Source organism: Streptomyces lacrimifluminis, assembly GCF_014646095.1.
In the GTDB taxonomy this organism is placed as follows: domain Bacteria; phylum Actinomycetota; class Actinomycetes; order Streptomycetales; family Streptomycetaceae; genus Streptomyces; species Streptomyces lacrimifluminis.
This window is the reverse complement of sequence record NZ_BMMU01000004.1, coordinates 286,937-344,607: the sequence shown is the minus strand read 5'-3', so window position 1 is coordinate 344,607 and position 57,671 is coordinate 286,937. Positions and strand designations below refer to the sequence as shown.

General features: G+C 70.6%; 48 protein-coding genes (2 of these 48 running past the window's edge). 18 read left to right on the top strand and 30 right to left on the bottom strand.

Annotation, left to right across the window (positions count from 1 at the left end):
* Positions 1-815: the beginning of an MMPL family transporter gene (locus IEY89_RS09090; RefSeq protein ID WP_189146773.1), read on the bottom strand. The gene continues 1,483 nt to the left of window position 1, outside the view; 815 of the gene's 2,298 nt are visible here — the first part of the coding sequence; its start codon is at positions 813-815; the stop codon falls past the left edge of the window.
* A 219-nt stretch (positions 816-1,034) separates the two neighbouring features.
* Positions 1,035-1,658 (bottom strand): TetR/AcrR family transcriptional regulator, encoded by a 624-nt coding sequence (locus tag IEY89_RS09085; protein ID WP_189146772.1) that lies wholly within the window; start codon positions 1,656-1,658, stop codon positions 1,035-1,037.
* A 198-nt stretch (positions 1,659-1,856) separates the two neighbouring features.
* Between IEY89_RS09085 and IEY89_RS09080 the strand changes: the two genes are divergently transcribed.
* Genes IEY89_RS09080 through IEY89_RS09070 form a run of 3 tightly spaced genes read left to right on the top strand, consistent with a single transcriptional unit; the run spans position 1,857 to position 5,547 of the window.
* Positions 1,857-3,203: a flavin-containing monooxygenase gene (locus IEY89_RS09080; RefSeq protein WP_189146771.1), complete on the top strand. Its 1,347-nt coding sequence runs from the start codon at positions 1,857-1,859 to the stop codon at positions 3,201-3,203.
* Positions 3,200-4,078, top strand: coding sequence for an SDR family NAD(P)-dependent oxidoreductase (locus IEY89_RS09075; protein ID WP_189146770.1), 879 nt, complete (start codon positions 3,200-3,202; stop codon positions 4,076-4,078). The genes IEY89_RS09080 and IEY89_RS09075 overlap by 4 nt, the downstream gene beginning before the upstream one ends.
* Positions 4,054-5,547, top strand: coding sequence for an aldehyde dehydrogenase family protein (locus IEY89_RS09070; RefSeq protein WP_373287217.1), 1,494 nt, complete (start codon positions 4,054-4,056; stop codon positions 5,545-5,547). The genes IEY89_RS09075 and IEY89_RS09070 overlap by 25 nt, the downstream gene beginning before the upstream one ends.
* 8 nt (positions 5,548-5,555) lie before the next feature.
* On the opposite strand, the gene IEY89_RS09065 is transcribed toward IEY89_RS09070, so the two are convergent.
* Complete coding sequence (locus IEY89_RS09065; RefSeq protein WP_189146769.1) at positions 5,556-6,653, bottom strand: AraC family transcriptional regulator; 1,098 nt, start codon at positions 6,651-6,653, stop codon at positions 5,556-5,558.
* 390 nt (positions 6,654-7,043) lie between these two features.
* On the opposite strand from IEY89_RS09065, the gene IEY89_RS09060 reads away from it, so the two are divergent.
* Together IEY89_RS09060 and IEY89_RS09055 are read left to right on the top strand one after the other, a co-directional pair.
* Entirely contained in the window at positions 7,044-8,012 is a 969-nt protein-coding gene (locus IEY89_RS09060; RefSeq protein WP_229695111.1) for a DMT family transporter, read from the top strand.
* A 493-nt stretch (positions 8,013-8,505) separates the two neighbouring features.
* Positions 8,506-9,504 (top strand): expansin EXLX1 family cellulose-binding protein, encoded by a 999-nt coding sequence (locus IEY89_RS09055; protein WP_189146767.1) that lies wholly within the window; start codon positions 8,506-8,508, stop codon positions 9,502-9,504.
* An 8-nt stretch (positions 9,505-9,512) separates the two neighbouring features.
* On the opposite strand, the gene IEY89_RS09050 is transcribed toward IEY89_RS09055, so the two are convergent.
* Positions 9,513-10,385 carry an LLM class flavin-dependent oxidoreductase gene (locus IEY89_RS09050; protein WP_189146766.1) on the bottom strand — a complete coding sequence of 291 codons (873 nt, stop codon included), beginning with the start codon at positions 10,383-10,385 and terminating at the stop codon, positions 9,513-9,515.
* 95 nt (positions 10,386-10,480) lie between these two features.
* Complete coding sequence (locus IEY89_RS09045) at positions 10,481-10,945, bottom strand: aKG-HExxH-type peptide beta-hydroxylase (RefSeq protein ID WP_229695110.1); 465 nt, start codon at positions 10,943-10,945, stop codon at positions 10,481-10,483.
* Positions 10,946-11,234: 289 nt separating this feature from the next.
* On the opposite strand from IEY89_RS09045, the gene IEY89_RS09040 reads away from it, so the two are divergent.
* Together IEY89_RS09040 and IEY89_RS09030 are read left to right on the top strand one after the other, a co-directional pair.
* A complete protein-coding gene (locus IEY89_RS09040; protein WP_189146764.1) occupies positions 11,235-12,314 on the top strand; it encodes a LacI family DNA-binding transcriptional regulator in 1,080 nt (359 codons plus the stop codon).
* A gap of 806 nt (positions 12,315-13,120) precedes the next feature.
* Positions 13,121-13,639 (top strand): DUF6174 domain-containing protein, encoded by a 519-nt coding sequence (locus IEY89_RS09030; RefSeq protein WP_189146763.1) that lies wholly within the window; start codon positions 13,121-13,123, stop codon positions 13,637-13,639.
* Between the two features lie 21 nt (positions 13,640-13,660).
* Here IEY89_RS09030 and IEY89_RS09025 read toward each other — a convergent pair whose 3' ends face one another.
* Positions 13,661-14,167, bottom strand: coding sequence for a hypothetical protein (locus tag IEY89_RS09025; protein WP_189146762.1), 507 nt, complete (start codon positions 14,165-14,167; stop codon positions 13,661-13,663).
* Between the two features lie 73 nt (positions 14,168-14,240).
* A complete protein-coding gene (locus IEY89_RS09020; protein WP_189146761.1) occupies positions 14,241-15,338 on the bottom strand; it encodes a magnesium and cobalt transport protein CorA in 1,098 nt (365 codons plus the stop codon).
* Positions 15,339-15,915: 577 nt separating this feature from the next.
* On the opposite strand from IEY89_RS09020, the gene IEY89_RS09015 reads away from it, so the two are divergent.
* Positions 15,916-16,830, top strand: coding sequence for a DUF4231 domain-containing protein (locus tag IEY89_RS09015; protein WP_189146760.1), 915 nt, complete (start codon positions 15,916-15,918; stop codon positions 16,828-16,830).
* Between the two features lie 60 nt (positions 16,831-16,890).
* Here the strand turns inward: IEY89_RS09015 and IEY89_RS09010 are convergent, their stop codons facing one another.
* From IEY89_RS09010 to IEY89_RS08985, 6 genes are all read right to left on the bottom strand, one after another.
* Positions 16,891-17,406, bottom strand: a complete 516-nt coding sequence (locus IEY89_RS09010; RefSeq protein ID WP_189146936.1) for a hypothetical protein — start codon at positions 17,404-17,406, stop codon at positions 16,891-16,893.
* Between the two features lie 77 nt (positions 17,407-17,483).
* Positions 17,484-18,998, bottom strand: a complete 1,515-nt coding sequence (locus tag IEY89_RS09005) for a GAF domain-containing protein (RefSeq protein ID WP_373287210.1) — start codon at positions 18,996-18,998, stop codon at positions 17,484-17,486.
* Between the two features lie 36 nt (positions 18,999-19,034).
* On the bottom strand, positions 19,035-20,072 hold the full coding sequence (locus IEY89_RS09000; RefSeq protein WP_189146759.1) for a rod shape-determining protein: 1,038 nt from the start codon (positions 20,070-20,072) through the stop codon (positions 19,035-19,037).
* Positions 20,073-20,265: 193 nt separating this feature from the next.
* Complete coding sequence (locus IEY89_RS08995) at positions 20,266-21,669, bottom strand: carboxyl transferase domain-containing protein (RefSeq protein WP_189146758.1); 1,404 nt, start codon at positions 21,667-21,669, stop codon at positions 20,266-20,268.
* A gap of 40 nt (positions 21,670-21,709) precedes the next feature.
* The gene (locus IEY89_RS08990; protein WP_189146757.1) at positions 21,710-23,212 is read right to left on the bottom strand and encodes an acyl-CoA synthetase; all 1,503 of its coding nucleotides are present in this window, start codon (positions 23,210-23,212) and stop codon (positions 21,710-21,712) included.
* 54 nt (positions 23,213-23,266) lie between these two features.
* Complete coding sequence (locus tag IEY89_RS08985) at positions 23,267-24,655, bottom strand: SLC13 family permease (protein ID WP_189146756.1); 1,389 nt, start codon at positions 24,653-24,655, stop codon at positions 23,267-23,269.
* 225 nt (positions 24,656-24,880) lie between these two features.
* Here IEY89_RS08985 and IEY89_RS08980 point away from each other — a divergent pair, with 225 nt between their 5' ends.
* A complete protein-coding gene (locus IEY89_RS08980) occupies positions 24,881-25,603 on the top strand; it encodes a FadR/GntR family transcriptional regulator (RefSeq protein WP_189146755.1) in 723 nt (240 codons plus the stop codon).
* 200 nt (positions 25,604-25,803) lie between these two features.
* Positions 25,804-26,679, top strand: a complete 876-nt coding sequence (locus IEY89_RS08975) for an ATP-grasp domain-containing protein (RefSeq protein ID WP_189146754.1) — start codon at positions 25,804-25,806, stop codon at positions 26,677-26,679.
* A 26-nt stretch (positions 26,680-26,705) separates the two neighbouring features.
* Here the strand turns inward: IEY89_RS08975 and IEY89_RS08970 are convergent, their stop codons facing one another.
* Positions 26,706-27,278 carry a hypothetical protein gene (locus IEY89_RS08970; RefSeq protein WP_189146753.1) on the bottom strand — a complete coding sequence of 191 codons (573 nt, stop codon included), beginning with the start codon at positions 27,276-27,278 and terminating at the stop codon, positions 26,706-26,708.
* 188 nt (positions 27,279-27,466) lie between these two features.
* On the opposite strand from IEY89_RS08970, the gene IEY89_RS08965 reads away from it, so the two are divergent.
* Together IEY89_RS08965 and IEY89_RS08960 are read left to right on the top strand one after the other, a co-directional pair.
* Positions 27,467-28,240 (top strand): IclR family transcriptional regulator, encoded by a 774-nt coding sequence (locus tag IEY89_RS08965; protein WP_189146752.1) that lies wholly within the window; start codon positions 27,467-27,469, stop codon positions 28,238-28,240.
* Positions 28,237-29,133: an SMP-30/gluconolactonase/LRE family protein gene (locus IEY89_RS08960; protein ID WP_189146751.1), complete on the top strand. Its 897-nt coding sequence runs from the start codon at positions 28,237-28,239 to the stop codon at positions 29,131-29,133. Before IEY89_RS08965 ends, IEY89_RS08960 begins: the two co-directional genes overlap by 4 nt.
* A 109-nt stretch (positions 29,134-29,242) precedes the next feature.
* Here the strand turns inward: IEY89_RS08960 and IEY89_RS08955 are convergent, their stop codons facing one another.
* The 4 genes from IEY89_RS08955 to IEY89_RS08940 form a co-directional block, all read right to left on the bottom strand.
* Positions 29,243-30,682 carry an FAD-dependent oxidoreductase gene (locus IEY89_RS08955; protein ID WP_229695108.1) on the bottom strand — a complete coding sequence of 480 codons (1,440 nt, stop codon included), beginning with the start codon at positions 30,680-30,682 and terminating at the stop codon, positions 29,243-29,245.
* Entirely contained in the window at positions 30,675-31,913 is a 1,239-nt protein-coding gene (locus tag IEY89_RS08950) for an MAB_1171c family putative transporter (RefSeq protein WP_189146750.1), read from the bottom strand. Before IEY89_RS08950 ends, IEY89_RS08955 begins: the two co-directional genes overlap by 8 nt.
* Entirely contained in the window at positions 31,910-32,443 is a 534-nt protein-coding gene (locus IEY89_RS08945; RefSeq protein ID WP_189146934.1) for a toxin-antitoxin system, toxin component family protein, read from the bottom strand. Before IEY89_RS08945 ends, IEY89_RS08950 begins: the two co-directional genes overlap by 4 nt.
* 107 nt (positions 32,444-32,550) lie before the next feature.
* Positions 32,551-33,153, bottom strand: coding sequence for a transcriptional regulator (locus IEY89_RS08940; RefSeq protein WP_189146749.1), 603 nt, complete (start codon positions 33,151-33,153; stop codon positions 32,551-32,553).
* 237 nt (positions 33,154-33,390) lie between these two features.
* Between IEY89_RS08940 and arfA the strand changes: the two genes are divergently transcribed.
* Positions 33,391-34,905, top strand: a complete 1,515-nt coding sequence (gene arfA / locus IEY89_RS08935; RefSeq protein ID WP_189146748.1) for an arabinosylfuranosidase ArfA — start codon at positions 33,391-33,393, stop codon at positions 34,903-34,905.
* An 8-nt stretch (positions 34,906-34,913) separates the two neighbouring features.
* On the opposite strand, the gene IEY89_RS08930 is transcribed toward arfA, so the two are convergent.
* Entirely contained in the window at positions 34,914-37,919 is a 3,006-nt protein-coding gene (locus IEY89_RS08930; RefSeq protein ID WP_189146747.1) for a beta-galactosidase, read from the bottom strand.
* Between the two features lie 98 nt (positions 37,920-38,017).
* On the opposite strand from IEY89_RS08930, the gene IEY89_RS08925 reads away from it, so the two are divergent.
* The 3 genes from IEY89_RS08925 (at position 38,018) to IEY89_RS08915 (ending at position 42,022) form a co-directional block, all read left to right on the top strand.
* Positions 38,018-38,476, top strand: coding sequence for an RrF2 family transcriptional regulator (locus IEY89_RS08925; protein ID WP_189146932.1), 459 nt, complete (start codon positions 38,018-38,020; stop codon positions 38,474-38,476).
* A gap of 176 nt (positions 38,477-38,652) precedes the next feature.
* Positions 38,653-40,953, top strand: a complete 2,301-nt coding sequence (locus IEY89_RS08920; protein ID WP_189146746.1) for an N-acetylmuramoyl-L-alanine amidase — start codon at positions 38,653-38,655, stop codon at positions 40,951-40,953.
* A 424-nt stretch (positions 40,954-41,377) separates the two neighbouring features.
* On the top strand, positions 41,378-42,022 hold the full coding sequence (locus IEY89_RS08915) for a DUF4360 domain-containing protein (protein WP_189146745.1): 645 nt from the start codon (positions 41,378-41,380) through the stop codon (positions 42,020-42,022).
* Positions 42,023-42,172: 150 nt separating this feature from the next.
* Here IEY89_RS08915 and IEY89_RS08910 read toward each other — a convergent pair whose 3' ends face one another.
* From IEY89_RS08910 to IEY89_RS08900, 3 genes are all read right to left on the bottom strand, one after another.
* Positions 42,173-42,943, bottom strand: a complete 771-nt coding sequence (locus IEY89_RS08910; RefSeq protein ID WP_189146744.1) for an intradiol ring-cleavage dioxygenase — start codon at positions 42,941-42,943, stop codon at positions 42,173-42,175.
* A gap of 107 nt (positions 42,944-43,050) precedes the next feature.
* Positions 43,051-43,974: a hypothetical protein gene (locus tag IEY89_RS08905; protein ID WP_189146743.1), complete on the bottom strand. Its 924-nt coding sequence runs from the start codon at positions 43,972-43,974 to the stop codon at positions 43,051-43,053.
* A gap of 75 nt (positions 43,975-44,049) precedes the next feature.
* Positions 44,050-44,958, bottom strand: coding sequence for a hypothetical protein (locus IEY89_RS08900; protein WP_189146742.1), 909 nt, complete (start codon positions 44,956-44,958; stop codon positions 44,050-44,052).
* 733 nt (positions 44,959-45,691) lie between these two features.
* Between IEY89_RS08900 and IEY89_RS40485 the strand changes: the two genes are divergently transcribed.
* Positions 45,692-46,024: a PIN domain-containing protein gene (locus tag IEY89_RS40485; protein WP_229695107.1), complete on the top strand. Its 333-nt coding sequence runs from the start codon at positions 45,692-45,694 to the stop codon at positions 46,022-46,024.
* 40 nt (positions 46,025-46,064) lie between these two features.
* On the opposite strand, the gene IEY89_RS08885 is transcribed toward IEY89_RS40485, so the two are convergent.
* The 8 genes from IEY89_RS08885 to IEY89_RS08850 form a co-directional block, all read right to left on the bottom strand.
* Entirely contained in the window at positions 46,065-47,807 is a 1,743-nt protein-coding gene (locus tag IEY89_RS08885) for an aminotransferase class I/II-fold pyridoxal phosphate-dependent enzyme (RefSeq protein ID WP_189146741.1), read from the bottom strand.
* A gap of 188 nt (positions 47,808-47,995) precedes the next feature.
* The gene (locus IEY89_RS08880) at positions 47,996-49,126 is read right to left on the bottom strand and encodes an aldose epimerase family protein (RefSeq protein WP_189146740.1); all 1,131 of its coding nucleotides are present in this window, start codon (positions 49,124-49,126) and stop codon (positions 47,996-47,998) included.
* 22 nt (positions 49,127-49,148) lie between these two features.
* Positions 49,149-50,393 carry a multiple monosaccharide ABC transporter permease gene (gene mmsB, locus IEY89_RS08875; RefSeq protein ID WP_189146739.1) on the bottom strand — a complete coding sequence of 415 codons (1,245 nt, stop codon included), beginning with the start codon at positions 50,391-50,393 and terminating at the stop codon, positions 49,149-49,151.
* Positions 50,390-51,940, bottom strand: coding sequence for a multiple monosaccharide ABC transporter ATP-binding protein (gene mmsA, locus IEY89_RS08870; RefSeq protein ID WP_189146738.1), 1,551 nt, complete (start codon positions 51,938-51,940; stop codon positions 50,390-50,392). Before mmsA ends, mmsB begins: the two co-directional genes overlap by 4 nt.
* Positions 51,941-51,972: 32 nt before the next feature.
* The gene (gene chvE, locus IEY89_RS08865) at positions 51,973-53,085 is read right to left on the bottom strand and encodes a multiple monosaccharide ABC transporter substrate-binding protein (protein WP_373287209.1); all 1,113 of its coding nucleotides are present in this window, start codon (positions 53,083-53,085) and stop codon (positions 51,973-51,975) included.
* A 144-nt stretch (positions 53,086-53,229) separates the two neighbouring features.
* A complete protein-coding gene (locus tag IEY89_RS08860) occupies positions 53,230-54,198 on the bottom strand; it encodes a hypothetical protein (RefSeq protein WP_189146736.1) in 969 nt (322 codons plus the stop codon).
* Positions 54,199-54,355: 157 nt separating this feature from the next.
* Entirely contained in the window at positions 54,356-55,369 is a 1,014-nt protein-coding gene (locus IEY89_RS08855; RefSeq protein WP_189146735.1) for a zinc-dependent alcohol dehydrogenase, read from the bottom strand.
* Positions 55,366-56,523, bottom strand: coding sequence for a mandelate racemase/muconate lactonizing enzyme family protein (locus IEY89_RS08850; protein ID WP_189146734.1), 1,158 nt, complete (start codon positions 56,521-56,523; stop codon positions 55,366-55,368). The genes IEY89_RS08855 and IEY89_RS08850 overlap by 4 nt, the downstream gene beginning before the upstream one ends.
* A 487-nt stretch (positions 56,524-57,010) precedes the next feature.
* Here IEY89_RS08850 and IEY89_RS08845 point away from each other — a divergent pair, with 487 nt between their 5' ends.
* Positions 57,011-57,671, top strand: the 5' portion of a protein-coding gene (locus IEY89_RS08845; protein WP_189146931.1) for a LacI family DNA-binding transcriptional regulator. Its footprint extends 356 nt past the window's final position; 661 of the gene's 1,017 nt are visible here — the first part of the coding sequence; it begins with the start codon at positions 57,011-57,013; its stop codon lies beyond the right edge, outside the window.

Genomic DNA, 57,671 nt, shown 5'->3' with positions numbered 1-57,671 from the left:
GTGCCGGTGGCCAGCGCGACGGATTCCCTGGGGTCGGTTCCGCGGGCCAGCTGCTGTCGGTGGCGCGAGAGGATGAACAGGACGTAGTCGATGCCGACGGCCAGGCCCAGCATGAGGGCGAGCGTGACGGCCGTGGAGGAGATGCTGACCGCGGGCGTGAGGGCGAGCAGCCCGGCCAGACCGACCGCCACACCGATCAGCGCGGGCAGCAGCGCCATGCCGGCGACCAGCAGCGAACCGAACGTGATGACGAGGACGAGCAGGGCCACGGCCACACCGATGATCTCCGACGGGCCGATGTGCACGCCCTTGCTGCTGTAGACGGACCCGCCCACCGATGTCTTCAGGCCGTCCTTCTCCGCCGCCTTGGCCGCGCTCTCGATCGCGTCCACCGATGAGGCGCTGACCTGCGCGTTCTGTACGGGGTACTGGACCTGGACGATCGCCGTGGTCCGGTCGGCCGAGACGGCGCCGGAGGTGCGGGGGTCGACGACCGCGCTGACCTGGGGAGCCTTACCGGCTTCCGTCACCGTCCGGGTGATGGTCGCGGCGTAGGCGGCTTCGGTGACCTGGTGGCCCTTGGGCGCGGTGAAGACGATCTGGGCACTCGCGCCCGATGCTTCGGGGAGGGTCTTGCTCAGGCTGTCCAGCGCACGCTGTGACTCGGTGCCGGGCACCGCGAAGCGGTCGTCGAGCTTGCCGCCGAAGACGCCGACGCAGGTGATGAGCGCGGCCAGGACGAAGAGCCATATGCCCAGGACGAGCTTTCGGTGCCGGTAGGCGCTGTGGCCCAGTCGGTGGAGCAGAACGGCCATGACGAACTCCCTAGGACGGTGGGGATCCCGCAATCGATAGGCCGACTTTATCACCTGCTCAAGTCGCATGAACGAGTCGATCGACTGACGTGAGTGCCCTGTGTGCCGAAAGGGCAGGTGGGGAGGTATTTGCAGGTGACAAAACAAGGCGACATTGTCAGATGACAATGTCGCCTTGTGGGGGTGCGCGGGAGCCTCCCATCGCCCGCGGGGGTGGGGTCAGACCGCCGGTACGGACACCAGCTCCAGCCGGCCGTCGGCCATGGCCACCACGGCGGACACGAAGGCCTGGAGGCAGGTGTGCTCGGCCTCCTCGTCGGGATGGGAGAGGTGCTGCGTGGTGAGCCCGTCGAAGCCGGCGAGGAAGAACCGCGCGATCGTCTCCGCGGGCTGGGCAAGGCTCTGGCCCGTGCGCTCGGCCGCCTCGGTCACCAGTCTCGCCGTCACCTCCGTGATGCGCCGGTAGTGACTGTCGAGCGCCTCGCTCAGAGCGGGTGAGCGCAGCGCGAACACATTCAGCTCCGTGAGGAGTTGATGGCTGGCGGGCTGCTCGCGCACCGTCCGCCACAGGGCCGCGGCCAGCGCGCCGGCCGTCTCCTCGAATCCGGCGTCGGCCGGCGCGGACCGCTCGACCTGGGCGATCAGATCCTGGGTGAGCTGCTCCATGACGGCGCGGTACAGCCCTTCCTTCGTGCCGAAGGTGTAGTGCACCGTCGCCTGGGCCACCCCCAGCTCGGCGGCGATGGCACGGGTGCTGCCGGCCGCGACTCCTTCCCTCGCCATGTAGTCGATCGCTGCTTTGATCAGCTGAGGGCGGCGCTCGGCCGCGGGAACGTGAGCCATAGCCGCATGGTATCGACTGAGTCCCACGATCCAGTCGTCCGAACAAGTCCTGTTTTGCCCCCCGGGTGCCGGGTCCTACGGCCGCTGGGGTCCGGTCCGTGGCCGCGCGGGTCAGTTCCCGCTGAACGGCGGGTGCATACGTTTCCTCCAACGGCCGTGAAGAACGCCGTGAAGCGGGACGAACGAGGAGGCAGGCCTGTGAAGGAAAGCCAGTTCGATACGTGTGTGATCGGGGCGGGACCTGCCGGGCTGGCGGTCGCCAGGGCCCTGGCGGAGCGGGATCTGCCGTACACGCATCTGGAGCGTCACACCGGGCCCGGCGGCATCTGGGACATCGACAACCCCGGCAGCCCGATGTACGAGTCGGCGCACTTCATCTCCAGCAGGACCCTGTCGGGGTTCGGCGGTTTCCCGATGCCCGACCATTTCGCGGACTACCCGCCCCACCGGCAGATCCTGTCGTACCTGCGGTCCTTCGCCGACGCCTACGGCCTGACGGACCGGATCGAGTTCGGCGTCGATGTCGCGGACGTCGAGAAGAACGCGGACGGCACCTGGACGGTCACCCGGGCCGACGGCCGGGAGAGCACGCACGGGCAGGTCGTGGTGTGCACGGGCTCGCAGTGGCACCCCAACATCCCCGAACTGCCCGGCGAGTTCAGCGGGCAGGTCCGGCACACCGTCGGCTACCGCGACGCGGAGGAGCTGCGGGGCAAGCGGGTCCTGGTCGTGGGCGCGGGGAACTCCGGCTGCGACATAGCCTGCGACGCGGCCCGGACCGCGGACCACGCGGTGATCAGCATGCGGCGCGGGTACTGGTTCATCCCCAAGCACCTGTTCGGCCGGCCGGTGGACACCATCGCCAACAGCGGGCCGCACCTGCCGATGTGGCTGGCACAGCGGGTCTTCGGCGCCCTCCTGCGGATCATCAACGGCGACCCGACACGGCTGGGGCTGCCGAAGCCGGACCACAAGCTGTTCGAGACCCACCCGGCCATCAACTCGATGCTGATCCACCACCTCCAGCACGGCGACATCACCGCCAGGCCCGGGATCGCCCGCGCCGAGGGCAGGACCGTGCACTTCACCGACGGCACGAGCGACGACTTCGACCTCGTCCTGCTGGCCACGGGCTACGTCCACAAAGTGCCGGTCGCACAGCGGTACTTCGGCGACGAGCAGCACCCGGACCTGTACCTGTCGTCGTTCTCGCGCGAGCACACAGGCCTGTTCGGCATCGGCTTCATCGAGACCAACTCCGGTGCGTACCAGCTCTTCGACTCCCAGGCGCAGCTGATCGCCGGATACCTCCACGACGCGCGGCACGGGCTGCCGAGCGCGGAGCGGTTCACCCAGCGGATCCGGGCCGACCGCCCGGACCTGACCGGCGGGCTGAAGTTCGTCGACTCGCCCCGCCACACCGGCTACGTCGACGCCGCGGCCTTCGTGAAGTACCTGGGCAAGGTCGCGGGCGAGACGGGCTGGCGCACCGAGGGCCTGCCGCCGCGCGTACGGTCCCCGCGGCCCGTGGAGGCGACGGCATGAGCGGGTTCGACTTCACCGACAAGGTCATCCTGGTGACCGGCGGCGCGGGCGGCATCGGCAGCGACCTGTGCCGCCGCTTCGCCTCCGGCGGCGCCCGCTGCGTCGTCGTCGACCTCGACGGGGTCCGCGCCATGAAACTGGCCGCCGAGCTTCCCGGCGGCGGGCACACGGGCATCGGCTGCGACCTGATGGACCGTACCCAGGTGCAGCGGTTGTTCGAGGTGGTCGCCGACGAGCACGGTCGCCTCGACGTCCTCGTCAACAACGTGGGCATGACCAGCGCGGAACGCTTCGACGTCCGCAGCGTCGAGAGCATCGAGCGGGAGATCGCCCTCAACCTGACCTCGCCGCTGATCGCGACCCGGATCGCCATCCCCCTTCTCCTGGCCTCCCGGGACGCCCGGGTGGTCACCACGGTCTCCCTCGGCGGGATCTTCCCGCTCGGCGAGACCCCGATCTACACCGCCTCCAAGTTCGGGCTGCGCGGCGCGATGCTCTCCATCGGGCTCGACCTCAGGAGCAAGGGCATCCTGGCCGGGTCGGTGCTTCCCTCCGCCACGGACACCCGGATGCTGCGCCAGGAGGCCGTGGAGGGCGGCAACTCCCTGCAGTTCCAGGACCCGCCCCAGCAGCCCGCCGACGTCGTCGCGGCCGTGGTGAGCCTGCTGGACAGGCCCCGGCTGGAGGCCTACCCCCGGCCCGCCGAATCCCGCCTGGTGCGGTTCGCGATGCTCGTGCCGAACCTGCTGCCCCGGGTCCTCCCCCTGTTCCGTAAACGCGGTGACCGGGGCATGGCCCGCTATCTGGAGGAACTCCGCCGACGCGGACTGGCCCGCCGGACCGACGGGCGCTGGGAACTGGTGGAGGAAGCATGACCCCGAACCAGACCCCGAACCAGACGCCGTACGGAACGGCGGACGCGACTCCGTACGAGACGTCGAACGAGACGCTCCAGGTCGTCAACCCGGCCACCGGGGAGCCGATCACCACCCTGGCCGCCGCGAGCGCCGACGATGTGGCCAAGGCCGCCGAGCGGGCCCGGCAGGTCCACGACACCGGGGTGTGGTCGGGGCTGCCGCCCCGGGAGCGCGGCGCGGTGCTGCTGCGGCTGGCCGACCTGATGGAACACGACGCCGAGATCCTCGCCCGGCTGGACAGTGAGGACGCGGGCAAGCCGATCACGGAATGCCGTACGGGCGATGTGCCCGGCGCGATCGAGTCGATCCGCTGGTTCGCCCAGGCCGCCGACAAGGTCTTCGGCCGGGTCGCGCCGAGCGGGCCCGACGGTCTCGGTCTCATGAGCCGCGAACCGGTCGGGGTCGTCGCGGCGATCCTGCCGTGGAACTACCCGCTGGCCATGACCGCCTGGAAGGTCGGACCGGCCCTGGCAGCGGGCAACTGTCTGCTGGTCAAACCCGCTGAGGCGACCCCGCGCTCGGCCCTCCACCTGGCCGCCCTCGCCGCCGAGGCCGGCCTGCCCGACGGGGTGCTCACCGTGCTGCCCGGGTACGGCGGGGAAGCCGGCGCGGCCCTCGCCCGTAACCCCCTGGTGGGGGCGCTCTCCTTCACCGGGTCCACCGCGACCGGCCGCCGCATCCTCCAGGACGCCGCCGGGAGCAACTTCAAGCGCGTCTCGCTGGAGATGGGCGGCAAGAGCCCCCAGGTGCTGATGGCCGACGCGCTCTCCTACGGCGACGAGCTGATCGACAACATGATCGAGGCCGCGTTCCTGACCATGGGGCAGAACTGCACGGCCGGCTCCCGGGTCCTGGTGCACCGCGACATCGCCGAGGAGGTGGTGGAGCGGTTCACGGCCGCGGCGAGAGAGCTCGTCATCGGCGATCCGGCCGACCCGCGCACGCAGCTGGGCCCGCTGATCAACCGCGCCGCCTTCGACCGGGTCGCGGGAGCCGTCGACGCCGCCCGGGCCGGCGGGGCCCGGATCCACACCGGGGGACTGCCCGACGGGCTGTCTCCGCACGGCGCCTACCACCCGCCCACCGTGATCACCGACGCCCCCGACGGCAGCGACGTCCTCACCAAGGAGCTGTTCGGTCCGGTCGTCACCGTCCAGACCTTCACCTCCGAGGCCGAGGCGGTACGTAGGGCCAACGCCACCGAGTACGGGCTCGCCGCCTCGGTCTGGACCCGCGATCTCGACACCGCGCTGCGGCTGGCCCGGGGCATCGAGGCCGGCGTGGTCTCCGTCAACGCCTACAGCGAGGGAGACATCACCACACCGTTCGGCGGCTGGAAGCAGTCCGGATTCGGGGGAGCGGAGAAGTCCACCGACGCCTTCGCCCAGTGGACCCGGGAGAAGACGATCTGGATCCGCACCCGCTGACCCCGGCCTCAGGGGCGCGCTGTACGCATCCGCTCCCGCAGCCGGCCGGGGGAGGCGCCGTGCCAGCGGTGCACCGCGCGGCGCAGCGCCCGTTCGTCGGAGAACCCCGCCCGGCGGGCGATGTCGCGCAGGGTCAACTCCGGGCGGAGCAGGAGCTGTTCGACGCGTTCCCGGCGTACGCCCTCGACGAGAGCCTCGTACGTCGTGCCGCAGTCGGCCAGCCGGCGGCGCAGCGTCCGCTCGCTCGTCGCGTGCCGTCGCGCCTGCTCACCGAACGACGGCACCACCGGGAGGCCCTGCGCGACGGAGATCTCCAGCACCTCCAGCAGATCCTGCTGGTCACGGCGGGAGGTCATGTGCGCGTCGAGCATCTCCAGCGTCGACGCGTAGCTCACCGGATCCCGGCCGGGCATCCGGAAACGGGCCCACGCCGGGTCGACGACCATACGGTTGGCGGGAGCGCCGAAGCGGACCGGGCAGCGGAACAGGCCTTCGTACAGGTCGAGTTCGCGCGGCGGAGGAAAGGAGAACTCCACCGCTCGCGGCGCGAAGGCCGGGCCGACGGCCAGCCGGGACAGGGTGACCACGGAGGCGAACGCCTCCTCGCTCAGGAAGGAGGCGACGGCCGGGTCCATGGCGGGATCGGGAAGGTCGGCGCGCAGCACGAACGCGTCGTCCTCCTCACCCACCGCGGCCGACCACACCACCATCGCCCCGGATAGGTTCTGGTACTTCACCCCGGTCTCGATGGCGTGCCGCAGCGTGTCGTCGGCCATCAGGGCGAAGCCGAGCAGGCCCCACGCGGTCAGATGCTGCGCCGAGCCGACCTTCAGCCCCAGGCGCTCGTCCCCGGTGAGCTCCAGCGCCCGGCGGATCACCGCGCTGCCCTGCCGGTACGACACCCGCAGCGCGGCGGAGCGCATGACCGTCTCGTCGAGTCCCAGCTGCTTCAGCAGGGGCCGCAGATCGACTCCGCGCTCGTCGGCGACCACGACGAGATACCGCAGGATGTTCGGCTGGATCGTCGCCGACGTACTGCGGCTGGTCCCGGCAGGGGTCCCGGCGGGGGGCCCGGCAGGGTCCGCCGGGTCGGGGGCAAGGGACATCGCACTCACTTTCGCCTCTTCTTCTGGGCGACCACCGTAGACGGCGGGCATCACCGGCCATCCCCGACTGCTCACGTCAGCGCTCAGCGCCCACAGGAAACGAGAGCGCGACAGCATCATGTCCCGCAATGCTCCGGCACGGGCGGTGACCGGCCGCTCGGCCTGCGCCGGCGTGCCCGCACCGGCTGGCTCGTGCGCGGTGGGCGCGACTACCATCGCGCCGTGAACACCTACTGGCACGCCGTTCTGCCGCCGCTCGGCGCCTGACCGGGCGCGGACACTGACGGTTTGACCCCCGGCCCCAACGACCCTCGGGGCAGGGGCTGTTGTCGTGCGCGCGCCCGTTTCGGACCCATTCCCAGACGCATGCGACGACGGAAGAACACGACTGTGCCGAACCGGACGACCCCTCTGACCCCCGCGCGCCCGCACTCCGCCGGCCCGCGCCCCTCCCGCACCCCGCTCCTCGGCGGCCCCGCGCCCATCCTCACCGCGGCCGTGCTGTGGGGCACGACCGGGACAGCGAGTTCCCTGGCCCCCGCCGACGCACCGGCGGCAGCCATCGGCTGTGCCGGTCTCGCCCTCGGCGGCATCCTGCTGTTCCTCACCTCGCGCCGCGCCCGCTCGCTCCCGGCCGCCTGCACACGCCCCGAGCGAGGACTGCTCGTCCTGGGCGCGGCGGCCGTGGCCCTGTATCCGGTCACCTTCTACCCGGCGGTGTCCCGTACGGGCGTTGCCGTGGCCACCGTGATCGCGCTGGGCAGCGCGCCCGTCTTCGCCGGGCTGCTTGCCTGGATCACCGGACAGGCCCGGCCGACCGCACGCTGGAGCGCCGCCACCACGGCCGCCGTACTGGGCTGCGCCCTGCTGGTGCTCGGCCCCGAACTCACCGGCCACACCACGCCGATGGACCCGACGGGCATCGCGCTCGCCGCTGGCGCCGGACTGTCGTACGCCGTCTACTCGCTGATCGGCGGCAGGCTCATCACCCACGGACACCCCTCGGGCGCGGTGATGGGCGTGCTGTTCGGCGCGGCCGGGCTGCTCGTCCTGCCGCTCGTGCTGTGCGTCGACACGCACTGGCTCACCACCACCCGGGGCGCGGCGGTGGCCGCCCACCTCGCCCTGTTCACCGTCTACCTGGCCTACCGGCTCTTCGGATACGGCCTGCGCCGCACCCCCGCGTCGGTGGCCACCTCGCTCACCCTGGCCGAGCCCGCCGTCGCCGCGGTCCTGGGTGTCACCGTCCTCGGTGAGCGCCTCCCGGCCGCCTCCTGGGGCGGGCTGGCCGTGCTCGCGCTGGGCCTGGTCCTGCTGACCGCCTCCGTCGGCGCCGTGAAGGGCACGCCGGAGAGCTGAATCCCCGACAGCCCCCGGGTACCGCCGCCGCGGTATCCAGGGCCACAGGCTCCGGATCACCCCGGGCCGGCGTCAGGCCGTGCCGCTCGCCCATCACCGGCCGCGGCCCTGCTGCCGACGTTGTGGTGGTCGAAGACGGTCTTGGTGGCACGCCGGGTACGCCGAGGTCGGCCGCGGTGCCGTGGATCATCGGCCGGGAGCCCTCGGATCCCGGTCACGTCGGAAGCGGCCGTTCCGCAGCGGATCCTCCTGCTCCGGGTCGGGGCGGCGGGACGGCGGACGCCTGTGACCTGCGTGGACGGAGCGTCGTGGGACGACCATGGAACGCGCGCGCCGGAGCCGCAGTTCGATCCGGCCGAGGTGAGGGTGGTCACGGGATCCGTGAAACCGCGGCAACCTCCTCGGGCGCCGTGGAGACTATGGGCCGGAAGCTGCCTCGACTGGAGCCTCGCATCGCGCACCCGCACTCCCGGACCAGGTAAGGACCTCTGCCGTGGCGTCCCCATCCCCGCGCCGTTCTCGGCGCCGCTCGCCGCTTCGGCGGCGCGGCGTTCTCGTCGGTGCCGCCGCGGCGGCCGTCGTCGTGCTCGTCATATCCCTGGTCGTGGCTCTACGGCCCGACCACCAGACCGGCGACGGGTACGGGGCGGCGACGTCCGCCGCCGGCGCCCGGGTGATCGTCCCGCCCGCGACGCCGGAGCCGACGACGTCCTCCCCGAAGAAGCCCTCGGTCACCCGGTCCCCGACCCCGACGGCGACCCCGAGCGTCGCGGCGGCTGAGAAGCCCAGGCCCAGGCCGGCGCCCACACCGTCGGCGACGAGCGGAGGCGGCGCCGCCTCCGCCGCCCGCTCGGCCTCGGGCGACGCGCCGTTGGCCGGCCGGATCCGGCCCGGCACCACCTATCAGGGGGTCGCCACCTTCTACGGCGCCGGGAACGGCGACGGCCACGCCTGCTCGTACGGGCCGAGCGCCGACGTCATGACCGCCGCGATGAACACCGCCGACTACGAGACGTCCATGGCCTGCGGGGCGTACATCCTCGTCCGCGCGGCGAGCGGGGCCTCCGTCACGGTCCGCATCACCAACGAGTGCCCGGGGGACTGCGCGCCCGGTCAACTCGACCTCAGCGCCCAGGCCTTCGCCAAGATCGCCGACCCCGTGGCCGGCCGGATCCCGATCACCTGGAGTCTGCTGAGCCCCGGCGCGGCCGAGCCGCTCTCGATCCGCTACAAGACCGGGTCCAGCCAGTACTGGTGCGGCATCCAGATCGTCGGCCACCGCAATCCGCTGGCGCGCCTCGAAGTCCGTACCGGCAGCGGCTGGACCCGGCTCGCGCGCACCGAGTACAACTACTTCCTCTCCGAGCAGGGCGCCGGGTGCGGCGGCTCGATCAGGGTCAGCGACATCTACGGGGAGCAGCTGACCCTCGACGGGATCGCGGTACGGCCGGACGTCGTCCAGCCGACCCGCGTCCAGTTCGCCGCCCACTGACCGGTCGTTCAGCGTCCCAAGGCCCGTAGTACGGCTGCGAGTTGGCGCAGCGGTTCGGCGCCGGAGAAACGCAGGACGACGGTGTCCGCGCCGGCCGCCGACAGTGCGCCGATGTCACCGGCGGCCTCCTGGGCGCTGCCGGACACGGTGAAGACGTCCTCCTGCGGGCGGCCCAGCCAGCCGCCCTGGCCCTCGGTGTGCGGGTGCAGGGTCCGCGCCACCTCGCCGGGGTCGTCGCCCACGCAGCAGAAGGCCAGCACCGTCAGGGAGTGCTCGGGGCCGGCGCCGCCCTTCGCGGTCAGCTCCCGGGTGTTCTCCAGGTCGCGCGGACCGTGGCCCTCGGCGATCAGGGTGCCGTCCGCGACCCGGCCGGACAGCTCCAGCGAGCGGGCTCGCACCACCCCCGCGACCACCGGCGGCGGTTCGGTGGGCGGGTGTACCAACTGGACGCCGTCCAGCCGCACTTCACGTCCTGCCAGCTCGACCCGCTCGCCGCGCAGCAGGGCGCGTACGGAGGTGATCGTCTCCTCCAGCAGGGCCAGCGGTGAACGGGGCGCGACGCCGACCGACTCCATCCACTCCCGCACCCCGTGCCCGATCCCGGCGACGAGCCGGCCCGGGAACACCCGGGCCAGCGTGGCCAGTTCCATCGCCAGCAGCGCCGGGCTGCGCAACGGAGCCGGGGTGATCCCGATGCCCACCCGCAGCCGCTCCGTCGCGCCCAGCGCCACGGCGGCTGCGGACACGCCGCCGTTCCAGCCGAGGTCCTCGACCACCCACAGGTCGTCCACGCCGAGCGCCTCGGCCTGCCGCGCGAACGCGGGCAGCCCTTCCGGGGCCCAGTCGCGGTCGTACATCACACCGATCCGAAGGTTCGTCATGCTCCCGAACCTATGGTCCCACCCGGAACCGATCAACGCCGTATCGGCTCCGGACCTCGGCCCTGGACCCTGGTCCTCGACTCGGCCCACGGTCCTCACGCCGACAGCGTGCGGGCCACGTCTCCGTTCCGGTTCCGCCACTCGGTGCGGTGGGCACGGGCCGCCGATTCGGCGTGGTGCAGGGCCGGGGCGGGCACCGGCAGGCGGTACAGGGTGTCCAGGGTGGTCGGCATCTGCCGGGCGAAGCGCTGGCCGAGGGGGGTGAGGCGGCCGGAGGACAGGGTGACGGTGGTCGCCTCGTGGGCGGCCAGGCGCCAGCGGGCGAACTGGGCGTGCGCGGTGGCGCGCAGCGCCGGGTCGGGTTCCGTCTCCCGGCGGTGCTCCCAGAAGCGGGCGACGCCCAGATGCGCGTACGCACCGTGGAACAGGCCGGGGAGGGGGCGGGGGGCGGGGCGCCAGGGGGGGGCGTAGAAGCGTTCGGGGCCACCCGGTTCGAACAGGTCGAAGAGGTGGAGCAGCGCCGCCAGTTTGTTGTGCTGCGTCTCGTGCGTGAGCGTCACCGCGAGGCCCGTCGCCGAGGTCGGCGGGGACAAGTGCCACGCAGCCGAACGTCTCCGCGCTGCCAGGGGCCCTGGCGCCGTGGGAAAAGCCGCACGCCGGCCTTCCGCCCGGCCCGTCGACGACCCCTGGCCGTTGTGCGACACGACGGGTCGGCGCCGCTGCCGCCCCGTCCTGTCCGTCCTGTCCTCACGATGCCCGGCACGAGGCACCCGCGAACCCGGTTCGACGCCCTGGCCGAAAGCCAACGGTCCTTTTCAGTAAGTTATTTGACACCCGTAGACTCGCCCGGTGACAAAGGTGACACGGGACGACGTCGCCAGACTCGCGGGAACTTCCAGCGCGGTCGTCAGTTACGTCGTCAACAATGGCCCCCGGCCCGTCTCCGCGGAGAAACGCCGACGCGTTCTCGACGCCGTCAAGGAGCTCGGATACCGGCCCGACCGGGTGGCCCGGGCCATGGCCAGTCGCCGTACGGACCTGCTGGGGCTGATCGTTCCGGACGCCCGTCAGCCATTTTTCGGGGAACTCACCCACGCGCTGGAACGCGCCGCCGCCGACCGGGGAAAAATGGTGCTCGTCGGCAACTCCGATTACCAGGAAGAGCGCGAAATCCATTACCTGCACGCCTTTGTGGGGATGCGGGTGTCGGCGCTGATCCTGGTCAGTCTGGGGCTCGGTGACCGGATCGCCGCGGAGCTGGACACCATGGACACCCGGGTCGTGCTGATGCACGAACGGTCCGCGTCCGTACGAAAGTTCGCCGTGGTCACGGATGACGTCGAGGGTGCCCGGCTCGCCACCCGGCATCTCCTCCAGCACGGTCACACCGCCGTTGCCTGTCTGGGCGGCCCCGAGTCGGCTTCGCCGGCCGGCGATCCCGTCGCCGACCATGTCGAGGGCTGGCGCAAGGCGATGGCGGACGCCGGCCGCCCGACCGAGGGGCTCCTCTTCCACGCCCCCTACAACCGGTACGACACCTATGAGATCGGGCTGCGGCTGCTCGCCGCCCCCGACCGGCCGACCGCCGTGTTCTGTTCGACGGACGACCAGGCCATCGGCCTGCTGCGGGCGGCCCGTCAACTGGGGGTCGACGTACCGGGCGAGCTGGCGGTGGCGGGCTTCGACGACGTCAAGGAGGCGGCGATGACCGACCCGCCGCTGACGACGGTCGCCTCCGACCGCGAGGCGATGGCCCGCAGGGCGGTCGACATGGCGCTCGATCCCGAACTCGTCGCGACGACATCCGGCGAGACGGACCGCACCCGGCGCTTCCCGTCCCGCCTGGTCGTCCGGGCGTCCTGCGGCTGCCCGAACCCGGACGCCACCTCCCGCCTCCTGGCCGCCCGGACCCCGAAGGCCACGGACTGACCGGACCCCCGGTGAGAGCTGGACCATGACCGGCGGGCGTGCCGAACTGCCGCTGCCGGCACAGGAGGTGGGCGCGCTCGACCTGCTCTGTGAGGGGCGGCTGATGGTGCTGCCCAACGTCAGCTGGAGCCGGGACGACCGTCGTACCGGCCGAGCGGTACGACAGCGGGCAGGGCCTCTGTCGCGCCCTGGACCGACGGCGAACAACCGCGTACGACGCCGAGCTGCCCGCGCTCGGCATCTGCTTCGGGGCGCAGGCGCTCGCCATCGCCTCGGGGAGAGCGTCGAGGCGGTGACCCGGCACGAGATCCGGATGGACGGCCGGCGAGTCGGACGAACCGTACCCGGGCTGATTCCGGCGAGGCCGTGGTTTCAGGGGCGCTTCGACCGGTTCAGTGTGCCGCCGGGTGCGGAGGAGTCGGCCCGCAGCGCGGTCGGTCCGCAGGTCTTCCGGGCCGGACGGGCGCTCGGGGTGCAGTCCATCCCGAGGTCGACGAGGAGACTCGGGGCTCCAGTGGCTGGACGCGGGCGGCCGGCGCGAGGCCAGGGCGCACGGTGAGGACCCGGAACGGCTGCTCGCCGAGACCCGTGCCCGGCGCGAGGAGTCACGGCAGCGGGCGTACGACCTCGTCGACGCGTTCCTCGCGCACATCGCCGGGGTGTGGCGACGGGCCCGCCCGCCGACGGGAGGAGACGCGCGGCCTGAGAGTCTCCGGTTCTCGGATGAACGTTTCCCGGCGGAGTCGCGTCGTAGCGGTTAGCGGTAGTCCGCGGTCGGTACTCGTTCACTGTTCAGGGGGATCATCATGGCTTCGGTCCGATTGCTGTCGTCCGTCGTACTGGTCGCGGGGCTGGTGTGCACGGTCGGCGGCTGCGGCGGGGACTCCGGGGCCTCGGTGTCGGGGCGGGGCACGTCGGCGTCCTCGCCCACGCCCACCTCCTCGTTCTCGTCTTTCGGGGAGTCCTGGAAGGAACCCGCCTCGTACGTCTACACGTTGACGTCGAGCGAGGGGGAACGCAGCCTGGTCGGCACGTTCCGGGTGACGGTCCGGGACGGGAAGGTGGCCAAGGCGGTCGGGCTCGACGAGAGCGGGCGGGGTGCCGTGCGGCGCGCGCCCGAGGAAGTGCCCACCATCCGCGGCCTGTTGGACCAGCTGGCCCGGGCCCACGACGAGGGCGCGCACACGGCGGAAGCGGAGTACGCGCCCGAGGGGCACCCCGTACGCATCACCCTGGACCCGGAGAAGGACACGGTCGACGACGAGCAGTCGTACGTCATCAGCGGCTACCAGCCGGATCCGGCGCCCGCGGGCGAACAGCCCTAGCAGGGATCGGCCCGGTGGGGATCAGCGCCGTGGGGATCGGTCCTGGTTCTGGGCGTCGTGGTCGCTGAGGTCCTGGACCGTGCCGCCGACCTTCTGGCGCAGCAGTTCCTGGAGCTTCGGGGGCGCGCTGATGACCCACTTGGTGCCGACCAGGTACGTGCCGCCGTAGATGGCCGCGCTGTCCAGCCAGGTCAGCTTGTACTTCTCCGCCGGGAACGTGGTGATCAGGTAGTCGCCGTCGGCCGTCTGGCAGACACCCTCGCGCAGTTCCTCCGCGTCGGTGCGGATCGTCACCTCGCAGCCCGTCAGCCTGGCGATCACCTCGACCTTGGCCGGTGCGACGACGGCGGCCACGGGAGCGGGCGGCATCGACTCCGAAGCGGACGGCGACGCTTTCTTCCCGGCGCCGGTCCCCGCGTCCGAGTCCGACGTACAGGCCGTGGCCAGCGGGAGGGCGACTGCCGTCAGGAGCGCGGCGAGTGCGACGGCCCTGCGGGAGGACGGTCTCCGGGGGTGCTGCTGGGACACTGCGCTGCTCCAGGTCGGGTGGCACGGCGGACGTACGACTCGACAGAAGGTACGGGCGGACCGTGGGCCGCGTTCACAGCCAGCCGTTGCGTTGGAAACCGCGGTGGACGAAGAAACAGGCGGCGCCGATGACGGAGAGGACGAGCGGGTAGCCGAAGCGCCAGTGCAGTTCGGGCATGTGCTCGAAGTTCATGCCGTAGACGCCGCAGACCATCGTCGGTACGGCGATGATCGCCGCCCACGCCGTGATCTTCCGCATGTCCTCGTTCTGGCCGACGGTGACCTGGGCGAGGTGGGCCTGGAGGATCGAGTCGAGCAGCGCGTCGAAGGCGTGGATCTGCTCGGTGGCGCGGATCAGATGGTCGGACACGTCCCGGAAGTAGGCCTGTATCGACGGCTCGACGGACGGCATCGGCTCGGTGGCCAGCTGCTGGAGGGGGCGGCCGAGGGGCACCACCGCCCGCTTCAGTTCGAGGAGTTCCCGCTTGAGCTGGTAGATCCGGCCGGCGTCGGCCGTGCGCGGGCTCTGCGGGGAGAAGACGTCCGACTCGACCTGGTCGATGTCGTCCTGGACGGAGTCCGTGACGTTCAGGTAGTCGTCGACGACATGGTCGGCGATGCCGTGCAGGACCGCGGCCGGGCCCCTGCCGAGCAGCTCCGGGTCGGACTCCAGGTCCTCGCGCAGGGGACCGAGGGAGCCGTGGCGGCCGTGTCGGACGGTGACGACGAAGTCGGGGCCGGCGAAGACCATGATCTCGCCGGTGGTGACGACCTCGCTGGTCGCGGTGAGCTCCTCGTGCTCGACGTAGCAGACCGTCTTGAACACGGCGAACAGGACATCGCCGTAGCGCTCCACCTTGGGTCGCTGATGGGCCTGGACGGCGTCCTCGACGGCGAGCGGGTGCAGCCCGAACAGTTCGGCGACGCGGGCGAATTCCGCCTCGGAGGGTTCGTGCAGCCCGAGCCAGACGAATCCGCGGTTGTGCTTGCGGACGCGGGCGACGGACTCCTCCACGGTCGGGGCGGTCTCCTGGCGTACCCCGTCGCGGTAGATCACACAGTTGACGACGGTCGAGCCGAGCGGTGATCGGGCGGGGTGACTGAGGTCCACCCGCCGCTGCCCACGCCGAGCCAGGCGGGCCACTTTGCGCAGGCTGCCGACCATCGACATGCGGTTGCTCCTTCTCCGGGTCCGGACAGTGTGCCAGGTGGGGGTAAAGGGCTGGTCAGGGGAGGGGGACCGCCTCCGCCGCCCACGGCTGTTCCCTCACGTACCCGGGGGCCGCGCCCGCAGCCCTCCTGTGGCCCTGAACGGGCCCTGTCCTCGAACGCCGGGCGGGGTGAAACATCTGGGCCCGGGCTGCGACAGCATGCCGTTCGTGTGCCTGCGGAAGATCGACGGTAATGGCGGGCGGCAGGATACGGATGATTTCCGCGCGGATAACGCGAAGGAAATCGGGGTCCACGGGGAGCGGATTTCCGCCGTGCGGGATGATCGACATGGAATCGAATTGATGGGCCTCCGTATAAGAGGGGAGGCGTTGTGCGAGGCGGGTGACCGTGTCCTCGGAGATCGCCGCTGATCCAGATTGATGCGGGCCGGTGCTCGATTTCCTTGTTCATGGCTGATTTTGGCCGCATTCATCGGTTCGGGCAGGGTCAACTGGCGGGCTACGGGGGGTGTGCGGATGGAGGCTGTATCGGGCAGAATCCGATCAGTGTTCGCATTCTGGTAGCTCGGGGGAGCCATGTATACCGGAACTCCAGGACCAAGCGTGACCTTGAGCGACAGTGATCTGCCACCGCTCTTCCGTCTCAGTGACCGGCGTGCGCTGATCCGTCAGGGAGAATCGTTTCGCGCGGTCCGTACCCAGTTGGTCACCCTTTTGTTGGCCACCGCGGCAGCCCTGCTCGCGGAACGTCTCGACAGTCATTTTCCGGCGGCCCTGGCGGCCGTGCTGTACGCGATGACCATCGCCATCGGCCTGCACACCGCACGCCGACGGGCCCGGGCCCACTGGCGCGCCCACCGGGACGTCGCCGAGCTGCTCAAATCGCTGGCCTGGCAGTACATGGTGCACGGCGGGCCCTTCCACTCCCGGGTAGCCGATCCCGACGGACTGTTCGCGGAGCGGCTGGAGGGGCGGCTGGCGGAGCTGAGGAAGGTGGGGTGGGTCGACGACGCGCGCGACGGGACCCGGGGCCGGGGGATCGGTCAGATCACCCCGGCCATGCGGGCCGTACGCGCCAAGCCCTTCGCGGCGCGACGGGACATCTATCTCCGTGACCGGCTGCTCGAACAGTTCGTCTGGCACCGCAACAAGGCGGCGCAGACGCACCGGGCCTCCGTCCGCTGGTCGTCCGTCACCGCCGTCCTGACCCTGCTCGCCCTGCTGTCCGCCGGCCTCAGAGCCCTCGGTGTGATCGGCGGCTGGGATCTCACCGGTCTGATCAGCGCCGCCGCGGCGGCAGGGGTGGCGTGGCAGGAGGTGCGCAGGCACCGGCCGTTGGCGTACGCGTACGGCCTCATCAAGCAGGATCTCGACATGCTGCGGACCACGATGTCCAGGACGGTGACGGAGGCGGCCTGGGCGGAGGCGGTGGCGGACGCCGAGCGGCTGGTCTCGCCGCAGTACACCGACTGGGTGGTCAGGTTCGGCTGAGACACCGGCCGAGACACCGGCCGGGGCGCCGGCTCCGGACCGGGGCTCCCGGCCCCGAAGTCAGGCGCGCAGTACCCCCGGTCGCCACAGCACCGTCACCGGAACGCCCATGCGCCGGGCGTACGCCACCACGTCCCCGGTGCCCCCGAGCCCTCGCGCGGGCTGCCCGTCCCACACCGCGACCAGCCGGTCGACGTGGTCGACGATCCAGCGGCCCGCCGCGAAGTAGGCCTCCTCGTGCGTCGCCTCCTCGGGCAGGTTCACCCGCGTACGGCAGGAACCGAGGAGGCGACGGTACGCGGCCCGGGTGTCGGCGTCGCCGAGGTGGGCCTCGTAGTCCATACCGGGAATCACGGCGGTGACCGGGACACCGTGGTCCAGGGCGATGTCGGCGAACAACTGGTCGGCCCCGGCCGCGAGGCAGCTCAGGGCCTCCATCTCCTCGTCGCCCTCGAGTTGCCGGCGGATGCCCGTGCGGACGGACGGCAGAACGGCGGCGGGGATCGAGCGGTGCCCGGTCACGCCGATGCGCGTGCGGACGCGCGCCTCGACGCGCGTGCCCACACCGGTGTCCATGCCTGTGCCGACGCGAGTGCCGTTACGCGTGTCGATGTCAGTCACTGGCTGCCCTCCGCCGTCCACGGTCCGTGACCTCATCCCAGGGTGCCGTCTCCCAGCGGGGCCTGCCAGATGACCGTCGTACCCGCGCCTGGGCCCGTTGTGCCATGGCCGCTGCCGCCATCGTCGTAGACCGTCAGCCGCACGCCGTCCCGGCCGTCCGGCAGGACCGCCGTCACGTCGACCGTGATCCCGACGCGGGTGACAGCGGGGCGGCGTACGGCGGTGGCGAGGGCGCGGCGCAGGGCGGTGAGGAGCTGGGCGGCGACGGGGGACGGGACGCGGTGCTCGACGGGGCCGGTGAAGTGGACGGAGGGGCGTCGCCCGAGTACCGCCGCCGCACCGGCCGCTTCCCGAAGTACCTTGCCCCGCAAGGTTGTCGGTGCGTCCGCCGGAGGCTGCTGGAGGGCGAAGATGGTCGTACGGACCTCCTGGACGGTGGCCTGGAGCTCGTCGACCGCGTGCCCGAGGATCTCGCACACCGTGTCGTCGCCCGCGGCCCGGCGCTGGGTGGACTCCAGCATCATGCCGGTGGCGAACAGCCGTTGGACGACGAGATCGTGCAGGTCACGGGCGATCCGGTCGCGGTCCTCGTACACCGCGAGACGGGCGCGACGACGCCTGGCGTCGGCGAGGACGAGCGCGAGGGCGGCCTGCGAGGCGAACTGCGTCGCGAGGAGTCGTTCCACGTCGGTGTACGGGCGGTCACCGCGTCGGCGCGGCAGGGCGAGGGTGCCGATCAGCCGCCCCTCCGCCTGCAACGGCAGCAGCATGCTGGGCCCGAACCGGTGCCGCACCGGGGTCGTCATCCGGGGGTCGGTCGCCGAGTCGTCGACGAACACCGCTTCCCCGCCGAGGAGTTGGACGAGGACGGGACTGCCCGGGGCGATGGTGGTCCCGACGATGTCACCGGGATCGTCCAGTGTGGAGGCGGTCACGATCTCCATGCCGCCGGCGTCCGTCGGCTGCAGGATGACACCCGCGGCGGCGTCGGCGAGGAGCCGGGCACGGTTCGCGACGGTCATCAGCGCGTCGTCGTCGGCCCCGCCGGTGAGCAGCGCGGTGGTGACGGCGGCGGCACCCTCGATCCAGCGCTCGCGCTGCCGTGCGGTCTCGTACAGCCGGGCGTTGCCGATCGCGATACCGGCCTGCGCGGCCAGCACCCGCAGCAACTCCCTTTCCTCGTCACCGAACGGGGTGCCGTCGAGCTTCTCGGCGAGATAGAGCCGCCCGAACTCCTCGTCATCGACGCGGATCGGTACGTCGATGACGGTGATGCCCTCCCTCTCGGCACGCCGCAGGTCGGCCTTGCGGATCTCCACGAGGCCGTCGTGTCCGGGGTCGGCCATCCCGAATCCCGCGTACCGGGCACCGGTCAACTCGGCAGCGCCGTCCACGATGTGCTGGAGGGTGGTGCGCAGTTCGAGATCGGTACCGATGCCGAGCACGGCTTCGAGACGGGGCGGCAGTGGGGGAGGCGAAGGAGCAGGGGTAGGGGCAGAAGCAGGCACAGGAGCAGGAGCGGGCGGTGGGGGTGTGTCGTCCGACATGCGACGGGGAGGGCTACCGGGTGCGGGTGGCCGGTCTCAGGTGGCCAGCGGATCCAGCACCATGGGCTCGATCCTGCCCTCCAGCATGTACCCGAGGCCCTGTACCGCGCACACGTCCGGCCGTTCGGCGATGTGCACCGGCATGCCCGTGGCCTGCCGCAGCATCTGGTCGAACCCGGGGAGCAGCGCGCTGCCGCCGACCATCATGATGCCGCGGTCGGCGAGGTCGGCCACCAGATCGGGCGGGCAGTCCCGCAGCACCTTGCCGATCCCGTCGAGTACGGCGGTCAGCGGCGTCTGGATGGCGTCGCGCACGGCGGCGGTGTCGACCTGGACGGTGCGGGCGAGGCCGGTGGCGACATCCCGTCCGTGGATCTCGGTGGACTCCGGCCCGTGCGCGGTGAGCCCGTTGCCGGAGAGGGCGAGCTGCAGCGGACGCACGGACTGGCTCGGGAGCATCAGCTCGTGCTCGTGCCGCAGATGCTGCACGATCGCGTGGTCCACGGCCTCGCCGCCGACCGGGATCCGCTGGGCGGTCACGATCGAGCCGAGGGAGAGAACGGCGAGCTGGGTGGCGGCGGCACCGCACACCATGACCATGGTCGCCTCGGGACGTTCGACGGGCAGCCCGCACCCCACGGCGGCGGCGACGAGCGTGTCGACGAGTTCGACGCGCCGGGCGCCGAGCCCGACGAGCGTCTCGATGGTCGCGCGCTGCGCGAGCGGATCGGCGTCGTGCGGGGTGCAGGCGGCGGCCCGCAGGAAGGGCTTGCGGCGCAGCGTCCGCCGTACCTTGTCGCCGATCAGGTGCCGCAGCATGCGCTGCGCCATCTCGATGTCGACGACGGTCCCACCGGAGACGGGCCGTACGACCCGGATGTAGTGGGGCGTACGGCCCGTCATCTTCTCGGCGAACTCCCCGACCGCGATCAGTGCGCCGGTCTTGGTGTTCACGGCGGCGACGGACGGCTGATCGACGACGAGCCCGGCACCCTTGACGTAGACGCGGGTCCGCGCGGCCCCGAGGTCGACGGCGAAATGGCAGCGGCGCATCTGTTCCAGACTGACGGTCATGGCAGATCCTCCCGAGAGCGCAGACCGTACGGGCCGCGCCGGTCGGCGGGCCTCCACTGGCATCGTGCGGGGCGCGGGGGAGGGGGCGCCTGTTGTAGGGGGCCGGGCGGGGTGCCGCCGTATGGGTATTTTATAATTTATGTCTGAATTATGGCCAAGGTCCCGAAGGGGGCGGCCGAAAGTCCCGAGTGGGCTACGGGAGGCCCACGATGCCCTGCACCACCCCCAGCTCCACCAGATCCTGCGGGCGGATCCGGAGCTGGTCCGCCGTCGACTCCACCTCGCCCTCCGGACGCTTGAGGATGGCCGCCGCGAGCTCCGGTGCGATGACGGAGAAATAGCTGTCCGACGTGGCCCAGGTGCTGCCGGGGGCGGCGAGGGCCAGGGCGCCGCCCGAGCCGCCCTCGCCGATCAGCAGGGTGGTGACCGGCGTACGGGCTGCCGCGACCGCGCCGAACAGGTCCGCGATCGCGGCACCCGCGCCCTGGCGCTCGGCGGCGGCGTCGTTGGCGGCACCCGGGGTGTCCACCAGGGTCAGCACCGGGATGCCGAGCCGGTCCGCGAGGCGGATCAGCCGGGCGGCGGTGCGATAGCCGGCGGGACGGGTGGCCGTGCCGAGCTGGGCGGCGTACGCGACGGTCCGCCCGTCCGCCGCGCACTCGCCGAATCCGCACGCCATCCCGGCGTCGGTGCCCCCGCAACGGTCGCCGCTGATCGCGGCACGCCGGGTGAAGTACGCGTCCAAGTAGGCCTCGGCGCGCGGGCGTTGGGGGGAGCGGGCACGCTGGACGGCGTCCCAGCCGGTGGTGGGGAGGGGGGCGGTCCTCAGGGGTGGCGGTGGCGGGGCTGCCTCCGTCGGCCGGGCGGTGGCGGTGCTCGCGGCACCTGTGGCGCCTGCTGAACCGGTGTTCAGCAGGCGCAGCCACAGGGCCAGCGTCTCCCGGAGTGCCTCCGGATGTACGACCGCGTCCGCCGCGCCCGCCGCCACCTGCGCCTCGGCCGTGTACGCCGCCGGGTCCGCGTCGGCCGGGCGGACCCGGGAACCCGCGAAGCCCACCTGGGCGCCGGGCAGCGCCAGCACGACGTCGGCACCCGCGCCCAGGGTCGCCCAGCCGCCGCCGGTCGTCGGATCCCGGAGGACCGCGATCTGCGGCAGGCCCGCCTCACGCGTGAGCACCGACTGCCGTGCCACGCGCTGGAGTTGGGTCAGCGCGAGCATGCCCTCCTGCATGCGGCTGCCGCCTGTCGCGACGAGCGGGACGACGGACAGGCGATGGGCGCGCGCGTACTCGTACGCCGACTCCAGGCGGTCCCCGGTGCGTTCGCCGAGCGAGCCGCCGAGGAAGCCGAACTCGAAGGCGATCAGTACGGCAGGGGTGCCGTCGATGTGTGCGGTGCCGCAGACGACGGACTCCTCCTCGCCGGTGCGGGCGGTGGCGTGGGCGCGCACGGTGTCGTAACCCTGCCAGGCGAGAGGACCGTCGAGCTTGAACTCCCTTGTGGGGTACGGGAGTTCACGGAAACCCTGGTGGGAGCCGTCGGCGAGCAGGGCGATGAGCTCGCGGGCGGAGTGGCGCCGGGGGGTGCGGTCGGTCACGGGACCAGCCACGCGGTCGGTCGCTGGATCACTCACTGGATCACTCACCGGGCAGGGCCCGCTTCATGATCTTCCCCATGTCGTTGCGCGGGAGGGCGTCCAGGTAGCGCACCACCCGGGGGCGTTTGTGCGGGGCGAGACGCGCGGCGACATGATTCGCCAACTCGTCCGCGTGCGGCGGGGACTGGGCGTCGGCGGGGACGATCCAGGCGACGATCCGCTCGCCCAGGTCGGCGTCGGGTTCCCCGGTCACGGCCGCCTCGCGCACGCCCGCGTGCTCCAGCAGCGCGTTCTCGATCTCGCCCGCGCCGATCTTGTAGCCGCCGCTCTTGATCAGGTCGGTGGCCTTGCGGCCGACGATACGGACGTAGCCGTCGGGATCGCGCACCGCCATGTCACCAGTGCGGAACCACCCGTCGTCGGTGAAGGCGGCGGCGGTGGCGTCGGGCCGGTTGAGGTACTCGGTGAACAGGTTCGGCCCGCGCACCTGGATCTCGCCCACGGTTTCGCCGTCGTACGCCGTGATGGGTGCTCCGTCCTCCTCGACGAGCCGCAGTTCGACGCCCGGCAGCGGTACGCCGACCGTGCCCGCGCGAGGCTCCCCGTCCGCGCGGACGCTGGTGTTCATCAGGGTCTCCGTCATGCCGTAGCGCTCCACGACCCGTTGGCCGGTCGCGGCCGTGATCCGCTCGTGGTCGTGCACGGGCAGTGCGGCGGAACCGGAGACGAGCAGACGGGCCCGGCCGAGCGCCTCGGCGAGTTCCGGGTCGCCGGGGAGCGCTTCCGCGATCCGGTGGTACATCGTCGGGACGCCGAACAGCATCGTCGCCCCGTCGTTCAGCTCACGGGTCACGCCCTCCGTCCCGAACCGTCCGAGGTGCCGTACCGAGCCGCCGCGCCGCAGCGGCCCGAGGATGCCGAGAATCAGACCGTGCACATGAAAGAGCGGAAGCCCGTGCACCAGCACGTCCTCGCCGGTCCACTGCCAGGCGTCGGCGAGCGCGTCCAGGGTGGCGGCGACGGCCCGGCGCGGGATGACGGCACCCTTGGGCGGGCCGGTGGTGCCCGAGGTGTAGACGATGAGGGCGGGGGTTTCGGGGGTGAAGTCGTACGTGGCCCCGGGGCCCTCGGCGGACACACGTACGCCGGTGCCGGTGCCGGTGCCGGTGCCGGTGCCGATGGCGACGTCGATGCGCTCCAACGCCCCGAACGCGGACGGGAGTTGGTCGCCGTGGGCGGTGAGTACGAGTGTGGGTGAGCTGTCCTTCAGGATGTGCCCCAACTCGCTCTCGCCCGACTTCGGGTTGAGCGGCACCGCCGGGACGCCGGCCAGCAGCGCGGCCACGACGCCGACGGCCGTCTCCAGCGTGGGTGTCGCCCAGACGGCGACCGGGCCACCCGCGCCGGAGATCCGGTCGGCGAGGGCCCCGGCCGCAGCGGCGAGCTCGGCGTACGTCAGCGAGCGGTCGCCGAAGCGCAGGGCGGGCCGCTCGTCCGGGGTGTCGGTCGGGTCGCCGGTCAGCCCGGGGAAGAGAGAGGACACGCGTCGTACTCCTTAACTCGTCACATCGTCGTACAGGTGGGGTGATGCCCGCGGTCACCCCCAGCCGGGTACCACCAGCACCAGCCACACCACCGCGGGAACCACGGCCACCACGATTCCTCCGTACACCATCAGCTGCCGGAAGAAACGCTCACGGTCGACATCCGGCGCCGAGGCCAGGACCAGCGCCCCGTTCGTCGAGAAGGGACTGACGTCCACCACCGTCGCCGACACCGCGAGCGCCGCCACCATCCCGACCGCGCCGATCTCGCCCTGCGCCAGGAACGGTACCGCCAGCGGAATCAGCGCCCCCATGATGCCGACGGAGGAGGCGAAGGCCGAGATCAGCGCGCCGATGTAGCAGAGGAGCACCGCGGCCAGCAGCGGCACACCGATGTCGCCGACGCCCTCGCCGGCCCAGGTGATGGTGCCCATCTCCTGCAACACGCCGACGTAGGTGAGGACACCGCAGATCACCAGGACGGTCGTCCACGCGATCTGGCCCACGGCCTTGCGACTGTCCTCGGGCCAGCAGGCGGCGAGCAGAACGGCGACGGTGATGGCGGTGAGCCCCGCGTCGAGGTCGAAGGCGAGCACGGCGACGACGAGGACGAGGAGCCCGGCGAGGGTGGCGATACGGGCGGGCGTGAGGCGGAGGGCTTCTTCCGCCCGGACGGAGACGCCGCCTTCCGTGCGGACGGAGACGCTGCCGCCACCTCCGTCGCCGGCGCGGTCCTTACCGGCCCCGATCCCGGCCCCGATCCCGGATCCGGCCCTGTTCCCGTCCCCTTCGCCGCTCCCGGCGGCCTCGCCGGCAGGGTCGTCCACGGCGCTCGTGCGGCTCAGCTTCAACCCGCCGAACAGCACGAACACCACCGCCGCGATGGCGAGGTTGACGAAGAGTGAGGCGAGGAAGAGGGTGATCTCGTTGCCGGGAAGCTTCTCCTTCTCGACGATCCCGTTGACGATCGACCCGTAGATGCTGATGGGCGAGAAGCCGCCGCCCTGGGCCCCGTGCACCACCATCGCGCCCATCAGCAGAGGGCTGATGCCGTACTGCGCGGCGAAACTCAGCGCGATCGGCGCCACGATGGCGACGGCCGCCGGACTGACGGCGCCGATCGCGGTGAGCGCCCCCGTCAGTACGAACATCACCCACGGAATGAGCACGACCCGCCCGCGCACCAGGCGGACCGAGGCGTGCACGAGCCAGTCGGTGGTGCCGTTGGCCCGGGCGATCGCGAACAGGTAGGTCACTCCGACCAGCACGACGAACAGGGAGCCGGGGAACCCGGCGAAGATCGTGTCGGTGTCGAGGTCGGCCACGAGCTCGCCCACCCCGAAAGCGGCGGCGAACGCGAGCGCGCCCATGTTGATGGAACGGGTCGTGGCGATCACGAAGACCACGACCAGCACGAGGATCGAAATCAGTTCGGCGGACATATGGGCTTCCCGTCCTTGGGTCCCTTGTCGACGAGGGGTGAGTGGTCCAGCTCAAAGTGGTTGAGTGGCTGAGTGGATGAACCACATTGGGTGTTGGTCTCGGCCAGCGTCAAGGGACATGACATAAATTGGTTCAGCCACTAGACCGCTGAGCCACTCATCCACAGGCCGGCGATCCGGCGGCTACCCAGTGTTACGCTGCGGCCGACGTAAGGGGGAATGGGCATGGCTGACGCATTGCGCCCGGTGGAAGCCAAGACGCGCCTGTACGAGCAGGTGCTCGACCGGCTGCGCAACTACGTCGTCGAGGGAGGTCTCGGGGCCGGTGACAGGCTTCCCCCCGAACGCGATCTGGCCGCCCGGCTGGGCGTCAGCCGGGCCTCCGTGAAACAGGCCATCGTCGTGCTGGAGGTTCAGGGACTGGTCGAGGTCCGGCACGGAGGCGGTACGTATCTCGTGCGCGACAGCCTTGAGGTCGAATCGGTGGAGCAACTCGTCGAGCGCCGGCGCCGGCTGCCCGACGTACTCGACGCCCGCGAGGCTTTGGAGACCAAGCTCGCCGAACTGGCCGCCGAGCGCCGCACACAGGAGGACCTCGCCGAGCTGCGCGCCGCGCTCGGTGTCATGGGGGAGGAGATCGAGGAGGGTGCGGACGGCGTGGAGGGCGACCGTCTGTTCCACGCGGCGGTCACGTCCGCGGCGCACAGCGGGATCCTCGCCGAGTTCATGCGGTCCATCGCCGACCAGATCACCGAGAGTCGCCACGAGTCCCTGCGCCAACCGGGCCGTCCCGTCCGCTCCCTGGCCCAGCACATGGCCATCTTCGAAGCGATCGAGGCCGGGGAGCCTAGGCAGGCCGCCGCCGCGATGCGTCGGCATGTGCGTACGGTGGCGAAGGTCCGGTTGCTGGACTGGGATCCGGAGGGCGACGGCTCGCAGCCTGGCTGAGCCTGTGGTGCCGTAGGCCCTGCCCAGTGCCCAGTGCCCAGTGCCCAGTGCCCAGTGCCCAGTGCCCAGTGCCCAGTGCCCCAGTGCCCCGGTGCTCAGCTGCGGTTCGCCCGAAGATGAAGGTCAGGAGCTTGTTAACCTTCATCCGATATCGCTATCAGTGGTGAACCAGTAGTACACGCCTTACCGAGGGAGTCCCCGTGGTCCGCATCGCGATCGTCACCTACGACCCCCGGCCGGAGACCAGCAAGGACCGCGATTTCCCCCTCCTGGTACGGGAGTTGGCGGCAGCCGGTGCCGACGCGACCGCCGCCTACTGGGACGATCCCGATGTCGACTGGGCCTCCTTCGATCTCGCCGTGGTCCGGTCCACCTGGGACTACACCTGGCGCGCGGAGGAGTTCGCGGGCTGGCTCGAGCGGTGCGGGAAGGTCACGCGGGTCGCGAATCCGGTCGGTGTCCTGCGGTGGAACATGGACAAGCGGTACCTCGGTGAGCTGACCGCGGCCGGTGTCCCCACGGTCCCCACCCGTCATCTGGCCCCCGGCGACGCCCCCGACCTCCCCGACGACCACGAGTACGTCGTCAAGCCCACCTCCGGCGCCGGCGCCCGTTACGCCGCCCGCTACACCCCCGAGGACCGGGAGACGGCCGTACGGCATCTCGCGCGTATGCATGCCGAGGGGTTCACCGCGATGGTGCAGCCGTACATCGGGAGCATCGACGTCACCGGGGAGCGTGCCCTGCAGTTCTTCGGCGGGCGTTTTCTGCACGCCAGCCGCAAGGGGGCCGTACTGGCTCCCGGTACGGCGTACGACGACGACAAGGTCGCCCATCCCGACCTTGAGGTCTGGTCTCCGACCCCGGTCGAACTCGCCGTCGCCGAAAGGGCGTTGGCCGCCGTGCCGGACAACTCCGGTCTCCTGTACGCCCGTGTCGACCTCGTCCTCGGTGACGACGGTGAACCCCGGGTCATGGAGGTGGAGTTGATCGAGCCGAACCTGTTCCTCGACCTGCATCCCGACTCGGTCCCGGTGGTCGTGCAGGCCATCCTGCGGGCCGCCGTCGGCCGTTAGGGACTGTCCCCTTGCCGGCGAACCTGTCAGTCCCTGACCGCCGTCCGCTGCAACAACCCCCAGGTGAACTCCGCCACCCACTCCCGCCGTACCCCCGCCCCGTCCGGTGCCGTGAACGCCAGGCCCCAGCGGGTGGGGGCCGTGCCCTCCAGGGGGCGCGCGGGGGCGAAGGCGTGGGCGACCTCGTCGACCGTGCAGGACCAGGGGAGCAGGTCGTCCGGCGTGCGGGGTTCGGGCGCGGGGGCGCCCGGGGCCCGTACCAGCCACTCGTTCCAGGCCACGCCGTTCGGGGCCACGAGCACCTCGAAGCGCAGGTCGGGCCAGAGGGGGACCGGCCACAGCCAGGCCTCGCACTCCAGGTCGCCGATCCCGCGGGGCGTCACCGACTCCGGGGTGCCGAGGACCGAGCGGTACCGGGAGGCGGCGGCGCGGGCGCGTGGGGAGCGGAGCATCGCCTGCCAGCGCTTGTTGGCCTCGCGCATGTCCGCGATCGACACGCCCAGCTCGTGCCGGGCGTCCTCCACCAGGTCCGGGTTGTGGTCGGCCATGCGGCGCAGCAGCACCAGCTGGAAGTCGGTAACCGTGAACATGCGGACCATCGTCTCGTACCGGCCGGGAGGCGTGGACGGTCACGGACGGCAACGAAGCCATCGCACGCCCATTGCCCGCCCGAGTCCTTGTGGTTAGCCTGTCCTCTGTTCGTCATTCCGATCGTCTGTTGAAATCTCGAACGTCGTCGAAAGGCGTCGAGACCACCGACACCCTGGACACAAGAGAGGGGGCCGTCATGGGACGCCTCGTACCTGCCGTGACCCGGGCTCTCGACATTCTTGAGCTCTTCCTGGACGGAGACGGCACACTCTCCGCCCCGGACATAGTGCGCCGACTCCAGCTGCCGCGCACCACCGTGCACGAACTGGTGACGACACTCGCCGCCCGTTCGTACATCGTGCAGGTGCCCGGCCAGCCGGGACGCTACCGCCTGGGCGTGCGCCCGTACCAGCTCGGCAGCCGGTACGCCGAGCAGCTCGACCTGGCCGCGGAGGGCCTGCAGGTGGCCCGTTCCGTCGCCGAGACGTGCGACGAGACGGTGCATGTCGCGATCCTCGAAGGCACGGACGTCATCTACATCGCGAAGATGGACTCCACGCACGCGGTACGGATGGTGTCGGCGGCCGGCCGCCGCCTGCCCGCCCACTGCACATCCGTGGGCAAGATGCTGCTGGCCTCGCTGCCCGACCACGAGCTCTCCGCACGGGTCCCCGACAACGTCCCGCTGGCCGCGATGACGCCGAACAGCATCACCGACCCGGCCGCCCTGCGCGAGGCCCTCGCGGAGATCCGCCGCCGGGGCGTCGCCGTGGAGAACCGTGAGTCGAACCCGGACGTCAGCTGTGTGGCGGCACCGGTGTACGACCGCACGGGCCGGGTGGTCGCCGCGCTGTCGATCTCGGTCCCGATGATCCGCTGGAGCGAGGACCACCGTTCGGAGCTGGAGCAGCTCGCCGTCAAGGGCGCCGCCGAACTCTCCGAGCGCCTCGGTCACCGGAGCGTGGCATGACGACGTACGAGCCCACCCTCGAAGTGGCGGTCCGGGCGCAGGCGACCCTCGGTGAGGGCCCGACCTGGGACGCGGCGCGGTCCCGTCTGATCTGGATCGACATCCTCGGCTCCCGGGTCAACACCTACGACCCGTCGACAGGCCGTCGCACGGTCATGACGACCGGTCAGCACGTGGGCGCCGCCAAGCCACGCGCGGGCGGCGGCCTGGTCCTGAACCTGCGCGACGGAGTCGCCCTCTACGACGGCGAGGGCGATGGCGACGGCGGGGGTGCCGACCCCGCCACCGGCTTCCGCTGGCTGCACCACGACCCGACGCCCGGCCGCCGGGCGAACGACGCGGCGGTGGCCCCCGACGGCTCCCTGTGGGCCGGCACGATGCGCTACGACGAGGCGCCGGGCGGCGGTTCGCTGTCCCGGCTGACGGGCGACGGGACGGTCACGACCGTCCTGGACGACGTGGCGGTGAGCAACGGCACGGGCTGGAGCCCGGACGGCAGCCTGATGTACTACATCGACACCCCGACCCGCCGCATCGACGTCTTCGACGTGTCGTCCGACGGCGAAAGTGTCACCAACCGCCGCCAGTTGGCGCTGATCGAAGAGGGCGCGGGCTTCCCCGACGGCCTGACGGTCGACGCGGACGGCTGTGTCTGGGTGGCCCTGTGGGAGGGCGGAGCGGTCCGCCGCTACACCCCCTCCGGCAGCCTGGACCGCACGATCACCCTGCCCACGGTCCGGCCCACGGCCTGCGCCTTCGGCGGCCCGGACCTCACGGACCTGTACATCACCACGGCCCGCGTCGGTCTGTCCGCCCCCCACCCGATGTCGGGCTCGCTCCTGGTCGTACCGGAAGCGGGCAAGGGGCTCGCCCAGCCGGCCTTCGCGGGCTGACGGACGACGACCGTACGGCGGTTACTCAACGGCAGGGCAGGCAACGGGACTTCCGTCGCCTGCCCGGCCGCTGTCACCTCAGGCCCGCGCCACCGTCACTCCCACTCCGTCACTCCCACTCCGCAACCTTCCACTCCTCCGGCCGCAACGGCGGCCCGCTCAGCGGCGGTTTCAACGGGCCGATCGCCGCCGCCAGCAGGACACTCGGCGCCAGCAGTACCTCCGCGCCGCGTTCCAGGGACGTCACGTCCGTCACCCGGCGCGCGATACGGCCGTTGCCCGTCGCCGTGCGCATGAGGCGGCTCACGTACGCCGCCAGCAGCCGGTCCCGCAGGGTGGGGCCCTGTTCTGTGGCGCCGGGGTAGAAGATGTCCTGGCTCGTCGCCAGGTCCCAGGCCGCCGCGACCGGGCGGGCCACCGCCTTCTGGATACGGCGGGACAGCCCGGGCGTACCCCATCCCTGACGGTGAATCACATCCCGCAGGGCCACCGCGCTTTGAGCCGCCACCGACATTCCGTGGCCGTAGATCGGGTTGTACGCGGCCAGCGCGTCGCCGATCACCGTGAAGTTCTCCGGCCAGGCGGGCATCCGCTCGTAGTAGTGCCGGCGGTTCGACGTCGTACGGGTGACGGAGACGTCCGTCAGCGCCTCCGCTCCCGCGAGCAGGTCGGCGATCACCGGGTGACGCAGCTCCTCGCGGGCGAAACGCGTGAACTCCGCGCCGTCCGTGGGAGGTTCGCTGCCCCGGGTGCCGGACAGGGAGACCAGCCAGCAGCCGTCCTCGATGGGTACGAGGACACCCGCCCGGCCCGGACCGCCCGCTCTCGGGTCCGCCTGGACGTTGACCACCGGGTAGCCGTGTCGTGCCGGTTCGGGCGCCCGGTACATCCTGCTGGCGTACGCGAGCCCGGAGTCGACGACACGGCGGGGCGGTTCGGGCAGCCCCAGCTCGCGCAGCCAGTGCGGGGCGCGCGAGGCGCGGCCGGTGGCGTCCACGACCAGGTCCGCGTGCAGGGTGCGCCGGCCGCCGTCGGCACCGCGCACCCGCACCCCGGTGACTGCCTCGTCCGTGCCCTCCAGGCCCAGCACCTCGGCGTGCTCGACCAGTTTGATCCGGTCGTCGTCCAGGATCTGGGCCCGGATTGTCGCGTCCAGCAGGTCCCTGCCGCACAGGAGGACGTGGTGCGACTCGTCCCACCGCCGGAACCAGCCCTCCGGCGCCAGCGCGACCATGTCCGTGGTGACCGCCAGCCGGTGCGCACCGGCGTCGAGCAGCAACTCGCTCACACCCGGCACCAGTTCCTCGACGGCCCGGGCACCGCCGGACCACAGCGTGTGCACGTGCCGGGCCTGTGGCAGGTTCCGGCGCGGCTCGGGTCCGTCCGGCAGGACGTCACGCTCCACGACGGTCACCCGGTCGGCGAACCCGACCAGGGCGCGAGCCGCGAGCAGCCCGGCGAACGACCCGCCGAGCACGACGGCCGACCTGACGGTGCGTCCGGTGGCGGGTCCGGCGGGGGAGACGACGGAAGTCGGGCGATCACTCATATACGTGCAGGCTCTCCACTGTGGCGGTCGCAAGGGCGCGCACCGCCTCGATCTCGTCGGGGTGACTCAGGACCTGGGACACGGCTTCGATGTCCTGGAGCAGGTCCGTGAGTAAATCCGTTGCGTTGCCCGTGGCTCGGGGCGAAGGGGTACGGGACAGGGCGCGCGCCCCGATCGCGTCCCGGATCGTCACCGCCGCCGCCAGCGCCCCCGCCCGTCCCGGACCGTGTCCCACGTCCACGGCGGCCTCGTACGCCCGGCACCGCAGCTCCTCGTCGAAGTGGCGGGAGAGTTGGAGCAGGGCGTCGCGGATGAACGTCTCGCGGCGGGTCAGCCGCAGCTCCGGGGTGGCCCGCAGCGAGAAGGGGACGCCCCTGCCGGTGGCGGTGCGCAGCAGGTCGTACAGCGGGCCGAGCCGGAGGAGGCCGCGGCGGATCCGCCAGCGGTCGCGCAGATACTGGCCGGCGTGCGGCAGCACGAACCCTGTGGCGATCAGGACCGCGGCGACGCCGGCGGCGAGGGGGGCGAGTTCCGTGGAGAGCGGGTCCAGGTCCGCGCCCGTCCAGCGGGCGACGACGGCCGTGCCCTTTGCCGCGTCGAACACCAGGTTGGCGGCGTAGCCGACGGCCAGCGACCGCAGGCCCCGGCGCAGCCACACGTCGAGTGCGACGGTGCGGATCCAGTTCCGGATCAGCCGGTACGTCAGGACACAGGACGCGGTGTGCGCGAGCAGGTAGAGCGCGATCAGCTCCCGCATGAAGGGCGTGCGGGCGTAGTACGTGTCCAGGTCCCGCCGGCGCTCCACGGGCACGTCCGCGAGCGCGAACAACGCCCACAGCGCGACGATCACCCCCGCGTGCCCTGCGCCGACCCGCCGCATCGTGCGCCGCGTCCTGGCCGATCCCGGCGAAGGGCCGGTGAGGCCGCCGCGCCACGCGATCATCAGCAGCAGACTCGCCCCGCAGAACGCGACGAGGAAGCTGTACACCAGGGGAGCCGCGATGTTGGGCACGCCGGTGACCCGGTTGGTCCAGGCGACGGCCGGCGGCGCCGCGAGGACGAAGATGCCGCAGGCGAGCAGCAGCAGCCCGCCGACCGCGCGCCGCAGCGGGTCCCGCCACAGTCTGACGATGCTGGGCAGCTTGAACACCAGGGCGGCGGCAAGGAACGCGATCGGTGTCCCGAACACGAGGACGGAGTACGGCTCGCCGGGAAAGCCTGAGAGGTTCATCGCCGTGCGTTTCCGCTTCCCCGGCCCCGATAGCCAAGGGACGCCTGCACGCCGCTGCTGCCCGTGCTCGCCGTACGGCCCTCCACCCACGGCCGGAAGACGGTGGCGAGGCGGTGGCCGAACTCCTCGGCGTCGGCCTCGTCGGCAGCACGGGAGCCGTTGCGGGCGGCGACGGCCAGCGCGCCGCCCTGCCAGGACTGCTCGTCGGCCAGTACCCGGGCGGCGGTCGCGCCGGCGCTGTGGTGGTGACAGTGCCCGGCGTGCAGATGCCACAACTCATGGCCCAGGATGACGAGTTGTTGCACCGCCTCGGCTCGCTCCTCGACGATGACGAGGTCGAAGTCGTGGAACTCCACCCACAGGCCGGTCACTTCGATCTCGTCGGGGAAGCGCTCGAAACGCAGCTCGACGCGCCGACCGCGCCGCGCGCTCATCTCCTCGCACAGCGCCCGGCACAACTCCCGTCCGCCTGAGGGGCTGTCGGCGTGCTCCCGCAGTGCCGCGTCGAGAGCGCCGGTCAGCTGGCGCATCGCGGCCCGGGTCCGGAAGCGGTGCGCGGCCCGGGCGGGCAGCAGCGCCGCCAGCAGCCCTCTCGTCACCCCCCTTGTCACCCTCCCCCTTGTCACCCCCCTCGGCGTCACCGTTCCGTCTCCTCGCCGCCGCTCAACAGCCCTTCGAGCATCACCGCGAGGGCCTCCTGCTTGCGCGGGGTCAGCTGCCGGCCGCGCAGGGCCAGCGTGACGACGCCGTGCCGGGTCGCGAACCGGACCAGCGGGCCCTCCTCGGCGCCGCCGAGGTCCTCCAGCAGCCGGCGGAGTTCACGGTTCAGGACGATGGGCGCGGGGTCGGTGAAGAAGCCGGTGCCCTGCTCGACACCGAAGAACGCGGCGAGGGCCGTGAGATCGGGAACGTTCGGCATCTTCTTGCCGAGGAGCAGCTGACGGGCCCACTCGGGGCTGATCGACAGGGCGTCCGCGATCTCCTTGCAGACCTCGCCGTGCTTCCTGCCGCTCGCCGCGAGCCGCGTCTCGTGGAGCGTGCGCACCCGGCGCCGGATACGGCTCTCGATGTCATCGGCCAGAGGCCCCGAGCCGTCGGTCAGCAGTGCCTGGATCTCGCCCTCCGTGAGAGCGGTACGGGCCGACAGGCCTCGTACGTCCAGGACTTCGGCGCGATCGAGCCGGGCCTCGGCGATGCGTTCTTCGAGGCGGGCGAGGGTCTCTGAAAGGGGCTCACTCACGGGCCGACCCTACGCGTCCGGACCTCCGCGCACCAGGAAAATCCAACGATCGTTGGAGATTGCGGAACGATCGTTGGGCCCACCCGCCATTGACGTGCGGACACTCCAAAATTACGGTCCTGTTCGAAGTGACGAGCGGACGCCGGTATGCCGAACGCCGATATCAGAACGCAGATGTGCCGAACCCGAACCCGAACCGAACACGAACACCGCACGCCGAATGTCGGAGAGGAACCCATGTCCCGCACCGCCCGCTTCACGATCGACCCCGCCTTCACCGTCGGCGAGGTCGACCCCCGTCTCTTCGGATCCTTCGTCGAACACCTCGGCCGCTGCGTCTACACCGGTGTCTTCGAGCCCGGCCACCCCTCCGCCGACGAAGCGGGCCTGCGCACGGACGTGCTCGAGCTGGTCCGCGAACTCGGCGTCACCGCCGTCCGCTACCCCGGCGGCAACTTCGTCTCCGGCTACAGGTGGGAGGACTCGGTCGGCCCGGTCGACGAACGCCCCCGCCGACTCGACCTCGCCTGGCGCTCGACGGAGTCCAACCGCTTCGGGCTCTCCGAGTACATCGACTTCCTCCGCAAGGTCGGCCCGCAGGCCGAGCCGATGATGGCCGTCAACCTGGGCACCCGTGGCGTCGCCGAGGCGCTCGAACTCCAGGAGTACGCCAACCATCCCTCCGGCACCGCCCGTTCGGACCTGCGCGTCGCGCACGGCGACAAGGACCCGTTCGGCATCAAGATGTGGTGCCTCGGCAACGAGATGGACGGCCCCTGGCAGACCGGCCACAAGACCGCCGAGGAGTACGGCCGCCTCGCCGCCGAGACGGCCCGCGCGATGCGCCAGATCGAACCGGACCTCGAACTGGTCGCCTGCGGCTCCTCCAGTCAGGGCATGGAGACGTTCGCCGAGTGGGAGTCGACGGTCCTCCAGGAGACGTACGACCTGGTCGACTACATCTCCCTGCACGCCTACTACGAGCCCCAAGACGGCGACATCGACTCCTTCCTGGCCTCCGCCGTGGACATGGAGTCGTTCATTGACAACGTAGTCGCGACCTGTGACCACGTCGGCGCCCGCCTCAAGTCGAAGAAGAAGATCAACCTCTCCTTCGACGAGTGGAACGTCTGGTACATGTCGGGGTGGCACGCGATCGAGAACTCCGGCGCGCGGGACTGGGCAGAGGCCCCGCGACTCCTGGAGGACGTCTACTCCGTCACCGACGCCGTCGTCTTCGGCTCGCTCCTCATCGCCCTGCTCCGGCACGCGGACCGCGTCACCGTCGCCTGTCTCGCCCAGCTCGTCAACGTCATCGCGCCGATCATGACCGAGCCGGGCGGCCCGGCCTGGCGCCAGACGACGTTCTTCCCGTTCGCCCAGGCCAGCAGGTACGGGCGCGGCGAGGTCCTCGACGTACGGGTGGACTCGCCGACCTACGGGACGAAGCGGTACGGCGAGGCGGACCTGCTGCACGCCACCGCCGTACGCGCCGACGACGGCACGGTCACCGTCTTCGCCGTGAACCGCGACCGGACCCAGCCGCTGCCGCTCGAAGTCGTCCTGAACGGCCTGGCGTTGACGTCGGTCGTCGAGCACAGCGTGATCGCCGACGCCGACCCGGACGCCCGCAACACCCTGGACGACCCGGAGCGCGTCACCCCGCACCAGGCCACCGGCACCGCCCTCCGCGACGGCAGGCTGACCGCCGTCCTGGAGCCGCTGTCGTGGAACGTGATCAGGCTCGCGTAGGTCGGCGCCTACCGGCCGGGGGAGGGTACGACCGTCACCGGAACTCCCCCGGCCGCACTCCCCAGCAGCGTCAGCCGTACCTCCCCTGGCCCCGACTCCGTCGTACCGTCCGAAAGCACCGCCAGGGCAAGGGTGTTGGCGCCCCGGGTGCGCAGGATGCCGTTCGGGAGGACGAAGGTGTGCTGGGGGCCGACGTCGTTGACGTACTGGCCCATGTTCCAGCCGTTCAGGAAGATCTGGACGCGGTACGCGCGCGCCGGATCGTCCTCCAGCACCAGCCCGATCGACGCGTCGACACCCGGACCGACGGCGAGCCGGAACCCGGTCCGGTACCAGCTCACCCCCTGCCGCCGCTCGGCACGCGGAAGGCCGGCCACGGGCCAGCCGTCGTCCTCGAACACCGGCAGATGCCACCCCGACCGTTCCCCGTACAGCCCACCGGTGTTGAGCGGCCCACGCACCGGATCGGCCCCAGCCGCTGTCGCCCCCCGCAGCCGCCACCTCACCGCCGGAGAGGCACCGGCGAAGTTCACCGCCGTCAGCCCGCGCGCGACCTTGTGCGTGTCCAGCGCCTTCCCGTCCATGTCGTGCTGCATCCGCCGCACCAGCACGGACAGCACATGCCGGCCGGCCGTACGCGCCTTCCTCGGTATGCCGAAGGTCGCCGTGGCCGTCCAACTTCCCTTCCGTACGGTCTTCTTGTCCGGCACCGGCATCCGGTGCGTGCCCAGCGGCTCACCGTCCAGCCAGGCCATCAGCAGCCCCTGCGTTCCGGTGCTGTAGGCGAGGGACACGGACTCGGTCCCCGTGGCGTCGGTGAAGGAGCCCCGGTACCAGACGTCTCCGTAGTGGAAGCCGTAGTCGTCGGCGAACAGCACGGGCCGCCCGTCGGGCACGGCGGTCGTACTGAACGTCGAAGTCCGGTCGGCGACCGTCCAGTCGGCGTCGTCGAACCCGGGCTCGGACTCGGGGTTCTCCACCTGCCTCCGCCAGCCGCCCAGCGCGGGAAGCGTGACCGCCGGGACCCCCGCCAGCGGCTCCTCGGCCCGCAGACTCCCGGAGTCGGTGGACAGCGCGCTCACCACCCCCCGGTTCCAGACCAGTTCACGAACACCGTGCGGCGCCCACACCTCCAGGTCGGAGGCCTCGACGGTGTCCCCGGTCAACCGCACGGTGTCGCCCCGCAGTTCGGCGGTCCGCAGCAGCGACGGGCCGTACACGAGCACCGACCCCGACGGAGTCTCGCGCGGCCACAACCGCACCGAGGTCTCGTCGTCTGCGAGCAGGAGAAGGAGGGGAGCCGGGACACCGCCGCCTTCCACCAACACCCGTGTGAGCCCGCCGAGTCGGGCGCTCACGCGCACCCGCCCGTCCACGTACGAGGACTCCGCGTCCCCCGCGAGCACGGTCACCGACGGCTCACTCGCGCACTCCACCGCGGTCACCGTCACCTCACCCACCTGCCCGGTGAGCACGGCGACGTCCTGGCGCCCGGCGGTCAGCCACAGCATCGGCTGGGCGTTGGAGTACGCCAACCTGCGCCGCCCCAGCGCGATTCCGGCGGCGAGGAGACGGGCGTCCGAGGCGGGGACGGTCACCGGCAGCGAGATCCCGGCGACCGGGAGCGTCGAGGTGACCGGCTCGGGGGAGTCGTTGCGCAGGACGTACACGTGGGCGTGGGTGTCCGGGTTGGCGAGGTGGTAGACCCTGATCCGCCCGTCACCCGGCGCGGTACCTCCCGCCGTGATGTCCTCGGCCCGGTCCAGCTTGGCCAACTCCGGTACGCACCGCATCAGATGCCCGAACTGGTGCATGGGGACGACCTTCGGGGTCGCCCGGCGCCCCTCGTCGAAGGCGGCACCGTAGTCGTACGACGTGTACACCTGCGGTGCGGGCAGCCAGCCCCAACTGGTGCCGCCGAAGGTCATGTAGACGTTGTGGACGGTGATGCCGTTGGCGAGGTTGGTGAGGTAGAAGCGCCGTTCGTAGGCCGCGTCCCGGGTCCGCGCCGACCCCGCGTACCCCGCACCGTCGAACTCGGCCCCGCCCCACGGATCGAACCAGCCGCCCCCGAACTCGGGTATGAATCCAGGGGTATCGGGACTCGCCGTGGCCCCGCCCTTCTCACCGCCGATGCCGAAGTGCCCCCAGTCCGGAGGGATCTGCTCGGGGTCCGGATAGCCGTCGAAGCCGTACAGCCAACGCCCTCGCTCGCCGCCGGTGTCGAAGGTGCCGGGGGCCCAGTAGCCGTTCCTGCCCAGGTCGTTGTGGAAGAGGGGGACGTCGATGCCGTCGGCGCGGACCCTGGCGTACAGGTGAGACATGTAGTCGACGCCGGCGGGCTCGGTGACGTACGAGCCGTACTCGTTCTCGATCTGGTAGAGGAGGACCGTCCCGTCGCCCCGGGTGTGGAGATGCCGGGCCACGATCCTGTTGACCGCCGTCAGCCACTCGTCGACGTGCCCGAGATAGGTCGGGTCGGAGGTGCGGGCGCGGCCCCTCGTCGCGGTCAGCCAGCCGGGGAAGCCGCCGGCGTCGACCTCGGCGTTGATGTACGGGCCCGGGCGCAGGATGACGTACAGGCCGGTCTCGGCGGCCTGGCGGAGGAACAGGTCCAGGTCGCGGACGCCCGTGAAGTCGTGGCGGCCGGGGGCGGGGGAGTGGTAGTTCCAGGCCACGTAGACGCTGACGGCGTTGTAGCCGTGCGCGCGCATCTTCTGCAGGACGTCCCGCCACAGGGACGGGCTCGGCAGGCGGAAGGGATGCATCTCGCCCGACCACAGGACGAGCCGTCGGCCGTCGACGAGGAGGGAATAGCGGTCGAAGCCGACGGTGTGCCGGCGGCCGTCCGCCGAGGGCGGGTGGGGGGCCGGGCCGGTGGGCGCGGTGCGGGCCGCGAACGCCGCCCCGTCCGGGCCGCCGGAGCCCCTGCCCGCGCTCGCGCTCGCGCCGAGGGAGAGGCCGAGGGCGGCGGTGCCGGCGAATGCGGTGAAGGTCCGTCTGCTCAGCGCCAACGTGGTCTCCTCGGCCGTACGGGCCCCGCACGCGCGTGGGTGCGTGGATATGAGCGGGTGCGGTCATTGTCCACACCGTGACGACCGACAATGACCCCATGAGGATCTCGGCGCGGGCGGACTACGCGGTACGAGCGGTGCTGGAGCTCGCCGTACGGCAGGACGAGGGTGCTGTGAAGGCGGAGACCGTCGCCGCTGCCCAGGTCATTCCGCACAAGTTCCTGGAGGGCATCCTCGGCGATCTGCGGCGCGGCGGGATCGTCGACTCCCGGCGCGGTGGCAACGGCGGCTACCGGCTGGCGCGCCCCGCCGCCGAGATCACCGTCGCGGACGTCGTCCGGGCCGTCGACGGGCCCATCGTCTCGGTGCGCGGCGAACGGCCGACCGGACTCGCCTACACGGGCCCCGCCGAACCGCTGCTGCCCCTGTGGGTCGCGCTGCGCGCCAATGTGCGCAAGGTGCTGGAGGGGGTGACCTTCGCCGATCTGGCGACGGGGGAGCTGCCCGAGCCGGTACGGGGGCTGGCGGCGGAACCGGCCGCCTGGGAAAACCCGTAGATATTCTCAATTTCCAGTCTTTCAGGGCCTTTTATTTTGCTCCATCGGAGCGCTTGTAAACCACTTTCACGGGTGAAATTGCGGGTCGGTTGTTGACGACCTTCACTCTCCCGATACCTTGGCCCCGACATGTGCATGTAATGCGTGGGGCCTAGGCAAAGGGTGTGCGTACGGGGATGAGATCGCTGAGATCGCGTCGAGGGTGGGGCATCGGGGCTGTGGTGGCCGCCGGTGTGTCCGGGGTTCTGATCGTGCAGAGCGCGAGCGGCGGTGGCGCGGACAGCGTGGCCGACGACGGCAAGCCGGTCTCCGGGCCGATCGCGAGCGAGGAGTACGCGGCGACGCTGAAGGTGGCCGCCGACGGCGGCTCGGCGACGCTGGCCAAGCGGGACACCAAGCCGTTCAGCATGCTCGGCGTCACCTGGTCCGACCCGTCGGCCGGCCTGGCGGGCAAGGTCGAGGTCCGCACCCGTGAGGCCGGCACCGGCACCTGGTCGTCCTGGCTTGAGCTGGGTGCGGACAGCGGACCCGGCGAGGAGGGCGCGACCCGCGCCGGCACCGAGCCCGCGTGGGTCGGCGCGTCCGACGGAGTGGAGGTCCGGGTCGACGGCAAGGAGTCCGCCGAACTGCCCGAGGGCCTGCGCGTCGACATGATCGACCCCGGCACCGGTGCGACCTCCGACCTGGAGCCGGCGGGCTACGTGGCGGCTGCGGGCACCGAGTCGCCGGACGCGACGGTCACGCCGGACGAGACGGAGTCCGCCTCGCCGACGGAGACGGACTCGGCGTCCGCCCCTGCCTCCGCCTCGCCGACCGAGTCCGCCTCGGCCTCCCCCGGCACGTCCGAGGCGCCGAGCAGCGCGCCCGTGACGACTGAGCCGGAGAGAACCTCGGCTCCGGCCACGCCGGACGCCTCGGCGAGCACCGGCCCCACGGCACCGCCGTCCACCGCCCCCAAGCCGCCGATCACCTCGCGGGCCGGCTGGGGCGCGGACGAGTCGATGAGCCCCGATGCGCCGGACTACCTCGCGGGCGGGATCAAGGCGGCGGTCGTCCACCACACCGCCGAGACGAACGACTACACGTGCGACCAGTCCCCGGCGATGATCCGCGCCATCTACACGTACCACGTCAAAACGAACGGCTGGAAGGACATCGGCTACAACTTCCTGGTCGACAAGTGCGGCACGATCTTCGAAGGCCGTAAGGGCGGGGTCGACAAGCCGGTCTTCGGGGCGCACGCCTACGGCTTCAACAGCCAGACCACCGGCATCTCGGTCCTCGGCAACTACAGCCTGGTCGAACCGCCGACGGAGGTCCTGACCTCCGTCGCCCGCCTCGCCGCCTGGAAGCTCGGCCAGTACGGAGTCGACCCCGGGCCGACGGCCACCACCACGCTCACCGCGGGCGCCGCCGGGACCAGCCAGTACAACCGGAGGACGTGGAAGACGGGCGACCAGCTCTCCTTCCCGACCATCCACGGCCACGGCGACGGCTACGCCACCGAGTGCCCGGGCACCAAGCTCCACGCCCAACTGGCCACCATCCGCAGCCATGCGGCGGGCCCGGTCGCCGGTCTCAGCCTCAAGTCGGTTACCGGCGCGGGCACTTCGGGCGCGCGGACGTACACCAAGTCGGGCACGACGGTCAGTTGGTCGGCGACCACCCCGGCCGAGCTGATCGCGAAGTACGAGGTGCTCGTCGACGGCAAGGTCACCGCCACCACCGCCGGTACGGCGACCTCCGCGAAGGCGAACCTGGCGCTCGGCACGCACTCCGTGTCCGTACGGGCCACCCACATCTCCGGGCGGACGACGACCACCGCCGCCGCGACCGTCGTCGCCGAGACGACCCCGCCCACCTTCGCCACCGCGCCGAACCTCGCCCTGCGCGCCGGCACGGTGGAGACGACGGCCGTCCCGGTCACCCTGAAGTGGAAGGCCACGGACTCGGCCGCCCTGAAGGAGGTGCGCCTGACGGCCCCGGTCGCCAAGACGTACGGCCCGACGATCGTCAGCGCCGACCTGACCTCCAGGTCCGGTGCGGCCACGACCTGGTCGATGACGGCGTACGACCAGGCGGGCAACACCGGGGCGGCCTCGGTCGCCGGTACGCCGGTGATCCTCCAGGAGACCTCGGCGACCCGCACCGGCACCTGGACGACGAAGTCGTCGACCGGCTACCTGGGCGGCAAGTCGTACTCGAGCTCCGCCAAGAAGGCCTCACTGACCTGGACGTTCACCGGCCGCTCGGCCGCCCTCGCGGTGTCGCGGGCCTCGACGTCGGGCCAGGTGAACGTCTTCGTGGACGGGGTCAAGGTCGCGACAGTGGATCTGAAGTCGGCGACGACGAAGTACCGCGACGCGATCTGGACGAAGAACTGGAGCGCGAGCGCCAGGCACACGGTCAAGATCGTGGTCGTCGGCACGAGCGGCCGTCCGGCGGTCACCACGGACGGTCTGGTCTACCTGAGGTAGCACGTCCGACTCCCCTTCCCCGCGTGAACGACGCGAACAGCCCGAGCACCGTCCTCGTACGGTGCTCGGGCTGTTCGCGTTTTCGGGAGGATCTCCATGAATCGCGGCTGTGGACGCCCTGGGGACCTACTGCGCAATTCCGTTGGTCTATAGCGGAGTCCGGGCGCACTCCGGGTGGTGCGGTGATGGCTGCGCGTTACATCGACGGGGGAAACAGGCCGCGCGGGGGCGGGGATTGGCCGGGGATCGACGTGGCCGACACCTGCCCGCCCCCCTATGCTGCGACCGCTCGACCTTCACAGTTCCTTCATGGCTCAACCACAGGTTGGGTGCAGTCGTGTGCATGCCTTTGGCATGTGCATGACCGTTGCGTGTACGCGTGATTCTCACCCCCCACTGCACCACTGCGATGAAAGGGAGAACCATGGCTGGTGGCCTGCTCGTCAGCGGCGCGATTGCCGCTCTGTTCGCCGCTGCGATACCCGCACACGGCGCCGGGTCGTCCTTCGAGGACCCGCCCGCGGACAAGATCGTCATCAAGGTCGCCACGGTGAACGGCTCCGGCTGTCCCGCGGGTACGGCCGCGGTGGCCGTTTCCGCTGACAACACCGCCTTCACCGTCACCTACAGCGACTACCTCGCCCAGGCCGGCGGCAACTCCGACCCGACGGCGTTCCGCAAGAACTGCCAGCTCAGCCTGCTGGTGCACGTCCCGGCGGGCTTCACCTACGCCATCGCCAGCGCCGACTACCGGGGCTTCGCAGCCCTTCAGCGGGGCGCGAGCGCCGTCCAGCGGGCCTCGTACTACTTCCAGGGCTCGTCGAACACGGCGTTCCGCAACCACTCGTACAACGGCCCGTACAACGACAGCTGGCAGGCCACCGACACCACCGAGTGGGCCCAACTGGTCTGGGCACCCTGTGGAGTTCAGCGCAACTTCAACATCAACACGGAGCTGCGGGTGAACGCCGGTTCGTCGACGGGCACCAGCTTCATGGCGATGGACTCGACGGACGGCGAGATCGACACGATCTACCACCTGGCGTGGCAGCCGTGCCCCGCGAAGTGACCTCCGCGGGAGCCGTGAGGGAGTTGTAGGCCCGCCGGACCGGGCGGCGACCCGTGAGCGGGTTGCCGCCCGGCCCGGCGGGGGCGGGGTGTGGACACGGCCGGCGGTGTCCACACCCCCGTTCCGGCGGTTACGCCGGAACGGCCGGCGTCAGCTGCTTTCCACGCCCACGGTCAGCGTCCCCGCGTATCCCGCCGAGGTCGAACTCCCCAGCGCGGCAAGGGTGAGGAGACCGGAGGCGGCGCCGCCCTCGTCGTAGATCGAGTCCTGGGCGAGGGTGGTGCGGGGGACCGTGTTGGCCGCGTACGTCGAGAGTGCCGCGACCTTCGCGGTGATCGTCTCGTCGAAGAACAGCTGGCCGGTGTGGAGTTCCTGGCTGCCGGTGAACGAGCCGTTGGACGTGAGCGTGACGTTCGTGTGCACCTTGAGATGGATGTGGACACAGCGGCCCCGGTACCAACCGGGGTAGACAGTGGTGATGTCGGCGATGCCGACGGAGTTCGTCAGCACGCCGCCGCGCAGGAAGGTGCCGTTGTCCGGTTCGGTGTGGCCGTTGTTGCCGACGAAGCCGGAGTACTCGCCGAGGGCGTCGCAGTGCCAGATCTCCACGAGCGCGTTGCCGAGGGGCGCGCAGGTGTCGTCGTCGACGACGGTGAGGGTGAGTCTGAGGGGGATGCCGGTCTTGTCCTCGCGGATGTCGGCGCGGACGTACTGGCCGTCGAGATAGTAGGGGCCTTCGGTCATCTCCCTCGTGAGGGTGCAGACGGCCGCGGCGGCGACCGGGGCGGTCGTGTCCGCGGTGGGGGCCGGGGATTCGGGCACGGCGGCGGCCACGGCCAGGGTGGCGGCGGTGGCGCCGGTCGCGATCAGTACGGTGCGGCGACCGATCGCCGTGGGGGGCGTTTCCGAAATCTCTGTCATGAACACGGCAAGATAGTGGAGCTTGCTGTCGATGTGCTGTCGACGAGCTGGGGATTCGGCAAAGTGATGTCACGTCAAGTCAGTTGTGAGACAAGGGAGTTGATTGATCAGCTCCAGCTGGGTGAGCCCCACTCCCACTCGCCGTACGGCACCGGCCGTCCCATGAAGGCGTTCAGCAGGACCCGGTCGCCCAGCGGCTGCTCCAGTTCGACCGCCACCTTCTTGCTCGCCATGGAGGCGATGCAGGGCAGATCCTGCTCCACATGGGCGACGGTCGCCGAGAGCACCACACTGCCGTTCGTTTCCCATGCCTTCACGCGAGGGCCGTCTTCGCAGGCGCCGTGGTCGGCCAGCACGGTGACGGTCCGTCCGTCCCCGGACACCTCCACCAGTTGCGAGATCTGCGTCAGTTCGGTGGGTGACTCCCCGGCCTCCCCGATCGGAGACTTCGGGAGCTTCGACGGGCGCAGGGCAACACGCTTGAGCGGCTCGTCATATCCGTCCAGCGTGAACAGCCAGGCCGGTACGGTCGCAGGGCCTCGGCTCGTCGCGATCGTCATCTCGCCCAACGTGGCTTCGGTGACGGTGAGGTGGGGGACATCGGAGCTCTCGAAGTGGTCCAGGGCGGTGTAAGCCTGTCGCGCGTCCATCAGGGGGCGGGTGAGCGAGCCTCCGCCCTCCCACTTCGCCGTCCCCTCCTCGGGGGCGGTGGTGGGGAGTTCGCCGCGCAGTACGTAGCTCTGCGTCGTGTAGGCCGTCTTGTCGTCCTCGCTGTGGAAGCCACCGCCCGGCGGCTGGGAGGCCTCGCCCATGGGGAAGTAGCCCTTGCGCCAAGCCTCGGCGGCCTCGGAACCGTCCCAGGCGTCGGCGACCTGCTTGGCGCGGACCGCCGACGGCGACAAGGTGTCCTGGTCGCGGGGGTGTGTGATGCCGATGCCCCCGGCCTTCTCGCTGCCGCAACCGGCCGCGAACAGGGCGGTGGTGAGGACGAGGGCGAGTCGGGTCGTGGTGCGGGTGGTGTTCGTGTGCATGGGTCCCCCCGGGGCTGATGCTGTTGTGACTGTGACGCATCGGACCCGGTTTACGTTCGGCCCCACCCCACCCTGTCAGTTCGGCAGCGGTCGGCCCATGAACGCGTCCAGGAGGACGCGGTCACCCAGGGGGCGGTCCAGTTTGACGGTCACCTTCTCGCCGCGCAGTTCCATGGTGCAGATCTTGCCCGTGTTGCCCCCGACGATCGACGCCGACAGCACCACGCTGCCGTCGGTCTCCAGCGCGTCCACGGCGGGGCCGTCGTCGCAGGACCCGTGGTACGCCACGACGGTGACGGAACGGCCGTCCTCGGACACCTCGACCAACTGGCCCAGTTCTTCAAGGCCGTCGCGCGTCGTCCGGCCCCCCGAGGCCCTCTCGATCGGAGGCTTCGGGAGCTTCGACGGTTCGAGGGCGACGCGCCTGAGCGGCTCGTCGTACCCCTCCAACGTGAACAGCCAGGCCGGCACGGTCGCCGGGCCGCGACTGGTGACGATCGACATCTCACCCAACTTGGCGCTGGTCACGGTGAGTTGAGGATCCGTGGGGCTGTCGACACGGTCCATGGCGGTGTACGTCTGCCGCGCGTCCCGCAGGGGCAGGGTGAGCGATTCTCCACCCGCCCACTTCACCTTCCCCTCCTTGGGCGCTGTGGTGGGGAGTTCGCCGCGGAGTAGGTAGTTCTCCAGCATGTGGGCAATCTTGTCGTCGTCGCTGTGGAAACCGTCGCTGGGCGGCGGGGTCGAGTCGCCCAGGGGGTAGTAGCCGCTGCGATACGCCTCGGCGGCCTTCGAACCGTCCCAGGCGTCGGCGACCTGCTGGGCGCGGCTGTTCGACGGTGCGGGGCTGTCCTTGGACGCGGTGGGCTTCGGGACGGTGCTGCCCTCCACCTTCTCGCTGCCGCAACCGGCGGCGAACAGGGTGGTGGTGAGGGCGAGAGCGAGGGTGAGTCGGGTCGTGGTGCGGGTGGTGTGCGTACGCATGGGTCCCCCCGGAGCTGATGCTGTCGGGACTGTGACGCATCGGACCCGGTTTGCGTTCGATTCGGTGGGTTCCGGGTGGTCACAAGGATGGCAACCCGGGTCCCGGCGGCCCCTGGGCGGAGTGCACCGGCCCGGTGCCCGCAGCTGAACTCCGGCCCGCCCAGCCCCTGCACGGGGCTGCTTCGTCAGGGCTCGGGTGAGACGCCGCTGACGAGGCGATCTCAGACCCTGACGGCGTACGCGACGAAGCCGGCCCAAGTGGTGGGGGAGAGGGCGAGTTGGGGGCAGACAGGCCGAGTGTCTGCGGTGTGGGTTGTACCAGTCGGTGATCTAGGTCGCGATCTTGATGTGGGCCTTGACCGGCGCCGCGCGTTCGTCGTGCACACGACGAGGCCCGGCCAGGGGGACACCGGCCGGGCGTCCTGTCGTTGAGGGTGCTACCCCTTGGGCTCCTCGCGTCCCTTGACCACGCGCCACAGGTGCCTTGCCTCGGGGCAGACGCCGTCCACGCAGTTCGGGCACGCTTCGGCGTGTTCGACGTACGTGCGGTACGCGGCTGGTGCCGGACGGACTCCCTGCCGGCGACGGCTTGCACGTGCCCGGCGCCCCCGCTGCCGTTCTCGCGTCGCCCCTCGACTCCGCTGCCGTTCGCCGGGTACACGAACTACTTTCTCTGGCTGGAACAGGCCCGGTTTGGCACGGCGCTGCGCCGGAAGGCGGCTGGCGGTGCCGTGTGCGTTTCCTCGTCGGCGACCCGGACAGTGACCTCACGCGGTCCCGCGAGAAGGACGAAGGCGTGGCCCTCACCCTGTCCACGCGGATCCGTGTCACCCTCGCCGAACTGGAGAAGATCCGGAGTCAGGCGGGCATCGGCGCGCGGTACAGCAACGGGCACGCCCACGCGGGCTTCCATCGCGCTCCGTCCCTCCCCGGTCTGCTCATCGCCGCCACCGCTGAACCGCACCGGCTGACCGTCCTCCACTACGACGGCGACTTCGACATGATCGGCAGCATCACCGGACAGCCCACCCAATGGGTAGTCCCCCCGGGCGCCGCCGACCGTTGACCGTCTGGGATCCCCGGGGACCGGTGGCCGATGCGAGTGATCAGCCCGCCTGTCCCATGCCCGCCGCGTTCGGCCAGCTCTGGGCGGCGGGCCAGCCCGTCGCCGGGGCCGGGGCCAGGCCCGGGCCGGTGGTGCCGCGGACCTGGGCGGCCGTGAGGCCGTTGCGGGCCGGGACACCGGAGGGGGTGGGCTGCTGCTGGTTCATCGGCTGCCGGCCCATCGACTGGGGCTGCGGCTGCTGGGGGATCGGGGGCTGCTGCATCTGTGGCTGGGGGATCTGGGGCTGCGGGACCTGCTGAGGCTGCTGCTGCATGGGCTGCTGCTGCATCTGCATACCGCCGTAGCTCTGACCCGCGCCACCGTAGCTCTGCCCGGCGCCACCGTAGCTCTGCGCGGTCATCGCGGCCGGCATCTGCATCCCGGCGCCGCCGGACTGCATGGCGGCGGGCATCTGCATCGGCACGGGGGCCTGCATCGGTGCCTGCATCGGCGTCGGCATGCCGGTACCGGCTGCCGCGGCTGCTGCCAGCCCCGGCATACCGGTACCGAGGGCCTGAGCGGCAAGGCCCGGCATACCGCCCCCGTTGGTGGCACTGACCAGCCGGTCCACCGCCGCCGTACCCGAGCTGTAGTTGGTCCCTGTACCCAGCTCGGGTACGGCGGCTCCCCTCCTGGTCCCGTAGAGCACCTGTTCCAGGCCGGACACCAGGCGACGCACGTCCACCTGGGGGCGCACCACGAGGCGCAGGAAGCGACTGGACGAGCCGATCTTGTTGCCGCACTCACGGACCAGGATGCGATGCTCGGTGAGCATCCGGTCCCGGACCACGGTGCCCTCGGCGCCGACGGGGAGGCGCACGAAGAGGAAGTTGCCCTGCGACGGGTAGACCGTCAGGCCGGGCAGGGAGGAGAGCTGGCTCGCCATGTCGAGGCGGTCGCGGCGCACCTGGTGGAGGCTCTGCATGTACTCCTGGCCGTGCTCCTTGAGCATGAACACCACGTACTCGGCGAAGGCGTTGAGGTTCCACTTCGGCAGCATCGAGCGGACGCGGCCCGCGAGCGACGGGTTGGCGACCATGTAGCCGAAGCGGATGCCGTGCAGACCGAAGTTCTTGCCGAGGCTGCGCAGGACGATGACGTTGGGGCGGATCATCGCCTCCTGCACGACGCTCGGTTCCGCCTCGGCGTCGGCGAACTCCAGGAACGACTCGTCGATGATGATCAGGTCGAGGTCGGCCATCGCGTCCATGAACTGCACGAGCGCGTGCTTGTGCAGGAAGCCGCCGTCGGGGTTGTTCGGGTTGCAGATGACGGCGACACGGGTGCCGCGCGCCCGGATGAACTCGGCGTACTGGGCGAGGTCGAGGTTGAAGCCGCTGGACTCCTGGAGCGGGAACATGTCGACCCGCTTGCCGGTCTCCATGGGCTGGTCGGTCCAGCGGCCGAAGGTGGGGACGGGGACGGCGAGGGATTCGCGGACCAGCAAGTGGTCGATCCACGTGATCAGTTCGGTCGAGCCGTTGCCCATCGCCACGGCCTGCGGGGGCAGTTGGAGCAGATTGCACAGCTCGGCGGTGATGGTGTCGGCGCTGCTCGGGTAGTACGTGATGATGTCGCGCAGCCGCGCCGCCATGGTGTCCATCATGGCGGGGGTGGGGAAGTACGGGTTGCACGGGATACAGAAGTCGACCGGGCCGGTCCCGTCGCTCTCTCGCGCGAGCGCAGCCATCGAGGGGCTGTGCGCCGCCGTGCTGCGAAAGAGCGAGGTGACGTTGTCGGCCATGGAACCTCCGTATGTGGCGGACCCGTTGGGGAGGACGGGTCCTCCGACTCTGGGTGGCCCGCGCGGGGGAGCACGGGCCGCTCCTGAATACGGATGGCTGTGGGTCGCTGTTCAACCGCTGTGGTTTCGAGGGAAAATTGTGAAGCTCCTGTGAAACCGATCACTGATGTGACTCTGGGTAACAGCGGTCACGCGTCGAACGAGTGGATCGTCGTCGTGCGATAGGTCCGGCCCGGACGCAGCACCGTGGACGGGAAGTCCGGCCGGTTCGGTGAGTCCGGGTGGTGCTGGGTCTCCAGGCACAGCGCGTCGCCCTGGCGGTGGACGGCACCGCCGGTGCCGACGAGGGTGCCGTCGAGGAAGTTGCCCGAGTAGAACTGCAGGCCCGGTTCGGTGGTCGCGATCCTCAACGTGCGGCCGGACGAAGGGTCCTTGAGGGTGGCGACGTGCTGGGGCTCGGCCGTGACGCCCTTGTCGAGCACCCAGTTGTGGTCGAAGCCCTTGGCGTACAGCAGCTGTTGGTGGGCGACCCGGAGATCCGCGCCGACCGCCTTGGCCGCCCGGAAGTCGAAGGGGGTACCCGCGACGTCGGCAAGCTCGCCGGTGGGGATGAGGCCGGAGTCGACGGGGGTGTAGCGGGCGGCGGCGATCTCCAGCTCGTGGCCGTTGACCGAGCCACTGCTCTCGCCGGCGAGGTTCCAGTAGACGTGGCTGGTGAGGTTGACGACGGTGACCTTGTCGGTGGTGGCCTCGTAGTCGACGCGCCAGTCGCCGTGCTCGGTGAGGGTATAGGTGACCTTCGTCCGCAGTGTGCCGGGGAAGCCCATCTCACCGTCGGCGCTGGTGTGTTGGAGGACCAGGCCGATGTCCGGGCCCTGCGTGAACGGCTCGACCTCCCAGACGGCCTTGTCGAAGCCTTCGCTGCCGCCGTGCAGGCTGTTCTCGCCGTCGTTGACGGACAGTTGGTACGCCGTGCCGTCCAGCGTGAACCGGCCCTTGCCGATGCGGTTGCCGTACCGGCCGACCAGGGCGCCGAAGTAGGGGCTGGCGGTGACGTAGTCCTCGATGGTGTCGAAGCCCAGGCAGACGTTGGCGTACCTGCCCTCGCCGTCCGGGATCTCCAGGGACTGCACGATCCCGCCGTACGACAGGACCTTCAGCCGGGTGCCGCCGTTCTCCAGCGACCAGCGGTGGATCTCCGTACCGTCGGCGAGTTTGCCGAAGAGTTCCTTCACGGGGTTCCTGCCTCCCATAACGACGGACACAAGCCGAAGGGTCCCGCGCACCGGTTGGCCGGTTGCCCGCGGGACCCACGACATGACCTGACGACGAACTACGTGCCTACGAACCGACCTTGCGCTTGTTCCACACGTCGAACCCGACCGCCGCCAGCAGGACCAGGCCCTTGATGACCTGCTGCCAGTCGGTGCCGATGCCGACGAGGTTCATACCGTTGTTCAGGACACCCAGGACCACGCCACCGATGATCGCGCCGAGGACGGTGCCCACACCGCCGCTCATCGACGCGCCGCCGATGTACGCGGCGGCGATCGCCTCCAGTTCGAAGTTGAGCCCCGCCTTGGGCGAGGCCGCGTTGAAGCGGGCGGCGAAGACCAGACCGGCCAGGGCGGCCAGCATGCCCATGTTCACGAAGAGCAGGAAGACGACCTTCTTGTCCTTCACACCCGACAGCTTGGCCGCGGGCAGGTTGCCGCCGATGGCGTAGACGTGGCGGCCGATGATGGCGTTGCGCATCACGTAGCCGAAGCCGACGACCAGCGCGCCGAGGACCAGCAGGACGATCGGGGCGCCCTTGTAGCTGGCCAGCAGCATGGTGACGGTGAGCACGGCCGCGGAGATCGCGACGAGCTTGAGGACGAACAGGTTCATCGGCGGCACGTCGAGCGCGAACTCCTGCTGCCGGCCCCGGTCGCGGACCTCCTGGAACACCACGAACGCGAGGACGGCGAAGCCCAGCAACAGCGTGAGGTTGTGGTAGTTGGTGTCCGGGCCGACCTCGGGGAGGAAGCCGTTGGCGACCTTCTGCAGGCCCTCGGGGAACGGGCCGAGGGTCTGGCCCTTCAGGAAGATCTCGGTGAGACCGCGGAAGACGAGCATGCCCGCCAGGGTCACGATGAACGACGGAATACCGAGATACGAGATGAAGAACCCTTGCGCGGCACCCGCGGCGGCGCCCACGCTCAGACACAGCAGGACGGCCAGCGGCCACGCTATGTCGTTGTCGACCATGAAGACGGCGGCCATCGAGCCGATGAACGCGGTCAGTGAGCCCACGGACAGGTCGATGTGGCCCGCGATGATGATCAGCATCATGCCGATCGCGAGGATCAGGATGTAGCTGTTCTGCAGCACCAGGTTGGAGACGTTGCGCGGCAGCAGCAGGTCGCCGTCGGTCCACACCGCGAACAGCGCCACGATCAGGCCGAGGGCGATCAGCATGCCGTACTGCCGCATGTTGCGGCGCAAGCCGTCCAGCACCAGTTGGAGCAGGCCTCCGCCGGCCGCCGTCCCGCTCTTGCCGGGCGGCGCGGGGGCCGGGGTCTTGGCGGTCACATCCGTGCTCATCGGTTTACCTCTTTGTCCTTCGTCATCTGACGCATCAGCGATTCCTGCGTGGCCTCGGCACGCGAGAACTCACCGGTCAGCCGTCCCGCGGCCATCGTGTAGATGCGGTCGCACATTCCGAGCAGCTCCGGCAGCTCGGAGGAGATGAAGACGACCGCCTTGCCGTCGGCCGCCAGCTTGTCGATGACCGTGTAGATCTCGAACTTGGCGCCCACGTCGATCCCGCGGGTCGGCTCGTCCAGGATCAGCACATCCGGACCCGTGAAGATCCACTTGCTGAGGACGACCTTCTGCTGGTTGCCGCCCGACAGCTTGCCGACCGGCTCGAAGACGGTCGGGGCCTTGATGTTCATGGACTTGCGGAAGCCCTCGGAGACCTTCCGCTCCTCGTGCTCGTCGACCACACCGCGCTTGGTGACCTTGTTCAGGGCACTGAGCGAGATGTTGCGGTTGATGGTGTCGATGAGGTTGAGGCCGTAGTGCTTGCGGTCCTCGGTGACATAGGCGATGCCGTGCTTGACCGCGTCGGAGACGGTCTTCGTACGGATCTCCGTGCCGTCCTTGAGGACCACCCCGTCCGTGTACCGGCCGTAGGTGCGTCCGAAGACGCTCATCGCGAGTTCGGTGCGCCCGGCGCCCATGAGGCCCGCGATACCGACGATCTCCCCGCGCCGCACGTTGATCGACACGTCGTCGACCACCTTGCGCTGCTGGTCGATCGGGTGGTGCACGGTCCAGCCGCGGATCTCCAGGGCGGGCGCGACGCCCGCCTCCGGCTGGTGCGGGGTCCGCTCAGGGAAGCGGTGTTCCAGGTCGCGGCCCACCATGCCGCTGATGATCCGGTCCTCGGTGGTCTCCGCGGCCTTCACATCGAGCGTCTCGATGGTCTGGCCGTCGCGCAGGATGGTCACCGAGTCGGCGACCGTCTCGATCTCGTTCAGCTTGTGGCTGATGATGATCGAGGTGATGCCCTGGTCCTTCAGGCCCAGGATGAGATCCAGGAGCTTGCCGCTGTCCTCGTCGTTCAGGGCGGCCGTCGGCTCGTCCAGGATGAGGAGCTTCACCTTCTTCGACAGCGCCTTGGCGATCTCGACCAGCTGCTGCTTGCCCACGCCGATGTCGGCGACCCGCGTCTGCGGGTTCTCGTCGAGCCCGACCCGCCGCAGGAGCTCGGCGGCGTGCTTCAGCGTGTCGTTCCAGCTGATGAACCCGCGCGTCGCGTGCTCGTTGCCGAGGAAGATGTTCTCCGCGATGGACATGTACGGCACCAGGGCCAGTTCCTGATGGATGATCACGATGCCGTGGTGCTCGCTGGCCCTGATGTCCTTGAAGGAGACGACCTCCCCCTCGAAGAGGATGTCTCCCTCGTAGGTTCCGTGCGGGTGGACGCCGGAGAGGACCTTCATCAAGGTCGACTTGCCGGCGCCGTTCTCCCCGCAGATGGCGTGGACCTCGCCCTGACGGACGGTCAGTGTGACGTCCGACAGCGCTTTGACGCCGGGAAAGGTCTTGACGATCGAGCGCATTTCCAGGACGGGTCCCGCCATGGTCGTGCCTGCCAATCTCTGGTGTGCGGGGGTTACTTGAGGTCGCTTTCCTTGACGTAACCCGAGTCGACGACGACCTTCTGGTAGTTGGCCTTGTCCACACTCACCGGGGTGAGCAGGTACGCGGGAACGACCTTCGCGCCGTTGTCGTACGTCTTGGTGTCGTTGGTCTCCGGCGTCTTGCCGGTGAGCGCCGCGTCCACCATGTTCGAGGCGACCTTGGCGAGTTCGCGGGTGTCCTTGTAGACGGTCATCGACTGCTCGTCGGCGATGATCGACTTCACCGAGGCGACCTCGGCGTCCTGGCCGGTGACGACCGGCAGCGGCTTGCTCTTGGAGCCGTAGTCGTCGGACTTCAGCGCGGACAGGATGCCGATGGAGATGCCGTCGTACGGCGAGAGCACCGCGTCGACCCGCTCGGTCTTGTAGGCCGCGGTCAGGATGTCGTCCATGCGCTTCTGCGCGGTGCCGCCGTCCCAGCGGAGCGTGGTGACCTGGGTCAGCGCGGTCTGGCCGGACTTGACGACGAGCTGGTTCTTGTCGATGTACGGCTGCAGGACCTTCATCGCGCCGCCGAAGAAGTACTTCGTGTTGTTGTCGTCGTTCGAGCCGGCGAACAGCTCGATGTTGAACGGGCCCTTCTTCGAGCCGTCCGCCAGGCCGAGCTTCTCCAGGATGTAGTTGCCCTGGAGCTCGCCGACCTTCTCGTTGTCGAAGGACGCGTAGTAGTCGACGTTCTTCGTGCCGAGGATCAGTCGGTCGTAGGAGATGACCGGGATCTTGGCGTCGGCGGCCTGCTGGAGCACGTTGTTCAGCGACTTGTTGTCGATGGCCGCGACGATCAGCGCCTTCACACCCTGCGTGATCAGGTTCTCGATCTGCGACACCTGCTGGTCGGGGTCGTCCTCGCCGTAGACCAGCGTGGTCTTGTAACCCTTCGACTCCAAATCCTTGACCACGTTGGCGCCGTCGGCGATCCAGCGCTCAGAGGACTTGGTCGGCATCGCGATGCCGATGGTGCCGCCCTTGGCGCTGTCCCCGCTCGTCTCGCTGCCACCCTCGCTGCTCTGACCACAGGCGGAGAGGGAGAGGGCGAGAACGGCCGAGGTGGCTATGGCGGAGAGTGCGGCTCTGCGAGTACGCATGATCATCATCCTTGATGTCGTGAAGGCCAGGGGCGGTCTGGCGGTTCGGGCGCCCTTTCGGCGGTGCGAGGAGGGAACCCTAGAGAGTTGTGTCGGAGTCTGTTCGACTGCGTCGTGTTTTGTGAAGGGGCGGTGTCCGTAACGTTATGCAGGCGTTTCGAACCGCTTGAGATCGCCCGGCAGCCGCGAGCCGAGCGGCGCCATGTCGCCGTCCGCCCCGTGCCGCGCGAGCAGGTCCAGAGCGAGCCGGCCGCGCCGCACTCTCTCCTTGGCCGTGTTCAAAGTGAGATCACGCATGTGGTTCCCGTAGGGGTAGATCCCGGGAGCCTTCGAGAGACCGAACTTCAGGTAGAGCGGCGCGCCGCGCCGGATCAGCTCGGCGACCTCGTACATCCGGATGTAGCCGCCGAGATCGTCGGGGGCCTCGATGTACATGTCCATGGGAGCGGCCGACACCCGCCGGATCTCGGTGAGGTGATCGAGCGTCAGATCGCTCGGCACGTTGATCGAGTCGCCGCCGAGGTTCTCGTACACGGCGTACGCGGCCGGGTTCACCGGCCCGATCAGCGCCGACACCTTCAGCGTCGTCTCGGCCGGGATGATCCCGGCGAGCCGCGCCCGGTGCAGGGCCCACAGCACGCCCTCGTCGGCGACGAGCAGGCACTGGACGCCCAACTCCGTTGCCCGGACGGCGTCCTCGACGCATCCGGCGACCGCGTCATGGCCCCGGGCACGCAGTCCGCCGCCCTTGGAATCGGTACGGGTGGAGCCGCCGATGTCCCAGGTGCCGCGCGGACCGGTGAACAGGCAGAGCTCGATGTCGCGCTCGGCCGTCGCCTCCACCATCTCGGTGATCTCGGCGTCGGTCAGCATCCAGACACCGCTGCCCTGGCTGACCCGGTGGATCGGCACATCGAGCCGCGAGGCCTCCTTGAGGACCACGCCGAGCGCCTCGGGCCCCTCCACGGAGGGAACCTCGGTACGCCAGCGTCCCCCACCGGGGAAGGTGTGCGGAGAGGCGTCGGAGGGGTCGAGGGCGGGCGCGCCCAGGCCGAGTGCGGCGAGCGCCTGCTCTCCGGGGCGGCGGGCTGCGGAGGCGGTGGTGTCGGTCACAATCTGTCCTTCAGGATCGGCAGGTCCGGCGGGTTCGCGAGGTCCGGCAGGTTCGGTGTTTCGGACAAGGTTCGCGGCTCTGGATGCACAAGACGTTGGATGTACGCCGGTACGCAGTCGTCGGACACTCCGTACCGGCGTACGGCTCAGGGGTGTGTCATGGCCGCAGCAGGACCTTCCCGACCTTCGGATCGCCGGACCCCACCAACTCGATGGCCTGCGGAAACTCCTCCAGCGGCAGCTCGTGCGTGACGAGCGGCAGCGGGTCGAGGAGCCCGGCCCCGAAGACCCGCACGGTGTGCGCCCAGGCATCCGGCGCCGCACCGAAAACGGTGTGCACCTCCAGCTGACGTACGACGAGATCCGTCGGGTCGAGCCCGTCCGCACCCGGTGCCGGGATCCCCGTCAGGACCAGCCGGCCGCCCCGCCGCAGCAGGGCGGCGGCGGTGCGCGCCGCGTCCGCGGACCCGGCGGTCTCGATGACGACGTCGAAGTCGCCGGAGAGCCCTGTGCCCACCGCGTCCTTCGTACGGAACTCGGTGGCGCCGAACTTCTTCGACAGCTCGGCCCGGTCCGGACGCGTCCCCACGACGAGCAGCTCGGACGGCGAGCCCGCCTTCAGGAACTGAACGGCGAACATCCCGAGCGTCCCGGTGCCCACGACGGCGACCCGCTCACCCGGAACGGCGTTCGCCTTGAGCGCGGCGGCGGCGATGCACGCGGCCGGCTCCAGCAGCGCGGCCGCCGTGAGATCCGCGTCCTCGGGCAGTACGTGCAGCAGCCGGGCGGGCAGCGTCAGCGTGGTGGCCATCGCGCCGGGCTCGGTGAACCCGGTCTCCTCGTACCCGGCCGAGCACAGCGTGGTCTCACCGGCGTGACAGCGGTCGCACACCTGGCAGTTGCGGAAGCCCTCGCCAACCACCTTGCGGCCTACGAGAGTCGAAGGCACCCCGGGCCCGACCGCGGTCACCGTGCCGGACCACTCGTGACCCGGCGTGAGGGGGTAACGGACGTACCCCTCGGGCCTGTTGCCCTGGTAGACCTCGCGGTCGCTGCCGCAGATGCCGACGGCGTGGACCCGGACGAGGGCCTCGCCCGCCTCCGGCTGACGAGGCTCGTGCGGCACCAGACGGTGCTCACCCGGGGCCTCGATCACCACGGCGCTGCTCACTCGGTCCCCTTGGGCTTGCGCTGCTCCCAGCCCTCGGCCCAGAGGTCGAAGCGGGCCTGCTGCTGCGGGAACTCCGCCGCCGCGTCCACGTCCAGCTCGACACCGAGGCCGGGCTTGTCGGAGAGGTGGAAGTAGCCGTCCACGACCTCCGGAGCGCCCGAGACGACCTTCTTGATGTCCGCGTCGGCGAAGTCGTTGAAGTGTTCGAGGATCTTGAAGTTGGGCGAGCTGAACCCGACCTGGAGGGAGGCGGCGGTCAGGACCGGTCCGCCCACGTTGTGCGGCGCGACCAGCACGTAGTGCGCCTCGGCGGTCGCGGCCAGCTTCCGGGTCTCCCAAATGCCGCCGATGTGACCGACGTCGGGCTGGATGATGTCCACGGCCTGGCTCTCGAAGAGCTCCCGGAACTCGATCCGGTCGTGGATCCGCTCACCCGTGGCCACCGGGATGTCGACCTTGGCGGCGACCTTCTCCAGCGCCTTCAGGTTCTCCGGCGGGCAGGGCTCCTCCAGCCATGCGGGCTTGAAGGGCGCGAGCTCCTTCGCGAGCCGGATGGCGGTCGCGGGGGAGAAGCGGCCGTGCATCTCCAGCATCAGCTCGGCGTCCGGTCCGATGGCGTCCCGCACGGCCTCGATCAGGGAGACCGCGTACAGGCTCTGCTCGTGGTCCAGCTCGAAGTGGCCGGTCCCGAAGGGGTCGATCTTGAGCGCCTTGTAACCGCGCTCCATGACCCCCTTCGCCGCCTTGTGGTACGCCTCCGGCGTGCGCTCGGTGGTGTACCAGCCGTTGGCGTACGCCTTCACCTTGTCGGTGACCTTGCCGCCGAGGAGCTGCCACACCGGCACGCCGAGGGCCTTGCCCTTGATGTCCCAGCACGCCATCTCGATCACGGCGATGCCGGACATCACGATCTCGCCGGCGCGCCCGTAGTCGCCGTACTTCATGCGGCGGGTCAGGTCCTCGACAGCGAACGGGTCCGACCCGAGAATGTGGTTGACCTCGGCCTCGCGCAGATAGCCGAGCAGCGCGTCGGTGTGGCCCAGCATGCGGGTCTCGCCGACGCCGGTGAGTCCCTCGTCGGTGTGCACCTGGACGTAGGTCAGGTTCCGCCACGGCGTCCCGACCACGTGCGTGCTGATTCCCGTGATGCGCACGGTACTCCCTAAGTCCTGTATGGCCTGTTCGAGATTTCGTCACTTGTTCGAAATGCTGTCGCGACACTAAAGACGTTTCGGGCAGGGTGTCAATGGGTCGAGCGAACAACCCTTTCCGCGTTTTGGACCGCCGGCATCCGTTCCCACATTGCCGCACCGACACCCCTCCAGCCCGTCGACCGCCGCGTTATCCAACCGTGACGACCTCCCTGACGCAGCCCTCTTGACCGCCGTGGATTGTTAGCGCTCACAATGACCTCCGCATTCACCAGTCGTCTACGAACGGCATCCAGGGAGGTACGAGCGTCATGTCGGCAGTGCCCCACCTTGCCTTCCCGCCCGGCGCCTCGGGGCTTTCCGGAAACGCGGAGTGAGGCCGGCGGCACGGAGGCGACCGCCCACGCCGCAGGACTTATCCGCAGACAACCGCCAGGGAGGTGCAGCCGTGACACACTCGCCGATCCACTCGCAGCTCCGGCCGCCCACCATGGCCGACGTGGCACGCCAGGCCGGCGTGTCCCACCAGACCGTGTCCCGCGTACTGGGCGACCACCCCAATGTGCGGGACGAGACCCGGGCCAGGGTGTTGCAGGCCATCGAGGAGATGGGCTACCGCCGCAACTCCTCCGCGCGGGCCCTGGCGACCCGGCGCACCCTGTCCCTCGGGGTTGTCGCCTCCAACACCACGCTCTACGGGCCGGCCAGCACGCTGTTCGCGCTGGAGGAGGCGGCCCGCGCCGAGGGGTACCTCGTCTCGACGGTCAGCCTGCGCGAACTGACGGTCGAGACACTGTCCGAGGCCATGCACCGACTCAGTGAGGGTGGGGTGGAGGGGGTGATCGCCCTCGCCCCGCAGCGATCGGCCGTCGAGGCCCTCACCGAACTCCGCCACCCCTTCCCGGTGGTGGCCGTGGGCACCGGCTCCGGCGTGGAGATCCCCAGCGTCAACGTGGACCAGCGACTGGGTGCGCGGCTGGCCACCGGCCATCTGCTGGCCACGGGCCATCGCACGGTCTGGCATCTCGCCGGGCCCGAGAACTGGCAGGAGGCGGTGGACCGGGCCGACGGCTGGCGGACGACCCTGGAGGAGGCCGGTGTGGAACCGCCGGCGCCGCTGCGGGGGGACTGGAGTCCGCTGTCGGGCTATC

Excerpts from the sequence above, each read along its gene's own strand:
- IEY89_RS09085 (WP_189146772.1), bottom strand. The coding sequence starts at position 1,658 with ATGGCTCACGTTCCCGCGGCCGAGCGCCGCCCTCAGCTGATCAAAGCA.
- IEY89_RS09075 (WP_189146770.1), top strand. The coding sequence starts at position 3,200 with ATGAGCGGGTTCGACTTCACCGACAAGGTCATCCTGGTGACCGGCGGC.
- IEY89_RS09065 (WP_189146769.1), bottom strand. The coding sequence starts at position 6,653 with ATGTCCCTTGCCCCCGACCCGGCGGACCCTGCCGGGCCCCCCGCCGGG.
- IEY89_RS09050 (WP_189146766.1), bottom strand. The coding sequence starts at position 10,385 with ATGACGAACCTTCGGATCGGTGTGATGTACGACCGCGACTGGGCCCCG.
- IEY89_RS09030 (WP_189146763.1), top strand. The coding sequence starts at position 13,121 with ATGGCTTCGGTCCGATTGCTGTCGTCCGTCGTACTGGTCGCGGGGCTG.
- IEY89_RS09020 (WP_189146761.1), bottom strand. The coding sequence starts at position 15,338 with ATGTCGATGGTCGGCAGCCTGCGCAAAGTGGCCCGCCTGGCTCGGCGT.
- IEY89_RS09015 (WP_189146760.1), top strand. The coding sequence starts at position 15,916 with ATGTATACCGGAACTCCAGGACCAAGCGTGACCTTGAGCGACAGTGAT.
- IEY89_RS09010 (WP_189146936.1), bottom strand. The coding sequence starts at position 17,406 with ATGGACACCGGTGTGGGCACGCGCGTCGAGGCGCGCGTCCGCACGCGC.
- IEY89_RS09005 (WP_373287210.1), bottom strand. The coding sequence starts at position 18,998 with ATGTCGGACGACACACCCCCACCGCCCGCTCCTGCTCCTGTGCCTGCT.
- IEY89_RS09000 (WP_189146759.1), bottom strand. The coding sequence starts at position 20,072 with ATGACCGTCAGTCTGGAACAGATGCGCCGCTGCCATTTCGCCGTCGAC.
- IEY89_RS08985 (WP_189146756.1), bottom strand. The coding sequence starts at position 24,655 with ATGTCCGCCGAACTGATTTCGATCCTCGTGCTGGTCGTGGTCTTCGTG.
- IEY89_RS08980 (WP_189146755.1), top strand. The coding sequence starts at position 24,881 with ATGGCTGACGCATTGCGCCCGGTGGAAGCCAAGACGCGCCTGTACGAG.
- IEY89_RS08970 (WP_189146753.1), bottom strand. The coding sequence starts at position 27,278 with ATGGTCCGCATGTTCACGGTTACCGACTTCCAGCTGGTGCTGCTGCGC.
- IEY89_RS08965 (WP_189146752.1), top strand. The coding sequence starts at position 27,467 with ATGGGACGCCTCGTACCTGCCGTGACCCGGGCTCTCGACATTCTTGAG.
- IEY89_RS08960 (WP_189146751.1), top strand. The coding sequence starts at position 28,237 with ATGACGACGTACGAGCCCACCCTCGAAGTGGCGGTCCGGGCGCAGGCG.
- IEY89_RS08955 (WP_229695108.1), bottom strand. The coding sequence starts at position 30,682 with ATGAGTGATCGCCCGACTTCCGTCGTCTCCCCCGCCGGACCCGCCACC.
- IEY89_RS08950 (WP_189146750.1), bottom strand. The coding sequence starts at position 31,913 with ATGAACCTCTCAGGCTTTCCCGGCGAGCCGTACTCCGTCCTCGTGTTC.
- IEY89_RS08945 (WP_189146934.1), bottom strand. The coding sequence starts at position 32,443 with ATGCGCCAGCTGACCGGCGCTCTCGACGCGGCACTGCGGGAGCACGCC.
- arfA (WP_189146748.1), top strand. The coding sequence starts at position 33,391 with ATGTCCCGCACCGCCCGCTTCACGATCGACCCCGCCTTCACCGTCGGC.
- IEY89_RS08925 (WP_189146932.1), top strand. The coding sequence starts at position 38,018 with ATGAGGATCTCGGCGCGGGCGGACTACGCGGTACGAGCGGTGCTGGAG.
- IEY89_RS08920 (WP_189146746.1), top strand. The coding sequence starts at position 38,653 with ATGAGATCGCTGAGATCGCGTCGAGGGTGGGGCATCGGGGCTGTGGTG.
- IEY89_RS08915 (WP_189146745.1), top strand. The coding sequence starts at position 41,378 with ATGGCTGGTGGCCTGCTCGTCAGCGGCGCGATTGCCGCTCTGTTCGCC.
- IEY89_RS08910 (WP_189146744.1), bottom strand. The coding sequence starts at position 42,943 with ATGACAGAGATTTCGGAAACGCCCCCCACGGCGATCGGTCGCCGCACC.
- IEY89_RS08905 (WP_189146743.1), bottom strand. The coding sequence starts at position 43,974 with ATGCACACGAACACCACCCGCACCACGACCCGACTCGCCCTCGTCCTC.
- IEY89_RS08900 (WP_189146742.1), bottom strand. The coding sequence starts at position 44,958 with ATGCGTACGCACACCACCCGCACCACGACCCGACTCACCCTCGCTCTC.
- IEY89_RS08885 (WP_189146741.1), bottom strand. The coding sequence starts at position 47,807 with ATGGCCGACAACGTCACCTCGCTCTTTCGCAGCACGGCGGCGCACAGC.
- IEY89_RS08880 (WP_189146740.1), bottom strand. The coding sequence starts at position 49,126 with ATGTCGTGGGTCCCGCGGGCAACCGGCCAACCGGTGCGCGGGACCCTT.
- mmsB (WP_189146739.1), bottom strand. The coding sequence starts at position 50,393 with ATGAGCACGGATGTGACCGCCAAGACCCCGGCCCCCGCGCCGCCCGGC.
- mmsA (WP_189146738.1), bottom strand. The coding sequence starts at position 51,940 with ATGGCGGGACCCGTCCTGGAAATGCGCTCGATCGTCAAGACCTTTCCC.
- chvE (WP_373287209.1), bottom strand. The coding sequence starts at position 53,085 with ATGCGTACTCGCAGAGCCGCACTCTCCGCCATAGCCACCTCGGCCGTT.